Raw genomic sequence first — 57,671 nt, 5'->3', positions numbered from 1 at the left:
TGGGGATCTTCCACGCGAAGGAGACGCTGCGCGTCCTCGGCGTGCCCACCGACCAGGGGTGGCGGCTGGCCTGCACGGTCACCTTCGGCTACCCGACCGGCCGCTGGGGCGTCGCGCCCCGCCGTCCCGTCCACGAGGTCACCTACCGCAACCAGTGGGGCGACGCCCCCGGCTTCACCGTGGAGGAGCCGCTGTGGGGTTGAGCGTCCTGGTCACCGGCGGCGGCAGCGGAATCGGGCTGGCCGTCGCCCGGCGGCTGACCGCCGCGGGCGCCGTCGTGACCATCTGCGGCAGGACAGAGGACCGGCTGGCAGCCGCCCGCGACGCCGGGCACGCGGACCACTACGTGGTGGCCGACGTGGGCGACGAGGAGGCCGTGGCGCAAGCCGTACGGCAGGCACACGCGAACGGCGGCGGGCGGCTGGACGGCGTGGTGGCCTCTGCTGGAGGGTCCGGATGGCTCGGGCCGATCACCCAGCTACCGCTGGAGCAGTGGCGTCAGGTCATCGAGACCAACCTCACCGGCACCATGCTCGCACTCAAGCACGCCGCGCCGCTGATGGCCGCCCAGGGCGGCGGCTCGTTCGTGGCCATCTCGTCCATCGCCTCGTCGAACACGCACCGCTGGTTCGGCCCGTACGGCGTGGCCAAGGCGGGCGTCGACCACCTCTGCCTGCTGGCCGCCGACGAGCTCGGCGCCAGCGGGGTCCGGGTGAACGCCATCAGGCCCGGCCTGATCCGCACCGAGATGGTGGCGATCGTCACCGAGGAGGAGAACCCGATCCTCGCCGACTACCGGGCCTGCACCCCGCTCCCCCGCATCGGCGAACCTGACGACGTGGCGGCGCTGGCCGCCTTCCTCCTGGGCCCGGACTCCTCCTGGATCACCGGCCAGGTCATCAACGTCGACGGCGGTCACTCCCTCCGCCGCGGCCCCGACTTCTCCCCCTGGCTGGAACCCGCCTACGGCGGCGACGCACTGAAAGGCCTGTTACCCGACTGACCCTCCGACCCCGCTGGTCGTTGGCGCGAACGATCGGGCGGCTCCGTGACACACCCCTGACTTACGGAGCTCACCATGCGCGTCATCGACCTGCTCGACGGCCACATGTACGCCACCGACCCCTGGTCGGTCTACTCGTGGCTGCGCGAGCACTCCCCCGTCCACCACGACCCTGCCAACGGCCTGTGGGGCGTGTCCAGGCACGCCGACATCTCCGCCATCGAGCGCGACCCCAAGCTGTGGACCAACACCGGCGGCTACCGCCCCCAGCTCCCCTCGGACCCGTCGATGATCGGCATGGACGACCCCGAGCACGCCGACCGCCGCCGCCTGGTCTACAAGCGCTTCACCCCCCGCTATGTCCATGAGCGCTACGCGGAGCGCATCAGGCAGGTCGTCACCGAGCAGATCGACCAGGCCCTGGAGCAGGGCACGGTCGACGCCGTCCCGGCGCTCGCCGCGCCGCTGCCCGCCCGCATGATCGGCTGGCTGCTCGGCTTCCCCGACGAGGACTGGCCCAAGCTCATGCACTGGTCGGAGTCGACGATCGTGGCCGGTGGCGGCCTGCGGTACGTCACCCACGAGGCGGCCGTCTCAGCCGGGGAGTACGGCCTGGCCGTACTGGAACTGGCGGCGGAGCGGCGCAAATGCCCGCACGACGACCTGCTCTCGCTGTGGTCGTCGAGATCGGACTACGACGACGAGCACCTGGCCAACGAGGCGCTGCTGCTGCTCGACGGCGGCGCGGAGACCACCAGGACGGTCATCGCCACCGCCGTCGACGCGCTCATCCAGCACCCGGACCAGTGGCGGCTCCTGCGCGAGGATCCGTCGCTGATCGAGAACGCGGTGGAGGAGTTCATCCGCTGGACCACCCCGATCCTCAACATGTGCCGCGCGGCCACCCGCGACACCACCCTGCACGGGCAGGCGATCGCCGCAGGACAGCAGGTCCTGCTCATGTACGGCTCGGCCAACAGGGACCCGGCCGTCTTCGACGACCCCGACGTCTTCGACGTGACCAGGAAACCCGGCGGGCACATCGCGTTCGGCCTGGGCACGCACTTCTGCCTGGGCGCCGCGCTGGCCAGGCTGGAGCTGCGGATCTTCTTCGAGGAGTGGGTGCGCCGGGTCGGCGACGCCGCCTGGGCCGACGACACGGGCCCCCGGATCCTGCAGAACGCCTTCGTGCGCGGCGTGAGCTCGTTCCCGATCGTCCTGGAGGCACGATGATCAACCTGGCCGACCTGTTCGAGCACGTGGCGGACACCGTGCCCGACCGGCTCGCGCTCGTGGCGGGCGACGCGCGGCTGACCTACCGGGAGCTGGACGAGCGGGCCAACCGGGTCGCGCACTGGCTGATCGGCCAGGGCGTCGCGCCCGGTGAGCACGTCGGGGTGCTGTCGTGGAACAGGGCCGAGTGGGTGGAGGTGATGATCGGCTGCTTCAAGGCGCGGTGCGCGCCGGTGAACGTCAACTACCGCTACACGGCGGGCGAGCTCGCCCACCTGCTGGACGACGCCGACTGCGTGGCCCTGGTCGGCGAGCCCGACCTCCTGGAGCGGGTGCCCGACCGGCCTTCGCTGGCCATCGGCGCTCCCTACGAGAAGGCCCTGGCAGACGCCTCGCCCGAGCGGGGGTTCGGGCCGCGCTCCCCCGACGACCCCTATCTCCTCTACACCGGCGGCACGACCGGGCTGCCCAAGGGGGTTCTGTGGCGGGCCGAGGACATCTACCTGGCCGCGATGAGCGTCTACTCCGGGCCGATCAAGGACCCCGCCGAGCTGACCATCGGGGCCGAGGGGCTGCGGTTCCAGGTGCACGCGCCGCTGATGCACGGCAACGGGCAGTGGAGCACGTGGATCTGCCTGTCCAGCGGCGGCACGGTGGTGTTGTGGACCGGACGGCACTTCGACGCCGGGGAGGTGCTCGCGCTGGCCGAGCGGGAGCGGTCGCAGGTGCTGTCGTTCGCCGGGGACGGGATGGCGCATCCGGTGGCCGACGAGCTGCTGCGCCGGCCGTACTCCCTGGAGGTCTTCTCGATCGGCTCCGGCGGGGCTCCGCTGTCGGCGGGGGTGCGCGAGAAGATCCGTACGGCGCTGCCCGACGTGATGGTCGTCGACAGTTACGGCGGCTCGGAGACGGGCGCGGTGGGCATGGCGGTCGAGGGGGCGCGGTTCACCCTCGGGAGGGGCTTCGCGGTGCTCGGGGCCGACCACGTGCCGGTCGGGCCGGGTGAGCAGGGCGTGCTGGCCAGGTCCGGAAATATCCCGCTCTGCTACTACAAGGATCCGGTCAAGACCGCCGCCACCTTCGTCACCGGTCCGGACGGCACGCGGTGGGCGCTGCAGGGCGACCACGCGGTCATGCGCGACGACGGGACGGCGGAGCTGCTCGGGCGCGGGTCGACGGTGATCGTCTCGGGTGGGGAGAAGATCTTTCCCGAGGAGGTCGAGGTGGCGGTGCGCAGCCATCCCGACGTCTACGACGCGATGGTCGTCGGCGCGCCCGACGAGCGGTTCGGCCAGCGGGTCACCGCGATCGTGGCGGCCGCGCCGGGGCGGGAGGTCACGTTGGAGGCGCTGGTGGAGCACTGCAGGAGGGAGCTGGCCGGGTTCAAGGTGCCGCGGGCGCTGGTGCTCGTGCCGGAGATCCAGCGCACCCCGGTCGGCAAACTCGACTACACCTGGGCACGCTCACTCCTGGCGTAGAAGGCACTCTGTCAGGGGTTCTCGGCTCCGAGGCTACGCACGGGCGCGGACGATGGCGTCGTAGTCGCGGACGACCATCGAGTCGTGCATGCGCACCCCCTTGGAGTTGAGCTTGGCCAGCGCCTTGCTGACCCCGGCGGGCAGCGCGCCGGCCAGCCGCGCTCCCGCCACCAGGCCCCACGCCGCGAACTTGGAGCCGGGGATGATCGTCTTGGCCGCGCCCAGCGCGAACGCGCGGCTCCGCCGTACGAGGTCGATCATCTCCCGCTCGTAGGCGGGGAAGGCCACCGTGTGGTCGCCGCCCGCGGCGGCCAGCTCGCCCGCCAGCACGTACGCCCCCAGGACGGCCAGGCTGGTGCTGCCGCCGACCGCCGGGCCAGGACAGTAGCCCGCGTCGCCGACCAGCGTCACCCGCCCGCGCGACCAGGTGTCCATGCGGATCTGGGAGATGGCGTCGAAGTAGAAGGTCTGCGCGTGGTCGAGCGTGGCCAGCCAGCCGTCCACCTCCGGCGCCAGGCCGCCGAAGCGCTCGCGGACGATCTCCTTCTGCCGCGCGATGTCGCGGTAGTGGTAGTCGATCGGCTGCTCGGTGCGGAAGAACATGCCCGCGCGGGTGTCGCCGGAGTATCTGGTCCTGTAGGCGCCCGCCATGGAACCCGGCTGCAGGAAGGTGTGGAACTCGCCGGGCGGCAACCCGCCCTCGACGGAGAAGACGGTCAGGTAGGCGCCGACGAAGTGCTCCTCGACCTGGCCGAAGACCAGCCTGCGCACGTTGGAGTGCAGCCCGTCCGCGCCGACCACCAGGTCGAAGCGGCGCTCCGTGCCCGACTCGAAGGTGACCGTGCCGTCGTCGGCGATCGCGGCGATGGAGTCGCCGAAGAGGTATTCGACGTCGTCGGCCGCCGCGTCGTAGTAGATCTCGCTGAGGTCGTCGCGCATGATCTCGACGTGCCGGTCGGAGGTCGCCTGGAAGATCTTCGTGAGGTCGATGCGGACGAGGCGGCCGCGGCGGTGGACGACCATCTGGTCGATGCCGGTGATCTTGGCTTCGATCTGCGGGAGCACGCCCATCTTCTCGGAGATGTCCATGGCGGGGCGGAACAGGTCCACCGCGTGGCCGCCGGTCTTGCGCAGCGCCGGGGCCTTCTCCACGACCGTGACGGCGAAGCCGTACCTGGACAGCCAGTAGGCCAGCACGGGGCCCGCGATGCTCGCCCCTGAGATGAGAATCCGCACGTGAGGCCCCTTACTTAACGTTAGGTAAGTAGCTTACTTAACGGATGGTAAGTCATACTGGGTGGCGTGGCAAGTGACACGAAGAAACGCATCCAGACGGTGGCCCGCGAGCTCTTCGCCGAGAAAGGCGTCCAGAAGACCAGCCTCCAGGACATCGCCGACCGGCTGGGCATCACCAAGCCCGCGCTCTACTACCACTTCTCCTCGCGAGAAGACCTGGTGCGCAGCATCGTGCAGCCGCTCATCGACGATGGCGAGGCGTTCCTGCACGAGCAGGAGGCGCGGGCGGACATCGAGCCGCGCTCGCTGCTGGAGGGTTACTTCGACTTCCATCTCAAGCACCGCGAGGAGATCATCCTGGTGCTCACCGAGCTGACCACGCTGGCCGAGCTCGGCCTCATCGACGTGGTACTCGCCTGGCGCGCCCGCCTCGCCGAGCTGCTGTTCGGCCCCGAGCCGACGCTCGCCGAGGCCACCCGAGCGGTGATCGCGCTGGGCGGGCTGCAGGACTGCACGATCCAGTTCCCGCACGTGCCCGCCGACGAGCTGCGCGAGGCCTCGGTCGACGCCGCCTACGGCGCGCTACGCCTCTAGCGGCAGCTCGACCGTGACGGTCAGGCCGCCCTCCTCGCGCGGGCGGGCGACGACGTTGCCGTCGTGCGCCTCGGCGATCGCCTTCACGATCGACATGCCCAGGCCGCTGCCGCGGTCGGAGCTGATCCGGTCGCCGTGCAGGCGGCGGAACGGCTGGAAGATCGTCTCCACCTCGTAGGGGTGCACCTTCAGCCCGGTGTTGGCCACGACCAGCTCGGCCACGTCCGCCCGCCGCCGCGTGGTCACCCACACCTCGCCGCCCGGGTGGTTGTGCCTGACGCCGTTCTCGATGAGGTTCTGCACCAGCCGTTCCACCAGCACCGGGTCACCGGCGACCGGCGCGCTGTCCAGCAGCCGGTGCAGCGTCACCTCGCGCTCCTGCGCGTGCTTGTCGGCCAGGTCGAGCGCATGCTCGACGACGTCGATCAGGTCGAACGGCCGGCGGTCCAGCACGCTCTGCTCGCCCTCGGCCAGCGCCAGCAACCCGTCGATCAGCCGCTCGTGCCGGTCGGTGACGATCAGCAGCGACTCGCCCAACCGCTTGACGTCCTCTGAGGCGTCCTGGCGCCTGACCGCCACGTCGACCAGGGTCCTGTTGATCGTCAGCGGGGTGCGCAGCTCGTGCGAGGCGTTGGCGACGAAGCGTCTCTGTCCCTCGAAGGAGCGCGACTGGCGGCCGAGCACGTTGTCGACGATCCCGGCCAGCTCCTTGACCTCGTCGTTCGCGCCCCGGTAGTCGATGCGCTCGCTGAGGTCGAAGCTCTGGGCCACCTTGCGCGCCGTCTCGGTCACCTCGGTCAGCGGGCGCATCACCCGGCCCGCGCCGCGCCACCCCAGCCCCACGGCAGCGCCGGTTCCGGCCAGCACGCCGAGCGCGCCGTAGAGGAGCACCCTGGACAGGGTGTCCTTCTGGTAGACGGCCACGACCTGCATGGCCCTCTTCCTGCCGAGCTCGTACTCGTTGCTGTAACGCTGGTAGTAGCCCCAGGTGTCCGGCGTCAGCACCTCGGCGCGATACGACAGGCTCTGCCTTACCAGGAAGTAGATCCCGGCCAGCAGCACTGACGACAGGAGAAGGAAGACCGCGCCGCAGGTCACGGCGAAGCGCAGGCGGATGCTCATGGAAGGCGGTACCCCACTCCGGACACGGTTTCGATGAGGACGGGCTCGCCGAGCTTCTTGCGCAGCTTCATCATGGTCGTCCGCAGGGTGTTGGTGAACGGGTCGATGTGCTCGTCCCAGACCTTCTCCAGCAGTTCCTCGCTGGAGACGACGGCGCCCTGCGCCCGCAGGAGCTCGAACAGCAGCCCGAACTCCTTGCGCGCCAGCGGCACGTACCGCCCGTCGCGGAAGACCTGGCGGTGCGCCCTGTCCAGCCTGATCCCCGCGCGCTGCAGGATCGGCGGGTCGGCCGGCCTGGTCCTGCGTCCCAGCGCGTGCACGCGGGCGAGCAGCTCCTCGAAGGCGAACGGCTTGGGCAGGTAGTCGTCGGCGCCGAGCGACAGCCCGGCCACCCGGTCGCGCAGCCCTCCCGCCGCGGTCAGCATGAGGATCCTGACCACGGCGCCCTCCTGGGCCAGGGTCCTGCACACCTCGTCGCCGTGGACCTTGGGCAGGTCCCTGTCGAGGATCAGGACGTCGTAGTCGTTGACGTCCAGCCGCTCCAGCGCCGCCTGACCGTCGTGGGCGACGTCGACGGCGAGCGCCTCGGCGCGCAGGCCCTCGGCTATCGAGGCGGCGAGCATGACCTCGTCTTCGGCGATCAGTATCCGCACCGGGGTCATTCTGTCGCATTTGTCATAACCAGCGCATAACCACTTTCGGTGACGGCTGGGTTATGGCGGTTTGGATCTACTCGGGCCCCATGCTGCTTACCCGACCTTTGCCGGTTTTGTCGGCGCCTGCCGCGACTCGTGGGGGACACCGTGTTTTCGCCGTCGTCCTGGCGGTCGCCGCGCTGCTGCGGGTGGTCATGATGCTGGCCTACGACACGGCGCAGGTCTACTGGTACGACTCGTTCACCTACATGGACAACGCGTTGCACCTGCGGCCGCCTGGAGCGTTCCATCCGGCCGGGTACTCGGCGTTCCTGTGGTTCTTCCGCGACGTGCGGGTGGTGGCCGGGGTCCAGCACGCGTTGGGGCTGGGGATCGGGCTGCTGATCTACGCGTTGCTGCGGCGCAAGGGCCTGCCCGGGTGGGGCGCGGCGCTGGCGACCGTGCCCGTGCTGTTCAACCCGGCTTTCCTGCGGCTGGAGCACGCGGTGTTGTCGGAGACGCTGCTGATCCTGCTGATCGTGGGCGCGGTCACGGCGCTGATGTGGGAGGAGCGGCCCTCGCCCCGGCTGGCTGCCGCGGCCGGGCTCCTGATCGCCTGCGCGGCTCTCACGCGCACGGCGGCCGCTCCTCTGCTGGGCCTTCTGGTCCTCTTTCTCCTGGTACGGCGGGCCGGTCCTCGCCCGGTGGTCGCGCTGACCCTGGCGGGTGCGCTTCCGCTGCTGGCTTACGCGGGCTGGTTCGCGCAGCACCACGGCAGGTTCGCGCTCAGCGGGTCCGACGGGATCGCGTTGTGGGCCCGCACGATGACGTTCGCCGACTGCTCGGTGATAGAGCCATCTCCGGTTATTAAGGGGCTTTGCCCGAACGGGACCGTGGTCGACGCCGCCTCCGAGTACGTCTGGGCGCCCGGCGCGTCACTCAACCGGCTCGGCGGCGACCGGTTCCAGTACAACGCCCTGGCCAGGGAGTTCGCGGTCAAGGCGATCCTGGCGCAGCCGTTCGACTACCTGCGCGACGTGGCCTCGGACGCGTCCCTGGCCTTCACGCTGACGCCGGTCGCCCACCCCAAGCGGGTCGTGCCCGCGCTCGGATACCCGGTCGGCTCCTGGGGGCTGCCCGAGGAGCACGCGCTCATCGGGCAGGTCAGGCGCTCCTACGACCCCGGCATCAAGGGGCTCAGCTCCGTCCAGCCGTGGGTGTCGGTGCTGAACGCCGTGCCGTACCCGTGGCTGCTGCACGGGCCACTGTTCGGGATCATGCTGCTCGTGGGGGTGCGCCGGGTGTCGCTGCCCTGGCTGGCCTCGGTGTTCCTGTTCCTCGGGCCGATCGCGGCGCTCGACTTCGACCACCGCTACCTGCTGCCCGCCATCCCGCTCGCGTGTGTCGCGGCGGCGCTGGCGATCAGACCGCTATGTAGAGATCTGCGCCGCCTGCGTGGTGCACTTCGAGGTCGGTAGCGAAGGACCTCGGCGGCTGGGCGCCCGCCTCGGTGTGCGCCCAGACCTGCTGCCACGCCTCGATCAGCGCCTGCGGCATCGGGCCGCGCGCCTCCAGCTTCAGCGCCTTGCCGCCGGGGACACGGACCGCCACCATGCCCTCGGGCAGCCGCGGCACCGTCCGCACCCCCACGCCGACGATCTGCGTGTAGGCGCCGTTGTGGTCGCTCTCGTAGTCGGTCAGGACCGCGTAGAGGTTCTCGTCGACGCGTCCCGGCACGTGCGCGAACGCTCCGGGCGCACCGGCCCGCTGCCACAACCCCTGGAGCCTGCCCCTGGCCGGGTCACGCTCGTCAGCGTTGGTGGTCCGTACGGCCAGGCCGACGACCAGCAGCTCTTCACGTTCGATGACGTCCATAGCGTCCGATCATAAGGCCACAAGAACGGGGAAAACTCTCTCTTGACCCGTCACCACATAGGGTGGACCAACGTGAAGTTTCTCAACGGACTCGAGCCGAGTTACGACCTGACCTACAGCGACGTGTTCATGGTTCCGTCGCGGTCCTCGATCGGATCCCGGCTCGGGGTCGATCTCTCGACGAACGACGGCACGGGAACCACCATCCCGATCGTGGTGGCCAACATGACGGCCGTCGCTGGACGGCGCATGGCGGAGACCGTGGCGCGGCGGGGCGGCATCACCGTCATCCCGCAGGACATCCCGATCGACGTCGTCACCGACGTCGTCGACTGGGTCAAGAAGCGCGACCTCGTCCACGACACGCCGCTCACCCTGACGCCGCACGACACCGTCGGCGACGCGCTGAACCTGCTGCCCAAGCGGGCGCACGGCGCGGTCATCGTGGTGGACTGGGAGAACCGGCCCGTCGGCGTGGTCACCGAGGCCGACTGCCACGGCGTGGACATGTTCACGCAGCTCTCGCAAGTCATGTCCGGAAATTTGCTGACTCTGGCCGCAGGGCTGGACCCCCGCGAGGCCTTCGACCAGCTGCACTCCGGACGCCACCGGCTGGCCCCCATCGTCGACGGTGAAGGCCGCCTGGTCGGCATCCTGACCCGCACCGGCGCCCTGCGCGCGACCCTCTACCAGCCGGCGCTCGACGCGTCTGGACGGCTGCGGATCGCGGCGGCCGTCGGGGTCAACGGGGACGTCGCGGCCAAGGCGAAGGAGCTGCTCGACGCGGGTGTGGACTGCCTCGTGGTCGACACGGCGCACGGGCACCAGGAGAAGATGCTCTCCGCGCTGCGTTCCGTCCGCGCCCTGGACCCGGGCGTGCCGGTCGCCGCGGGGAACGTCGTCACCGCGTCAGGCGTGCGGGACCTCGTCGAGGCGGGCGCCGACATCATCAAGGTCGGCGTCGGGCCTGGCGCGATGTGCACGACGCGGATGATGACCGGCGTCGGGCGGCCGCAGTTCTCCGCCGTGCTCGAGTGCTCGCTGGAGGCGCGCGGCCTGGGCAGGCACGTGTGGGCCGACGGCGGCGTGCGGCACCCGCGCGACGTGGCGCTCGCCCTGGCGGCCGGGGCGGCGAACGTGATGATCGGGTCGTGGTTCGCCGGGACGTACGAGTCGCCGGGCGACGCGCGCACCGACGCGGACGGGCGCGTGTACAAGGAGAACTTCGGCATGGCGTCGGCGCGGGCCGTACGCCTGCGCACGGCCGACGACACGCCGTTCGAGCGGGCGCGCAAGGCGCTGTTCGAGGAGGGCATCTCGACGTCGCGCATGTACCTCGACGCGCAGCGGCCGAGCGTGGAGGACCAGATCGACGCGATCGTGGCCGGGCTGCGGTCGTCGTGCACCTACGCGGGGGCCGCTTCGCTGGAGGAGTTCCACGAGCGGGCCGTGGTCGGGATCCAGAGCTCGTCCGGCTACACCGAGGGCAAGCCGCTGCATCAGAGCTGGTGAGTCCTTCGCCATCCGCCTGCGGCGTGGATGCCGCCGTCGACGTGGATGGTGGTGCCGGTGACGAAACCGGCGGCGGCCAGGTAGACGGCTGCCGCTGCGGCGTCTCCTGGGTCGCCGAGGCGGCCCAGGGGCGGTAGCCGTACGGGCTCGTAGTCTTCGTTGGGTGTTTCGTCGCGCAGGCCCTGCTCGCCTTCGGTGAGCAGGGCGTCCGGCGCTATGGCGTTGACTCTGATCGGGGCGAGTTCCAGGGCCAGGGTCCTGGTGAGATTCTCGAGGGCGGCCTTCATGGCGGCGTAGATCGCGAACCCTGGGGCGGCTTGGTGGGCCTCGCTGGAGGTGACGTTGATGATGCACCCGTGTGGCGTCATGAGGGGCAGGAACCGCCTGATCATCCCGGTGACCTGGGTGAAGTTCTCATTTATCAGCGTTTGCTCGCCCTTAGTGGACGTGTCCCGAAATTTCGCGTGAAAGGTGCCTCCGGCGTTGTTGACCAGGATGTCTACCTTTTCGTAGCGCTCCTGTACGGCTCGCGCGAACGTCTCCACCGCCATGGGGTCGCGCACGTCCAGCGTCATCGCCAGGTCGCCGGTGTCTGGAGTGTCGCGGTCGCACACCGCCGTGCGGGCGCCGAACGCGCTGAACGCCTCGGCCACCGCCCTGCCGATGCCTCTGGCGGCGCCGGTGATCACGGCGACGCGCCCGGTGAGCAGGATCCCCTCGGGGGAAAGGGCGGCCATGCGGCATCACGATATCCCGACCACGTAGAGTCGACGGGTCCAATCTCTTTCTCATCAGGAGCATTTCGTGGCACTCGAGAAGCCGGAAATCGACTTTCCAGAGGGCAACCCGCCCGCCGAACTGGAGATCGTCGACATCGTCGAGGGGGACGGCCCCGAGGCCAAGCCGGGCCACAGCGTGAGCGTCCACTACGTGGGCGTCGCGTTCTCGACCGGCGAGGAGTTCGACGCGTCGTGGAACAGGGGGGACGCTTTCGAGTTCCCGCTGGGCGGCGGGCGCGTCATCGCGGGCTGGGACCAGGGCGTGGCGGGCATGAAGGTCGGCGGACGGCGCAAGCTCGTCATCCCGCCGCACCTCGGCTACGGCAACCGCGGCGCCGGCGCCCGCATCAAGCCGGGCGAAACCCTGATCTTCGTCGTCGACCTGCTGGGCGTCCGCTAACGACCCCCACATAACGGGACCGCCCCCTTTCGGGGCGGTCCCGTCCCCTTTCCCTCCCACACCCCCACAACCTCCTCGTACGGCCAGCCCTCCGATCGCACCACCCATCGCACGTGGCCGACCTCGCCCCCACACCCGCCCGCTCCCAAGGCGCCGCATCGGCGAGACGAGGTACGGCGCAGCCCGGCGCCACCGAGGGGCCCCCAACCACCCTCACACCCGCCAACCGCAGCGCCGCGTCGGCGAGACGAGGCACGGCGCAGCCCGGCGCCACCAAACAGCCCCCAGCCATCCCCACCGTGACCAGCCAAGAAACCCCATCGACGCTTCCCGACCCGATGTAACGGCGGGAACCACGTCCGACTGAGTGCCATGACGCACGGACCCGCCACCCACGTCGGCGGGTGGCGATCCCCCGGCCCCGCCGTACCCCCAAAACGCTTGTTGATCTTGAAGCGAGACTTTGTCGGCGCAGTAGGGCAACATAAGCGGTGTGCTACTGATCGACGTGGTCCGCGTGTCGGAGGCGGTGACGCGGACGTCCGCCCGCCTGGGCAAGGTCGGCCATCTGGCCGAGCTCCTCGCCCGGGTCGCCCCAGCCGAAGCGGAGATCGCGATCTCCTACCTCTCAGGCGAGCTGCCCCAACGCCAGGTGGGCGTCGGCTGGCGCACCCTGCAGGACCTCCCGCAGCCCAAACTCGTCGCCACCGCCACGCTCACCGACGTGGACGCCCTGCTCACCCGCATCAAGGCCGTCTCCGGCCCCGGCTCCCAGGCCGCGCGCAAGGCGCTGGTCGCCGAGCTGTTCAGCGCCGTCACCAGCCAGGAGCAGTCCTTCCTGATGCGCCTGCTCAGCGGCGAGCTCCGCCAGGGCGCCCTCGACGGCGTCATGATCGAGGCGATCGCCAAGGCCTCCGGCGCCCCGTCCGCCGACGTACGCCGCGCCCTGACCCTGCGCGGCTGGCTCCCCGCCGTAGGTGCCGCCGCGCTCTCCGGCGGCGTCGAAGCCCTGCACGCCTTCAAGCTCGAAGTCGGCCGAGCCGTGGCCCCGATGCTCGCAGGCAGCGCCCCCAACGTAGCCGCCGCGCTGGAGAAGGCAGGCGTCCCCGCCGCACTGGAGTGGAAGCTGGACGGCGTCCGCGTCCAGGCACACCGTTCCGGCTCAGAGGTGCACATCTTCACCCGTACCCTCGACGACATCACCCCCCAGGTCCCCGAGCTGGTCGAAGCGCTGCTGGCGCTCCCCTCCACCGACCTGGTCCTCGACGGCGAGGTCATAGCCCTGCGCCCCGACGGCCGCCCGCACACTTTCCAGGTCACCGTCTCCCGAGCCACCAGCAAGACCGACGTGCCCCGCCTGCGCGCCGAGACCCCACTGAGCGTGTTCTTCTTCGACGCCCTACGCGTGGACGGCACCGACCTCCTGGACCTCCCTTACTCGGAACGCCAGGAAATCCTCACCCGTACGGCCCCGCCAGAGCTCCTCACCCCCCGCCTGACAACAGACGACGTGAACAAGGCCGAAGCCTTCTTCACAGACGTCATCAAATCCGGCCACGAGGGCGTGGTGGTCAAATCCCTGACCTCTCCTTACGCGGCGGGCCGCAGAGGCGCAGGCTGGATCAAGGTCAAACCCCGCCACACCCTGGACCTGGTGGTGCTGGCCGTCGAGTGGGGCCACGGCCGCCGCGAAGGCAAACTCTCCAACCTCCACCTGGGCGCCCGCGACCCGGAATCCGGCGACTTCGTCATGCTGGGCAAGACTTTCAAGGGCCTGACCGACGAACTGCTGGCCTGGCAGACGGAACGCTTCCTGGAACTGGCCGACGGCCCAACAGACGGCTGGACCGTGACCGTCCGCCCGGAACAGGTCGTGGAAGTAGCCTTCGACGGCGTACAACGCTCCCCTCGATATCCAGGCGGCATGGCCCTGCGCTTCGCCCGAGTGCTGCGCTACCGCCCCGACAAACGCCCCGAGGACGCCGACACCATCGAAACCGTCCGCGCCCTGATGCTCTAACCCTCCCCGCCCTTCCGAGACACCGGTCGGCGGGACGAGGTACAGCTTCCCGCCCCGCACGCCGCGCCCCGCCCTCTGCACCGCACCCCATACGCCCGCCTCCCCAAGGCGCCGCGTCGGCGAGACGAGGTACGGCGCAACCCGGCGCCCTCCAACGGCCCAGGGCCACACCACTCGCACCAAGCCCCCGCCTCCCGCTTCCGCCCCGCACCCCCCGCGCCCCGGCATCCAAGCGCCCTGCACGCCCACACTCCCGCGCCCTTCTACGGCCGCTAGCCGCGCCTGGCCGAGGGGGCGTGACAGCGGTCCGCATGGGCTCTCATGCAAGGCCCCGGTGATGCTGCGGGCCTTCGCCCGGGACCACGGCAACCGTGCTGGCCTGCGGATTTGCCGTGTTCATCCGCTCTGCGCACGGGGAGTGCTGCGGAAGTCAACGGTTCGCCAGAAAACGCAAGATCCAGCGCGTACGCTCGGGCTTCGAAGCAAAGCGGGGACCAAAGTGAGATATGTCACTGGATGTCCCATTAATTTGCCTTTGCCGGTTGTTTGTCACGTATGTTCAACCACGCGCAGGGCCCCGATGCCCCGCCTTGGGAATGGCAGACGCACGCGCCGCCCCACCCCCTCCCCCACGTCTGGCCCTTCCCTGTCATGTCCCCTATCAAGGACCGTGGTTTCCCTTGGGTCAGCACTCCCACAAGCCGTCCCGCCAGAATCCGCTGGGCCGCATGATGGCTCCCGGCCGACGCCGCTGGACGACCGTCGCAGCAGGCGCTGCCGTCGTCGTAGCCGCCTCGACCACCGCTTGGGCCGCCGTCGCGAACGGCGACGACCCCAAGCCCACCACCCTGGACCTCGCCGCCGCCCCCAGCGCGGCCTCCCCCACCCCGACGGCGCTCATCCCCGACGCGCCCGGCGGTGCGGTCGCGAAGTCCACCAAGAAGCCCACCCCGTCGCCGAAGATGAGCAAGAGCACCGCGACCCCGTCCAGTAAGAGCACCTCGGACGACGGACCCTCATCGTCCAGCGGGACCGAGACGGCCGACAGCAAGCCCACCCCGAAGAAGACCACCAAGCCGAAGCCCCGGATCCTTTCCAGCGGCACGTGCGGCGCCTCGTACTACGGCGAACCCCAGATGACGGCCAGCGGTGAACGCTTCAACCCCTCCGCGATGACCGCCGCGCACAAGACGTTGCCGCTGGGCAGCAAGGTCCGCGTCACGAACCAGGCGAACGGGGAGTCGGTCACCGTACGCATCAACGACCGCGGACCGTACACCGGCGGTCGTTGCCTGGACCTTTCCGAGGCCGCGTTCTCCGCCATCGGCGACACCTCCGCTGGCGTGATGACCGTCAAGTACGAGGTCCTGGCCAGCTAATCCCCCCTGCAGTCCCGGCACCTGCCGGTCACGCCCTCGCACCCCCCAGCCTCAACGCGTGGCACCCCACACACCTCGCACTCACCTTCCGGCCATGCCCTGTCCACACCCTGCGTGCACGGCCACGCCCGCTGCGCGCCATGCACGGCCACGCCCTCTCCGCGCCATGCGTGCACAGCCGCGCCCGCTGCGCGCCACGCGCACGGCCACGCCCTCTCCACGCCATCCACGGCCACCCCTCCGCGCCATGCACGGCCACGCCCCCTCCGCGCCAAGCGCGTATGCCCGTACGGGTGCTCCCCCGTGCCTGCACGCTCCGAACCAGGCACCCCTACCCGTGCAGTGGCGCGCGTTCTGTTGCCCGTGGATGTCTCTTGCGCGCTGCGCCTCGCCTCCCGTGCTTGCTGTGCTGCTCATGCCCGTGGCGCGGCTCACGCCCGTAGCCCGCTCATGGCTGTGATGTTCCGTATGTGGCGCAGCCTTGCCTAGGGCGGGTACGGCAAGCGGGTCGGGCGGGGCGTGATGGGTTGGGGCTACTTCACCAGGCGGATGGTCATGGGGTAGCGGTAGTCGTTGCCCGCCAGGGCGTTGACGCCTCCGACGATGGCCAGGACGAAGGCTGCCACCCACACCACCGGTACCAGGACTACGCCGACGATCGTCAGGGGCAGGAGGAGTGAAATGCCCAGGACAGTCAGGTGGAAGTTCAGGGCTTCCATGGACTGCTGGCGGATGTAGGCGGAGGTCTTGCCGCCGGTCAGCAACAGCAGCAGCGGGCCGAGGATGGGGAAGCCCACCAGGGCGAGGCCGTGTGCCAGGGCGGCGCCAAGACGTTCGTTGCTTTCTGGCATGCCGTGGTAGCGGGGTGGCGGGGCTGCAGGCATGGGGCGGGGGATGTGGGCGGGTACAGGGCGCGTGCCGTACAGCTCGGTCATGATGGGCATGAGGTCGGCGTGCGTGCGCGCCGTCATCGCGCGTTCCAGGCGCTCGTCGAACTCGAACTTGTCGAAACGCCCCTCCGCGTATGCGGCTTTGACGTGCTCGACCACGTGCTCGCGGTCCTGGTTGGTCACGCGGAGATGCGCCTGCTCAGGCCGGGGTGGAGAAGGTGCCTCTGCCATGTGAGCCTTGCCTTTCGTCGATACGGGCGAGTCACCCTTCATCCTGCGTCCTCCGACGCTGGGGGACATCGGGGAGGAACCCCTATCTGTCCCCTAGAACAGCCCCGACGCGCCAGGGCGCTGAACGGTATAAAAAGGAGGCATGAGATGGCGAGACCGCTACGGGATCAGGCGCCTGCGCGGACAGAAGATCGCGAAATTCGATCGCGAGGCGACGGACGCCGACATTGAAGCGCTCATCGCCTTCGCCAAGTCGCGGCGTGGTGTGGAGTTTTATGTCGAGCCTGAGACGTTCGCTACTGATACGACGGCTGTTGCGGTCGCTGATGACGGTGAGTGGACGCGGCGGCGGGTTGGGTCTCCGGGGGTGATCCACAAGGTTGCTCGTGATCTGGCGTTGCCTGTTTATGACGTGCAGCTCACTGGGTACCCGGCGCGTATGCGCGCTTATAACGAACGGCGGAGGCAGGAGGGGCTGTAGATCCCTCTGGGGTTTTTGGGGATTTTTCGGCTCATTTGTCGGGGTTCCTTTCTTCTTGTTAGGTGCCGCTCTTCTTAGGGCTTGCGGTATTTCGTGGGGTCGTTGGCAATCCTCCGGTAGGCGCCAGGGTTGGGCGCGTGGGAGGTTCGGTCCCGTCGCGTGAGCTGTCCCGTGGCCGGACGGTCCCGTCGCCGAGAATCCCCGTGCCCGGGTGGTCGGGTCGCCAGAGGTCACGTCGCCAGAGGTTCCGTAGTCGGAGGTCTCGTATCGGGGGTCTCGTAGCCGGGCGTCTGGGGTTGAGGGCTGAGGCCTGAGGTCGGGGCGGATGGAGGCCCGGATCGGGGTTCTGGGTGGGGGCTCGGGATCGGGGCGTTGGTTCCTGGTGGGGTGCTTTGTGTGGGCTGGCGGCGAGTGGGTGGGGCTGGCTGGGCGCGGGCGGGAGCTGGGGGCGGGTGCGTAAGGCTGCGGGCGGGTGAGTAAGGCTGCGGGCGGGTGAGTAAGGCTGGGCGTGTGGGTGGGTGGGGCTGAGCGTGTGGGTGGGGCTGGAGGCGGGCGAGTGAGGCTGGAGGCGGGCGAGTGAGGCTGGAGGCGGGCGAGTGAGGCTGGCGGGGGTGGGGTTGGGTGGGTTAGTGGGGGGTTGGGTCTTCCAGGATGTTGAGCAAGGGGGTTAGCCAGACGGCTCTTGGGGTGCCCATGGTGCGGTCGAGGTCGGCTGGGGTGGGCATGCGGCCTCTTAGGAGTTGCGGTGAGAGCAGGTGGTTCATCGCGTGGGTGAGCAGGTTGGCCATCGAGTAGGTCGGGTCGATGGTCAGGGCTCGTTCCAGGGCGATGGAGGCCAGGACGCAGTCGCCTGAGCGCCAGGCGGACATTGCCAGCAACGAGGCTGCTGGTGGGACGAAGCGGTCTTCCAGGCGTCTGGTGAGGTCTTTCCACAGTGTGACGTGGAGGGGTTGGGTGGCGTCGTCTATGCGGGTCCAGGCTTCGTCTCTTACGCGGATCACGGCTAGTTCCAGGCCTAGGCGGGCGGCTTCCGTGTCGTTGAGTCTGGTTCCTGGGGTCAGGGCTGTGCGGACTCTGGCTATGCCTTGGGCCACGATGGTGGCGGCCAGGGAGTCGGGGGTTTTGGTGGCATTCAGGCGGGTTCTCAGGTCGGCCACTGCTTGGGCGGTGGCTGCGCGCATTGCCAGCCGTACTGGGCCTGTGGCGGGGGCTACGGTGGCTTCTATCGTGTCTCGGCCTGGTAGGGCGACCATGCCTCTGACCACTGCTTCGGCGGCTACTGCGCTGGTTGAGGGGTCGTAGGGGGTGCCGTTGTGGGGGCAGCATCCTGGGATGTCGCAGACGTAGGACCAGTAGCGGCCGTCGTGGGCGCGTAGGGCCTCGCAGAGGGTGATTCCGTTTGAGGCGCAGAGGTCTTGTAGGCGGTCGATTGCGGGGGTTACCTGCTGGCCTGGGCCGTAGCCTACGGCGATGATCCGGGTGACTTTCTCGCGGGCGAGCATGGGGGGTAGGGGGATGAGGGCGCCTGGTGGGAGGGGGAGGTCCCAGCGGGTGGTGATCTTCAGGTCTATGTCGTCTATGCCCAGCACCAGGAGGCTGTCTTTCGGGTGGAAGCCGACCAGGTAGGGGATGGCGGCCAGGATGTCTGCGGGGCTGGCGAGGGTGAGCGTTGGCTCGGAGACGCTTGGGGAGATGCCCGGGGAGGTGCTCATGGGGGAAGAGGATGCCGGGGGGTTGGGTGGGGATTTTGGGCCGAGTGGCGCTCTGGGGATAACGCGGGGCAGGGGCTGGCGGCCTGTGGATGGGGGCTTTGTGGAGGGGCGCGGGCCTCGGTAGGTGCGGGTGGGTGGCTGAGGGCCGGTGGAGGGGCGCGGGCCTCGGTAGGTGCGGGTGGGTGGCTGAGGGCCGGTGGAGGGCGCCGGGCTGCGCCGTACCTCTTCTCGCCGACCCGGCGCCTTGGAAGGGCCGGGGTGAGGGCAGGGCGCGGGCTGGCGGGCTAGCGGAGGGGCTGAGGCTGGGCGTGCCTTGGGAAGGCCGGGCGTGGGTCATGCGACTGGCCTCGGAGGGCTGTGGGATTAGGCGAGACAGGGCAGTGCGGGTGGGGCTAGGCGGAGGGTGGGGGTAGGTGGGGTCAGGCGCGGTCGGGTCAGGTGGGGGGTGGCGGTTTAGCCGGGGGGCTGGGGTTAGGCCGGGGTGGCGGGTTAGCCCGGGGGCTGGGGTTAGGCCGAGGTGACGGGTTAGCCCGGGGGCTGGGGTTAGGCCGAGGTGACGGGTAGCCAGGGGGCTGGGGTTAGGCCCGGGTGGCGGGTCAGGCAGGGGTTGGGGTTAGGCGGGGGTTGGGGTTAGGCGGGTGCGGACGAGGAGGGCGGCGCCGGCTACGGCGGCTGGCATGGCTATCACGGCTACGAAAGGGACCAGGAACAGGAGGAAGACCACCACGCCGAAGCCCAGGGCGGAGGCTTTGCTCTGGCGGAGTACGGCGAAGCGGGCCCTGCGGGCCATTCCGCGGCGCTCCATGGCCAGGGCGGTTAGCTCTACTGTTAGGAAAAATCCGGAAACGGCGGCGCCCAACACCGGGACTATCGTCTGGCCCACCACTGGGATGAAGCCCAGGAAGAACAGCGGGATCGTGAAGAGCAGCACGTAGCCCAGGGTCACCAGGCTGTCGCGGATCGAGCGGGGCACCGTACGCCACCAAGGCTCCTCCACGTGCCCCGGCAGCGGGTCGACCTCGGCGGACAGCCTCTCGTAGAACGGTTCGCCGATCGCCAGCGTCAGGGCCGTGAAGGTCAGGACGGCCAGCGCCAGCCCGCCCACGAAGATGACGAACTGGAACAGGATGCGCACCGTGTCCCGCCACCCGGAGGCCCAGTTGTTCGCGAAGGGCGTCAGGAACGTGGCGATCTCGTCGGTGTAGTTGTAGAGGAACACCATCGCCACCACGTACACGGCGAACGCGATCAGCGCCGGGATCAGGCCGAACAGCCACCAGCGGCCGTTGCGTCCGGCCCAGCCGAGCCCCTGGAAGAAGAAGCCGACACCACCGAAGAAGTCGCGCAGAGATCGCATGACCGGCAGGCTAGCGCCAGAAGGACGTCACCGCGTAGCCCAGTTCTGCGAGGAGTTCGCGGACCAGGGGCAGGGAAATGCCTAGAACGTTCCCGTGGTCGCCTTCGATGCCCTCCACGAACCAGCCGCCGTGGCCGTCCAGGGTGAACGCGCCCGCCACGTGGAGGGGCTCGCCTGTGGCTGCGTAGGCTTCGATCTCTTCCATCGACGGAGTGCCGAAGCGGACGACCGTCTTGCCTGTTTCGCTGGCTTCCCTGCCGGTGGTCGCGTCGATCAGGCAGTGGCCGGTGAGGAGGCGGCCGGTGCGGCCGCGCATCAGGCGCCAGCGGTCTATGGCGTCCTCCTTGGAGGAGGGCTTGCCGTAGGGGCGGCCGTCGAGTTCGAGGACGGAGTCGCAGCCGATCACCACGCCCTCCGAGAGGGTGGCGGCCACGGATCTTGCTTTTGCCTGGGCGAGGGTCAGCGCCAGTTGGGCGGGGTTGGGGGCGGTGACGGCTTCTTCGTCGACGCCGCTGACGATCACCTTGGGATCGAACCCGGCGCTGCGCAGCAGGGCGAGCCGGGCGGTGGAGGCAGAGGCGAGGACGATCATCCGACCAGCTTATCGCGCCCGGAACTGGGGGTTCGGTGTATCGGGTCCCATTCGGCGGGGGGCGTGGTGTCGGGGAGTTCGTCCTCCAGGTGGTGGAGTCGCCGGTAGCGGAGACCGGCTATCCCCCAGATCACCAGGAACACGCCCGAGGCGGCCAGCAGCGGGCCTACGCCGAAGGCGTTGGCCAATCCGGGGGTGGTCAGGAAACCCAGGGGTTGCATGATGGCGGCGCACATCATGTTGATGGCCAGCACCCTGCCCTGCAGCTCGTGGCCCACTTTGGTTTGGATGATCGAAAGCCAGTGGGCATTTCCCAGGGACATGAAAGCTAGACGGGTGAACAGTCCTGCCGCTATCAGCCAGATCGTCGGCTGCGCGCCCATGAGGATCACGCCTATTCCTGAGCCGATGACGCAGGCCAGCATGCCCGTGGCCCGGCGTTCGCTGCCGCCCCAGACTATTGCCACAACGGCGCCCGCTATCGCGCCGCAGCCGCCTACTGCCTCCACCACGCCCAGGGCGGTGGGGGTGCTCTGGGTGAGAACCAATGGGGGCAGGGCTATCCACATCATGGCGGTGAAGTAGTTGACCACCGCGAAGTAGGCGATCATCACCATCAGGGGTGGGCGTTGGGAGAGGAAGCGCCAACCCCCGGACAGCGCCTTGCGGAAGGGTTCCTCGCGGCGGAGGAAAAGGCGGTCGGGGAAGCGTACGGCCAGCAGCGTCAGTACGCCTGCCGCGAAGGACAGCACGTCTATGGTGACCACGCCCGGCAGGCCGACGGCCACGATCAACGCGCCGCCCGCCAGAGGGCCGAAGACGGTGCCCGCGCCCACTCCTATCTGGGCCAGCGCGTTCGCCTGGGGTAGATAGGGCTTCGGGACCAGTTGGGCGATGGCTGCCAGATAGGCGGGGGCGTGGAAGGCCGTCGCCATCGAGGTCAGGCCCACGATCGCGCAGATCGCTGGAATGCTGAGGCTGTCGGTGAGCATCAGGACCGGCAGCGCCGCCATCGCCACCCCCGCCACCGCGTCCGCCGCCAGCATGACGCGCCGCCGGTCGAAGCGGTCCGCCACCGCGCCGCCGAGCGGGGTCAGCAGGATCGCGGGGAGCTGCGCGAGCATCACGACGAGGGCGAGGTCCATGATGCGCCCGCTGCGCTGGTACGCCCATACGCCGAGGGCGAAGGAGCTGAGCGCGCTGCCCATCATGGACACGAACTGGCCCGCCGCCACGGTGTAGAAGGGCCGCAGGGACTGCCGGGCGGGCGGAGGCACGGGTTCAGTCGAAGGGGGGAACGCGGTGATGGCTGCCGCGATATCCAAAGGCTGGTGGCGGATGAAGTAGTGACCGGCTCTGGGGATGGTGGCCAGGGAGACGTTCTCCGCGAAGGCCGCCCACTCCTGGTAACGCTCCTCGTACATGCGGGTCTGCAGGTCGGACTCGCCCACGAGGCACAGCACCGGGGCGCGCAGCCGTTCCCCGGGCGCGGAGAGCCAGGCGCCGAACCAGGCCTGGGCCTCCTCGGAGTCGTGGCGCAGCGCGCGGAGGACGGTGTCCGTGGTGGCCTCGTCCATGTCGTCGAGCAGCCCGCCGGTCGCGCGGAGGGTGTCGCGGAACAGCCGGTCGGAGACCCAGCGGCTGCGCGGGAACGCCTGCCGTACCCAGGAGGAGATCCGGCCCGGCAGCGGCGCGGTCGGGAAGCTGCCCGCGACGATCACGCCGCTCAGCGGCACGCCCGCCGCCTCCAGCCGCTGTCCCAGCGCGGTGGCGAGGGCCGAGCCGACGCAGTGGCCGTACAGCAGGACCGGAGCGCCCGGCCCGATCTCGGCCGCCAGGCGGTCGGCGAGGGCGTCGATCGGGACGAGCTCCTCGCCCGCCCTGGCCGGGTCGTGTCCCGGCAGCTCGACGGCCAGGACCTCGACGGACTGACCGGAGAGGGCGTCGGCGAGGGGGCGGAACACCGCTGCGGAGCCTCCCCCGTACGGCACGCAGACCAGCCTGGTCGCGGCCTGACGCGGCCCGCCGAGGCGATGGAGCAACCCCCCGGCCGAAGAAGGTCCGTCGATGAAATGGGCCAGCTCGCGCAGCGTGGGGTGCATGAAGAGGTCGATGACCCGCAGATCCCCGCCAATCGCGCGTACGGCACGCACGGCGGCGAAGGAGTGTCCGCCGAGGGCGAAGAAGTCGTCGTCGAGCGCGGGGACGGGGATCCGCAGGACGTCCGCCCAGACGTCCGCGATCCGCCGCTGCGTGGGGGTGCTCGGCGCCACGGGTTCCACGGGCACCACAGCGACAGCCTGAGCAGCGAGAGGGGGCTGCAGGACACCAATCGGCCGCGAAGGGTCGCCCGACAAATCAGCCAATATCGCGGTATAGGAGTCGAGCATCTGCGCGATCGTCGATGCGTCGAAAAGGTCGGCGCGGTACAGCAGCGCCCCCTCGTAGGAGTCTCCGGCCGCCACCAACCCCAGGTTCAGGTCGAACTTGACGGACGAGACCGGTGGTTCCAGCAGCTCCACCTCCACCCCGGCCAGCGCGGGCGAGGCGGCGGGCTCCTCCAGGACGTTGAGCATGACCTGGAAGATCGGCGTCGAGGAAAGCCCCCGCTCGGGCTGCACCGCCTCCACGATCCGCTCGAAAGGCGTGCGGGCGTGCCCGAAGGCCCCCAGAACCGTCTCACGCACCCGACCGACCACCTCGGCCCCGGTCGGGTTCCCCGTGAGGTCCGTCCGCATCACGAGCGTGTTGATGAAGCACCCGACCACGTCGTTCATGTCCGGGTGGTGACGGCCGGACTCGGGCACGCCGACCGCGACGTCCCCCACCTCGGCCAGCCGTCCGAGCAGGATCTGCCACCCGGCCAGCAGCACCATGAACGGCGTGCAGCCCAGCCGCCTCGCCAGGTCCCGCACCCCGGCGGCCGGCACGGAGACGGCTGCCTCCCCCGCGGTCCAGTCGGCCACCACCGGCCTGGGCCGGTCGGTGGGCAGCTCCAGCAGCGGCGGCAACCCGGCGAGCCGCTCACACCACCACTCGACGTCCTCACCGGAGGAGGAGGCCTCCCAATGAGCCACGTCCGCGTACTGCAGGGGCGGCGGTGAAGGCTCGGCACCGCCGTAGAAGGCGGCGAGGTCGTCGCCGATCAGGCCCCTGGACCAGTTGTCGATGGCGATGTGGTGGAAGGTGAGCGCCAGCACGTGCTCCTCGGGACCCACGTGGAAGAGGACCGCCCGCATCGGCGGCTCGGTCTCCAGCGCGAACGGCCGCGCGGTCTCGGCGGCGACCTCAGCAGCCAGATCCACCGGGCAGACCAAGGCAACCGGAGCGGGATCGACCAGCCGGACCCCGTCCTCCAGGAACACGCTGCGCAACACGTCGTGCCGCAAGGCCACGTCCCTGACAGCGCCTGCCAGAGCCGCCACGTCCAGCGGCCCGGTCAGCCGCAACGTCATGCCCACGTTGTAGGCCGACCCGGAAGGGTCGAGTTGCGACAGGAACCACAGCCGAGCCTGCGCGGGCGACAGCTCCACCGGCCCGTCCGGCCGCCGCGGGATCGGCTCGGAACCACTCCCGCCCGCCCTCCCCAGAGCCGCGGCGAGATCGGCGAGCACCGGGTGCTCGAAGATCAACCGCACCGGCGCCCCCAGCCGGCCCATCACCCGGACCGCGGCGAACGAGTGCCCGCCCAGCGCGAAGAAGTCGTCCCCCGGCCCGGGAAGCGCCACCCCCAGCACCTCCGCCCAGGCGGACGCGACCAGGTACTCGGTGACCGTGCCCAGCGGGCCAGGCGGAGCCGCGGCAGCGGCGGCGGGCCGGGGCAGCGCCGCCCGGTCGATCTTGCCGTTCGGGTTGAGCGGCAGCCGTTCCAGCACGACGATCCCCGCGGGAACCATGTGGTCGGGCAGCCCCTTGCGCAGGTGCCGCCGGATCTCCGCGACGTCCGCGCCGGGCGAGGTGACCAGCCACGCGGTCAGCACCCGCTCGTGACCCTCCCCGGTCGGCAGCACGACCGCCTCCCTGACCAGCGGATGCGCCAGCAGCGCCACGGTGACCTCGCCGAGCTCGACCCGGTGCCCGCGGATCTTGACCTGGTCGTCGGTCCTGCCGCGGAACTCGACCGTGCCGTCGGGCCGTACCCTCAGCACGTCGCCGCTGCGGTAACAGCGGGGCTCGCCGGTGAACCGCTCAGCCGTGCGCACGGGGTCGTTGAGGTAGCCGCGGGTGATGCCTGGACCGCCGATGACGAGCTCTCCAGGCAGACCGGGCGGCACGGGACGGCCCGCCCTGTCGACCAGGTACCCGACCACACCGGGCAGCGGCTCGCCGAGCGGCACCAGGGCGGAGGGCGTCACCTCGTCCACGTCGCAGGTCATCGCGATCATGGTGCTTTCCGTGTGCCCGTAGTGGCTCTGCATGCGCAGGCCCGGTCTGGCCGTACGGACGCGGTCGACCAGGCTCCAGGGGCAGGCCTCTCCGGCGACGATGAGGAGCTCGCGCGGCAGCACGGCGGCGAGGTCGCCGTGCGCGGCGAGCAGTTCCAGGTGGCTGGGCACGCACTTGAGCACGTCGATGCCGTGCTCGGCGTTGTAGGCGGCGAACGCCTCCGGGTCCATGGCGACCTCGCGGGACACCAGGTGCACCGTGCCGCCGGTGGTGAGCGCGCCGAACACGCAGGTCAGGCCGAAGTCGGCGGCCGGGGTCGAGACGACGGCGAACGTCCGTCCGTCGACCGGGCCGAGGCGCCGCATCATCCCGTCGAGGTAGCGGGAGATGTTGCGGTGCTCCCCCGCGACGGCCTTGGGCACGCCGGTCGAGCCGGAGGTGAAGATCACGTGCGAGAGGTGCTCGGGCCGGACGTCCACGTCCGGCCTGGTGTCCCGGACGTCGTCCAGAGCGTCCAGGACCACGATGGAGTGGGCGGATCTGTCGAGCCGGTCGGCGAGGGAGCGTTCCGTCAGTACGGCACGCACCCCCGCTGCCGCGAGCATGGCGGCGATGCGCTCCGTCGGGTACACGCTGTCGAGCGGCAGGTAGCCGCCGCCTGACTTGAAGATGCCGAGCAACGCGCAGACCAGGTCGGTGCCCGACTCGAGCAGCACGCCGACCGGCTCGTCCGCGGTCACGCCCAGGCCGATGAGGCGGTGCGCGATGCGGTTGGCTCGCCGTTCCAGCTGGTTGTAGGTGAGCGAGCCGGCCGGGCCGACGACGGCCGTGGCGTTGGAGGAGGCCCAGCGTTCGATCAGCCGGTGCACGGGCGGCAGGGGCTCGTCGTCGATCGGCGGTCCGGCGAGGGCCGGGCCGGTGACGGGTTCCAGGGTGTCGAGCGGCTCGTCCCGGACGAGGTGGTCCATGACGGTCAGGTACCAACCGACGACGCGTTCCGCCGTGGCGTGGTCGAACAGGTCGGCGCGGTAGGTGAGCGCGCCCGCGTACACCTCTCCCGTGCGGGCGAGGCCGAGGTTGAGGTCGTACTTGGTGCGGGTGCCCGGCAGCGGGATCTCCTCGACGTCCAGCCCGGGGATGGCGGCGGAGGCGAGGTCGTCGACGACGTTGAGCATGACCTGGAAGATCGGCGTCGTGGACAGGCCGCGCTCGGGCTGCAGCGCCTCGACGATCCGCTCGAAGGGGGTGTTCCCGTGGCCGAAGGCGTCCAGGACGGTGTCGCGGACCCCCTCGACCCCGTCACGGACATCCGTGCGCATCACGAGGGTGTTGATGAAACACCCCACGACGTCGGCCATGTCCGGGTGGTAGCGCCCGGACGTGGGGACGCCGACCGCCACGTCGTCGACGTCGGCCAGCCGTCCGAGCAGGATCTGCCACCCGGCCAGCAACACCATGAACGGCGTGCAGCCGAGGCGTTCGGCCGCGGAGAGGACCCCGGGTACGGTGACCGGCACCTCGCCCGCCGCCCAGTCCGCCACGACGGGACGCGGCCGGTCGGTGGGCAGGTCGAGCACCGGCGCGAGCCCGGCCAGCCGCTCCCGCCACCACTCCAGCCCGCCGTCGTCCCCGCGCCGGGCTTCCCACGCGGCCACGTCGGCGTACTGCAGGGGCGGCGGCAGGACGGCTCCGCCGTACAGGGCGGCGAGCTCGTTCAGCACCACGGTCAGGGAGCGGGCGTCCATGGCGATGTGGTGGAAGGTGAGCGCGAGCACGTGCTCCTCGGGCCCGACCTGGTGGAGTACGGCCCGCATCGGCGGCTCGCGGTCCAGCGCGAAGGGCCGTTCCGTCGCCGTGTCGGAGGAGAACGAGACCACGCAGGGAGGGACCAGCCGGGTCAGGAGCCGCCCGTTCTCCTCGACGAAGACGCTGCGCAGCACCCGGTGCCGACGCGCCACCTCCTCCACCGCGCCGACCAGCGCGCCGACGTCCAGCTCGCCTCTCAGGCGCAGCGCGATCGGCAGGTTGTAGGCGGGGCTGTCCGGTTCGAGCCGCCAGACGAACCACAACCTGGCCTGGGCGGGAGACATGGGCACGTCCCCGTCGCCGCTGGTGGTCGCGGGGATCCCGGTGGCGGCGACCGTACGGCGGGCGGCGGCCAGTCGCGTCTGGAGGGTCACGCGGTCTCCCCTTCGAGGAGCTCTTCGAGCGCGCGGGCGAAGTCGGCCAGCACCGGCAGGTCGAACACCATCCGGATCGGCACCCGGCACCCCAGCGCCTCCCTCAGCAGCGCGGCCACCTGGGTGGCGCTGTAGGAGTGCCCGCCCAGGGCGAAGAAGTCGTCGGTGGCCGAGATCTCCTGGACGTCCAGAACCGCCCGCCAGACGTCGGCGACGAGGTGCTCCGCCTCGGTCGACAGCGCGGTCGACGTGTCGTGCAGGAGAAGGGTCCGCGGCAGCGCCGAACGGTCGACCTTGCCGCTGGCGAGCAGCGGGAGCGCGTCCAGGCTGGCCCAGCGGCGCGGGATCATGGCGTCGGGCAGCCACCGGCTCAGGTGGGCGCGCGCCTCCTCGCCGGAGACGGTCGCCGGGGTCAGGTAGGCGGCGAGCGTGTCGCCCTGGACGATCACGGCCGCGTCGGCGATGTCCTGATGCTCCCTGAGCACGGCTTCGATCTCGCCGAGTTCGATCCGGTGACCGCGGATCTTGACCTGGTGGTCGCGGCGGCCCACGTAGTCGAGCAGCCCGTCGGGCCGCCATCGCACCAGGTCGCCCGTGCGGTAGCACCCGTCGAAGGCGCGGTTCCTGTAGCCCCGCGCGACCCCGCCGCCGCCGATCCAGAGCTCGCCGACGACGCCGGGCAGGGCGAGCCTGCCGTCCGCCGTCATGACGCGGACGTGCTCGCCGTCCATGGGGCGGCCGATCGGCGCGCTGCCCTCCTCCAGCCGGTGCACGACCGAGATGGAGGTGGTCTCCGTGGGCCCGTAGGCGTTCCACATCTCGGCCACCAGCGGCCGTACGTCGCGCACCAGCCCTGGGTCGACGGCCTCGCCGCCCGCCCACACGCGCAGTCGCGGGTCGCCCTTCCAGCCCGCTGCCAGGAGCAGGCGGAGGCTGGTCGGGGTGAGGAACACCGCGGTGCCGCCCACGGCGGTCATCCGCTCGCCGAGGGCGCGCCCGTCGACGGCGACCTCGCGTTCGATCACGGCGCAGCGGCCGCCGAGCGCGAGCGGCGCCCAGATCTCCATGGTGGAGGCGTCGAACCCGAGCGGCGCGACGGCGGGCATGACGTCGTCGGGCCCGAAGCCGGGCCTGGTGGCGATGGCCGCGACGAGGGTGGCGATGTTGGCGTGGGTGATCTCGACGCCCTTCGGGCGTCCGGTGGATCCCGAGGTGTAGAGGATGTAAGCGAGGTCGTCCACGTCCGGTGCTTCAACCGCCCGTACGGCACGCGGCTCGTCCGCGTCGATCACCAGCACCCCGGGCATCGTGGCGACGCCCTTCCTGGTCACCACCACCTTCACCCCCGCGTCGGCGGCCACCCAGGCGAGCCGCTCCTGCGGGTGTTCCGGGTCCAGCGGCACGTAGGCGGCCCCGGCCAGCCACACGCCCAGCAGCACGGCGGGCACGTACTCGTCGCGCGGCAGGCACACGCCGACCGCGTCCCCGCGCGCGACGCCCGCGTCCGCCAGTCCACCGGCGAGGCGGGTGGCGTGCTCGACCAGCTCGCCGTAGGTCAGTTCCGCGCCGGACGGGCCGACGACGGCCACCCGGTCGCGCGGGTGCGCCAGGATCCTCGCGACGACGGACTCGGTGACCTCCAGCGCCGCGCCCCTCCCCCAGTCCAGCAGCTCTTCCCGGTCCAGCGCGGTCAGCGGGTCGAGGTCGGCGATCGGCCGGTCCAGGTCGGCGGTCAGCTCGTCCAGGACGCGGACGAACCACGCGCCCCAGCGCGCCACCACGGGCTCGTCGAACAGGTCGCGGCGGAAGACCAGCTCGCCCGCGTAGCCGCCGTCGGCGGTGGAGACGAGGTCGAGGCTGAGGTCGAACTGCGCCATGGCGGTCGGCACGTGGACCAGCTCCGCGTCCTGCCGGTCCAGCTTGGGCCGGTCGAGCACGCTCAGGCTGACCTGGAAGAGCGGCGTCGCGCCGAGCCCGCGTTCTGGGTGCAGCGCCTCGACGACCTGCTCGAAGGGCACCTCGGCGTGGGCGAACGCCTCCAGCGCGCCCTCCTTGACCCGCTCCAGCAGCTCGCGCCCGGTCGGCGCGCCGGACAGGTCGCCCCTGAGCACGAGCATGTTGACGAAGAAGCCGACGAGCTCTTCGAGGTCCGGGTGGTGGCGACCGGCCTCAGGCACCCCGACCGGGACGTCGTCGGTCCCGGCCAGGCGGCCGAGCAGCACCTGCCAGGCGGCGAGCACGACCATGAACGGCGTGCAGCCCGCCCGCGCGGCTGCACGCCGTACCTGCTCGGCGACCCGCGCCGGGATCGCCACCGGCACCTCGCCCGCGGTCCAGTCCGCCACGGCCGGGCGCGGGCCCCTGGTGGGGAGTTCCAGGACGGGTGGCAGTCCTTGGAGCCGCTCCACCCACCAGGCGGGATCGGCGTCCGCCGTCTCCCAGGCCGCGAAGTCCGCGTACTGCAGGCGGGGCGGCGCGGAAGGTTCGAAGAGCTCCCGCAGCACCACCTCCTCCGACCAGCCGTCCATCGCGATGTGGTGGAAGGTGAGCGCGAGCACGTGCTCGCCTGGAGCCACCCGGAACACCGTGGCGCGCAGGGGCGGCTCGCTCTCCAGGGCGAACGGCCGACCGGTTTCCGCCGCCAGTTCCGCTTCGAGGTCCTCGCAGTCCACGACCCTGACGGGCACCGAGTCACGCACCACCGCGACCGGGCCCTCGGCGAACACGCTGCGCAGCACCTGGTGCCGCGCGGCCAGCCTGCGGACCGCCTCCACCAGGAACTCCTCCTGCGCGCCGCGCAGCCGGATCACCAGGGGCAGGTTGTACGCGGCGGCCTGCGGGACGAGCCGGATCATGAACCACAGCCGCGCCTGCCGCGTCGACAGCGGCGCGGGCGCGTCCTGGTCGGGACGGAGCGGGATGCCGGCACGGCCGGGCTGCCGGAGCGCGGCCCGCATCCGCTCCTCCAGTAACGCGCGTAGGCGGTCGTCTGTCATGTCTCACACCTCTGATTCGGCGGCGAGCTGCGCCAGGGCGACGGTCTCCAGCTCGGTGGCGAGCTCGGCGAGCACGGGTCGTTCGAAGATCAGGCGGACGGGGATCCGGCAGCCGATCGCCTCGCGCAGGCGGGCCACCATGCGGGTGGCGGCCAGCGAGTGCCCGCCGAGGGCGAAGAAGTCGTCCGTCGCGCCGATCCGCGCGGCCGGCAGGATCTCGCCCCAGATCATCGCCACGAGCTGCTCCATCGTGGAGCGGGGCGGGACGTGCTCCGGCTCCACGAGGGAGGGCGCGGGCAGCGCGGCGCGGTCGATCTTGCCGGAGCCGGTGCGCGGCAGCGCGGGCAGCTCCATCCAGCGGCGCGGGACCATGTAGTCGGGCAGCCAGCCGCGGGCGAACGCGCGCAGTCCGTCCAGGTCGGGCGCGTGCTTCCAGACGACGTAGCCGACGAGGTGCTCGTGGTGCACGAGCACGGCGATCGCCGCCACCGCCGGGTGGCCGCGCAGCGCCGTCTCGACCTCGCCGAGCTCGATGCGCTGGCCGCGGATCTTCACCTGGTGGTCGCGCCGCCCGACGAACTCCAGCCTGCGCCGGTTCCAGCGCACCAGGTCGCCCGTGCGGTAACACCGGCCGCCCGCGACGAACGGGTCGGGGACGAACGCCTCGCCCGGCCGGTTGCGGTAGCCCCGCGCGACCCCGGCGCCGCCGATCCACAGCTCACCCACCACGCCTGGCGGGGCCAGCCTGCCGTCCTCCTGCAGCACGTAGACCCATTCGCCCGCCGTGGGCCGCCCGATCGGCACCGTGTCCACGTCCTCGGCGGTCACCCGGTGCACGGCCGAGGTGACCGTGGTCTCCGTGGGCCCGTAGGCGTTCCACAACTCGGCCACCCTGGGCAGGATCTCGCGCACCAGCGCCGGGTCGAGCACCTCGCTGCCGGTCCACACCTTCATCGCCGGATCCCCCTGCCACCCGGCGGCCAGCAACATCCGCAGGCTGGTCGGCGGGGTGTCGAGGATGGTGACGCCGGTCGCGGTGATGCGTTCGGCGAGCGCGTGCCCGTCGATGGCGCAGTCGCGCTCGACGACGACGCAGCGTCCGCCGAGCGCCAGCGGCGTCCAGACCTCGGAGCCGAGGTTGTCGAACGCCAGCGGCGCGACCACGGGCATGACGTCGCCCGCCCCGAACCCCGGCTCCCGCTCCATGGCCGCGACCAGCGCTGCGACGCTCCCCTGGGTGATCTCGACGCCCTTCGGGCGTCCGGTGGAGCCGGAGGTGTAGAGGACGTACGCCAGGGCGTCCGGCTCGGTGCTCCTGATGGCCGGTACGGCGAGCAGCCCGTCGGCGTCGACCACCCGCGCGCCGGGAATCCTCGCGACGCCCAGCCGGGTGACGACGACCTTGACGCCCGCGTCGGCGGCCACCCAGCCGAGCCGTTCCTGCGGGTGTTCCGGGTCGAGCGTGAGATACGCCGCCCCGGCCAGCCACACGGCCAGCAGTACGGCGGGCAGGTACTCGTCGCGCGGCAGGCACACGCCCACCACGTCCCCGGGCTCCACCCCCTCGCGCGCCAGTCCGCCGGCCAGCCGCGACGCCCAGTCGACCAGCTCGCCGTAGGTCAGCCCGGCCCCGCTCGGCCCGGTCACCGCCACCCGGTCCTGGGGTTGCGCCAGGATCCTGGTGACGACCGGCTCTGCCGTGCCCAGCGGCACGCCGCGCCCCCACTCCAGCAGCTCCTCGCGTTCTGCCGCGGTCAGCGGATCCAGGTCGGCGATGGGGCGTTCGAGGTCGGCGGTCAGCCGGTCCAGCAGGCGGACGAACCACTCGCCCCAGCGCGCCACCGTCGCCCCGTCGAACAGGTCGCGCCGGTACATCAGCTCGCCCGCGTACCCGCCCTGGCCGTCGGCCGTCAGGTCGAGGCTCAGGTCGAACTGCGCCATCCCGATCGGGACGTGGAGCAGCTCGGCTCCCGGCCAGTCCAGCCTGGGCCGGTCGAGCAGGTTCAGGCTCACCTGGACGATGGGCGTGGTGGCCAGGTTGCGTTCCGGCCGCACGGCTTCCACGACGCGCTCGAAGGGGACGTCGGCGTGGGCGAACGCCTCCAGGGCCGCTTCCCTGACGCGCTCCAGCAGCTCGGTTCCCGTCAGCGGACCGGACACGTCAGTGCGCAGCACGAGGAGGTTGACGAAGAAGCCGACGAGCGCCTCGACGTCCGGGTGGTGGCGGCCCGCCTCGGGGACGCCCACCGCGACGTCGGTCACGCCCGCCAGCCGGGCGAGCAGCAGCTGCCAGGCGGCGAGGACGACCATGAACGGCGTGCCGCCCGTGCGCGCGGCTGCCTGCCGTACCTGCTCGGCGACCCGCGCCGGGATCGTCACCTGCACCTCGGCCGCCGCCCAGTCGGCGACCGCGGGGCGGGCGGCGCTCGTGGGGAGGTCGAGCACCGGGGGCAGGCCCTTGAGGTGCTCCGCCCACCAGGCGGGGTCGGCGTCCGCCCGCTCCCAGGCGGCGAAGTCGGCGTACTGCAGGCGCGGCGGGGGGAGTTCCGCGCCGCCGTACAAGGCCTTGAGCTCTTCCAGGAGGACCTGCTGGGAGCGGGCGTCGGTGGCGATGTGGTGGAAGGTGAGGGCGAGCACGTGTTCCTCCGGGCTCACCCGGAAGAGAACCGCGCGCAGGGGCGGCTCGCTCTCCAGCGCGAAGGGCCTGGTGGTTTCCTCGTCGAGTGCTGCGGTGAGGTCGTCGCAGTCGACGATCGAGATGGGCACCGCGTCCCGCACCACCGCCACCGGGCCCTCCGCGAAGACGGTGCGTAGGACCTGGTGCCGCTCGGCCAGCTCGCGGACCGCGCCCAAGAGCACGTTCACATCCAGCGGGCCGGTCAGGCGCAGGACCGTGGGGGCGTGGTCGGCGACGCCGTCCGGGTCGATCTGGGCGGCGAACCACAACCGCCGCTGCGCCGCCGACAGCGGCGACGGCCCCTGCTCCTGCCTCGGGTGGATCCGCTCCAGCGGGCTGCCGGCGGTCTCCAGCTCGGCGGCCAGGTCGGCGAGCACCGGGTGGTCGAAGATCAGCCGGACCGGCACCGTGCAGCCGAGCTCGCCGCGCAGCCTGACCGACACCATCGTCGCGGCGAGCGACTGACCGCCCAGCGCGAAGAAGTCGTCGTCGGCCGAGACCTTCTCCACCCCCAGCGCCGCCTCCCACGCGCGGGCCACCAGGCGCTCCGCGCCGGTGCGCGGCTCCACCCGGTCACGTTCCGCCGGGCCGTCCAGCAGGGCGGCGAGCGCGTTGCGGTCGGTCTTTCCGCTGGTGAGCGTGGGCATCGCGGCCACGGTCGTCCAGCGCCTGGGCACCATGTGGCCGGGTAATCGGTCGCGCAGCCACGCCTCGACCTCCGCGGGGGAGCGCAGCACGAGGAACCCGGCGAGGCTCTCCCTGCGCACCACGACGGCGGCGTCCGCGACGGCCGGGTGCTCCCTGAGGACGGCTTCGACCTCGCCCAGCTCGATGCGGTGGCCGCGGATCTTCACCTGGTGGTCGCGGCGGCCGACGAACTCCAGGCTTCCGCCGTTCCAGCGGACCAGGTCGCCCGTGCGGTAACACCTCTCGCCCTCGACGAGGGCGAAGGCGTCGCTGGGCCGGTTCCTGTAGCCCTTCGCGACCCCGGCGCCGCCGATCCACAACTCCCCCACCGCGCCCGGCGGCACCGGCTCGCGGTCCTCGCCCAGCACGTGCACCCACTCGCCGGGCAAGGGGCGGCCGATCGGCACCACGTCGCCGTCTGCGGACGTCACCCGGTGCACCACCGACGTCACCGTCGCCTCGGTCGGGCCGTACAGGTTCCACAGCTCGCCCACCCGGGGCAGGACCTCGCGCGCCAGCCCGGGATCGAGCACCTCGGCGCCGGTCCACAGCGTCAACGCCGGATCGCCGCGCCACCCGGCGGCCAGGACCATGCGCAGGCTCGTCGGCGTCAGGAACACCGTGGCGCGGCCCACCCCGTCCAGGAGTACGGCGAGCGCCTGGCCGTCCAGCACCACCTCGCGCTCGACCACCACGCATCGGCCGCCCAGCGCCAGCGGCGTCCACAGCTCCATCACCGAGACGTCGAAGCCCAGGGACCCCATGGCCAGCATCACGCCGCGCGCCGCGAACCCGGGCGCCACGGCCATCGCGGCGGTCAGCGCGGCGACGTTGCCGTGCGTGACCTCCACACCCTTGGGACGGCCGGTCGAACCGGAGGTGTAGAGCACGTAGGCCAGATCACCCGCTTCAGGTACGGACCACCCACGCTCACCACCGACCTCCAACGACCCCACTCGGGAAATCCGCGCCGTGGCGTCGACGTCCAGGGAGCGCACGCCTGGGACGGGGGTCGTGCCGCCTCTCGTGAGGACCACCTTGACCCCGGCGTCCGCCGCCATCCAGGCCAGGCGGTCGCGGGGGTGCTCCGCCTCCAGCGGCACGTACGCGGCCCCGGCCAGCCACACGCCCAGCAACACCGCGGGCAGGTACTCGTCGCGCGGCAGGCACACCCCGACCGCGTCACCCCGCGCCACACCCTCGCCCGCCAGACCTGCGGCGAGGTGGGACGCCCATCCGATCAGCTCGCCGTACGTCAGCTCGGCGCCGGACGGGCCGGTCACCGCCACCTGGTCGCGCGGCTGCGCGAGCACCCTGACCACCACAGACGCGCCTACGTCCGACATTGGACCTCCACGATCCGGCCGCCCGCGGTTGAAGGATGTTGTCTGATCGAGTCAAACGCCTGAAAGATAACCACTCATTGGCGTGAAGCGCCATATTCGAATTAGTCACGGAAATCGTGATAAATCATGATCTGCGAAGTCCTCGCCACGGCAACGATCTTCGGCCTACGATGTCGCCGTTTGCCCTTCTGCACACCCGCAGACCACGTCGGGAACCGCCATGATCCACGACCTGACCGGGTCGCCAGCTGCCCGATTACTGGCCCAAACGGCCCACGACCAGGCACGCTCCGACCTCACCTCCGCGACATCACGCCCCACCCCCCACCTCCCCGCCAACACCCCCTCCCCTCACGCCCCGCGTTTGGACGACACTCCCGCCCGCCGTGCCCAGCGCCCTGACAACGCCCCGTCGCCTCAGGTCACGCACCATGACGGCCCTCCGCGCCACCGCGAGGGCCCCTCGCCCTCAGGCGCTCGCCCACCCCATGCCTCACCCCTCGACGGAGCCCTTGGCGGCGCGTTCCTGTCCGGGCTCCCGCTGCCTGACCGCATGGATGGGTTCTGCGTGATCCGCGGGCTGCTGGACGGCTTCGACGACCCGGGCCCCACGCCCGGCCACTGGAGCGAGGCGGACCGCGACACCCCCCTCGACATCGCCCTCATGCTCGTAGCCGCCAGCCTCGGCCGCGTGTTCGGCTGGACGGGCCAGCAGGACGGCCGCATCGTGCACAACATCCTGCCCGCCAAGGGCTACGAGCACCTCCAGGTCGGCGCCAGCAGCACCACACCGCTGTACTGGCACACCGAGGACGCCTTCCACCCCCACCGCGCCGACCTGCTCCTGCTGGCCTGCGTACGCAACCACGAGAACCTCGGCAGCCGCGTCTCCAGCATCCGCCGCGCCACGCTGACGGACGCGCAGATCGCGACGCTGTCCCAACCTGGGCTGACGATCCTGCCCGACGACTCCTACCCGTCCCGCCCGCGCGGCGAGGTGCACCCGATGGCCACCCTGTGGCCGGCGTCGGACGGGTTGTGCGTGCGGTACGACCCGTCGTACACGCGGATGCTGACCGACGACCCGGACTTCGAGGCCGCCTACGCCGCGCTGGATCCGGCGCTCGAGAAGTGCGCCGTGACCGTCCCGATGCGGGCGGGCGACATCGCGTTGATCGACAACGACGTGGCGGTGCACGGCCGGGCGGCCTTCGAGCCGCGCTTCGACGGGACCGACCGGTGGCTCAAACGCATCCTGATCCACCTCGACCGCCCCCGCCCACCGGCAGAACTCACGGAGGACGGGTACGGCGAAGCGCTCATCGAGACCGAGGCAGGGCGTACGGCGTAACGGCGGGAAGGCGCGCGGCCGATGGCCGTCACCCTGGAGGACCCCCAGCGCGCGACGGCGACTGGGTGTCCCCCGGCCCCGCCGTACCCCCGAAGAAAGGCGAGCGGGCGCACCCACAGAAGCCGGGCGGGCGCCCGTGCCCAGAAAGGGCGATCGCGCAAAGGAGAGCTGGCCCGCGCCCGGCGCGGGGGCGCGGGACAGCGGCTGTGGTTACCAGTCCGGGTTGGACGTCCCCTGCGCCGCCTGCGGCTGGCGCTGCGGCTCCGGCTGGGCCTGCTGCTGCGGCGCCTGCTGCCCACCGCCCAACAGCCCGCCGAGCAGGCCGCCGAGGCCCCCTGCACCCCCACCGCCCAGCACCGCGCCGAGCAGGTCGCCCAGCCCGCCGGACATCGCCGACGACTTTTCCTGGTCGAGGTCCTGCGCCACGGCGCCCGCGTCCATGTTCTGCTTGGACGCGCGGTTGGCCAGCAGCGACATCACCATCGGAGCCAGCAGCGGCAGCAGCTTCATGATGGTGTTCGAGTTGATCCCGGCGAACTGCGAGATGCCGGCCGCCGCCTGCTCGGTGCCCTGGTCGCCCAGGACGTGACCGAGGATGCCCTGGCCGTCCTTGGCCAGGTTGGCCACGTCGCCGTTGAACGGGTCGGCGTCCACGTGCTGGTCGAGGGCGGAACGCAGGGCCTGCGCGCCGTCCGCGTCCTCGGCGTTGGTCGCCATACCGCCCACGATGGTGCCGGCCGACGCCTCGACGACCTGGCGCGCGGTCGCCGTGTCGGTGCCCAGCAGGCCCGCGATCTGTTGCAGGCCGCTGTCACCCAGCTGCGCGAAGAGTTCGTCATTCAGTGTCACGACAGTTCCCCCGATCGTTCGTCTGGGGAGACCCTGCCCCGGCCCAGATAGAGCTATATCCACGTTTGCCCCAAGAAACTTGGGCAATCCACCCGGGGCTCGGTGCCGAATACCGGATACGCGCCGGTTGGAGGACCCCATGCGAACCGTTGAACCCCTGCGCCCTGGCGACCCCCGCCAGCTCGGCGCCTACGTCGTCGCCGGCCGGATCGGCAAGGGCGGCCAGGGCGAGGTCTACCTCGTGCTGGGCGAGGGCGGCGAACGGCTGGCCGCCAAGGTGCTGAACACCGAGTCCTGGAGCGACGCGCGTGCGCAGCGGTCGTTCATGCGGGAGGTCGCGCTGGCCAAGCAGGTCGCCAGGTTCTGCACGGCCCAGGTCGTCGACGCGGGCATGGTGGACGGCCAGCCGTACCTGATCAGCGAGTTCATCGACGGGCCCTCGCTCGCCGAGAAGGTCTACACCGGCGGCCCGCTGAGCGGCGGAGCCCTGGAACGGCTGGCGATCGGCACGGCCACCGCGCTGACCGCGATCCACCAGGCGGGGATCGTGCACCGCGACTTCAAGCCGGGCAACGTGCTCATCGGCCCGGACGGGCCGCGGGTGATCGACTTCGGCATCGCCCGCGAGGCGGCCGCGACCGCCACGTCGACGAGCCAGATCATGGGCACGCCCGCGTTCATCGCGCCCGAGCAGCTGACGGGGCAGGCGGCGAGCGCCGCGTCCGACGTGTTCGCCTGGGGGGTGACGATCGCCTACGCCGCCACGGGCACGGCGCCGTTCGGGCAGGACTCGATCCCCGCGGTGATCAACCGGGTGCTCAACGAGACGCCCGACCTGTCGGACCTGCCGTTCCCGCTGCGCGACCTGGTGGGGAGGTGTCTGGATAAATCACCGGAAAAGCGGCCCAGCGCTCAGGAGTTGCTGCTGACGCTGCTGGGCGGGAAGACGCAGGACATGCCCGCCTACACGCCCTTCGCCCCGAGCGGGGGCAGGTTGCTGCGCCGCTCGCTGGCCATAGCCGCCGTGGCGCTCGTGGTGGGGGCGGGCGGCGGTGCCGCCGCGGCCGTCAACCCATGGGACGGCGGGCAACGCCTGACCGCCGCGACCACAACCCCCTCGCCGTCAGCCAGCCGCCCGGCCACCGCCACCACGTCCCCGACCCCCACGGCCCCATCTGTGACGGGTCTGACGCGGCAGGACGCCCTCGCCAAGCTCCGGACGGCCGGGATGGCGCCCGGGAAGGTCACCCTCGACTGCGCCAAGGGCGCCGTCCCCGACCAGGTGATCCGCGCAGAACCCCGCGGCCAGGCCATGGACCTCGTGATCGGCGCAGCCCGCGCCCGCGTCCCCGACGCCCGCGGCTGGCCGCTCAAGGCAGGCAAAGCGGCGCTGGAAAAGGCGGGCTTCACCGTGACGGTCGGCTACCGCCAGGGCCGCGACTGGATCGGCAAGGTCGCCGCCCTCCGCCCGGCCGCCGGGACGATGGCATGCAAGGGCTCACAGGCCCAGATCTGGATCGGCGTCAAATAGCCGGTTGACACTAAAATTCTTTAGTGTGATTCTGTAGTCTCATGTCACTGAGTATGGCCCTGCTGTCGATGATCGCCGGCGCGCCGCGGAGCGGTTACGACATCGGGCAGGAGTTCGACGGGGTCCTGAAGTTCGTCTGGCACGCGAAACCCACCCAGGTCTACCCGGAGCTGAAGCGCCTGGCGGCCGAGGGGCTCATCAGGGAGCAGGGCGAGGGCGCCAGGGGACGCCGGCCGTACGAGATCACCGAGGAGGGGGTGCGGCGGCTGCGGGAGTGGCTGACGACCACGTCCACCGACCACAGCCAGCGGAACGAGACCGTCCTGCGGTCCTTCGCGCTGTGGGTGGTCGAACCCGCCGAGGCGCAGGCTTATCTCCGCGAGGAGATGGAGTACCACCGGGCGCGGCTGCGGGGGATGCGGGTGCTGATGAAGGGGCTCGACCTCACGCGTCCCGCCGACCGGGCGGCGCAACTCGGCCTGGAGGCAGGGGTGCGACGGCTGGAGGCGATGGTCTCGTGGGCCGAGTGGGCGATCGACACCGTGGGCACCTGGCCGTCGGCCGAGGAGGGGTCATGAACGTCACGCTGGCGGACGGCAGGCGGATGGGATATGCCGTGTTCGGCGATCCAGAGGGACGGCCGTGCCTGGTCGTCCACGGCTACTCCTCGTCGAGGTGGGTCGCCGGGTGGGCGCTGTCCGACGCGGCGCTGAGGCGGCACGGGGTGCGGGCGATCTCGGTGGACCGGCCGGGGTACGGCGCGTCGGCGGCGCATCCGAGGGCCGGGTTCGCGGCGTGGGCGGAGGACGCCGCCGAGCTCCTCGGTCACCTGGGGCTCGACCGGGTCGCCACGATCGGCGTGTCCATGGGCGCGGGTCCCGCACTGGCGCTGGCGGCCACGAGGCCAGGACTCGTCACGAGCACGACGCTCCTGAGCGGCATGGCGCCCGTCGAGGGGGTGGGCCGCTGGGCTCCGGCCAACCGCCAGGACGCCTTCTACTGGCGGCTGGCGCGGCGGGCTCCGTGGTTGTTGCGCGGGCTGTGCTCGATCTCATCCAAAGCGATCGCGGCGGGCGCCCGCGGCGACGCCGCCCAGCTCATCGCCCGGGTCGAGAAGTCCCTCCCACCCGCGGACCTGGAGGTCTTCCGCGACCTCCTGGACGACACCACGAGGGCCGCTTTCGTGGAGGACGTGCGGGAGAGCTCACGCCAGGGCGGCGCCGCCCTGGCCGACGACCTGCTGGACTACCTCCGCCCGTGGGGCTTCCCGCTGGCGGACGTACGGTCCCCCGTCCGTCTGTGGCACGGTACGGAGGACCCGAAGGTGCCGGTGAGCCTCGCCCGCCGCCTGGCCGACCAGCTACCCGACGTGACCGCCCATTTCATCCCCGGCGCCCACTTCGCCCCCTTCGCCTACAGGGACGAGATCCTCGAAGCGATCTAGGAGCGGGTGAGGTTCGCGGCGGCGTAGGCCTCGGACTCGTCCAGCGTTTCCTTCTCCAGCAGCGCGGCCACGATGGCCTCCAGCTTGTCGCGGTTGTCGCTGAGCAGGCGCACCGCAGCCTCGTAGCACTCGTCGACGATGCGGCGGACCTCCTCGTCCACGGCCGCGAGCGTCGCAGGAGCCGCCTGGGGCGGGCTGCCGTCGTTGGACAGGATGGTCAGCGGGCCGATCTTCTCCGACATGCCCCACCGGCCCACCATCCCGCGGGCGATCATGGTGACCTGCTCCAGGTCGTTCTCCGCCCCGGTGGTGATCACGTCGTAGATCACCTGCTCGGCCGCCATGCCGCCCAGCGCGCCGATGATGCGCCCGCGCAGGTAGTTGTAGTCGTAGGCGTAGCGGTCGGTGTCGGGGGTCGACAGGGTGACGCCCAAGGCCCGGCCGCGCGGGATGATCGAGATCTTGCGCACCGGGTCGGCGCCGGGCTGGAGCATGCCGAGCAGCGCGTGGCCCGCCTCGTGGTAGGCGGTCCTGGTGCGCTCCTCCTCCGGCATGATGATGCTGCGTGCCGTACCCAGCTGCAGCTTCTCCAGGGCGTCGGCGAAGTCGGCCATCGAGACCTTCTCCTTGCCCCGCTTGGCCGCCAGCAGCGCCGCCTCGTTCACGAGGTTGGCCAGGTCGGCGCCGGTCATCCCCGGCGAGGTCTTGGCGAGCTGGTCCAGCGACACGTCCCCGTCGAGCGGCACGCTGCGCGTGTGCACCTCGAGGATGGCCACGCGGCCCTTGGCGTCCGGCGGGGCGACCATGACCGTGCGGTCGAACCGCCCGGGACGCAGCAGCGCCGGGTCGAGCACCTCGGGCCGGTTGGTGGCGCCGATGACGATGGTGCCCTCAGCGCCGGAGAAGCCGTCCATCTCGGTGAGGATCTGGTTGAGCGTCTGCTCGCGCTCGTCGTGCCCGCCGATGCCGCCGGCGCCGCCGCGCGCCCGGCCGATGGCGTCGATCTCGTCGATGAACACGATCGAGGGGGCCACCTTGCGCGCCTCCTCGAAGAGGTCACGCACGCGGGACGCGCCGACGCCGACGATCATCTCGATGAACTCGGAGGCGCTGGCGGAGAAGAACGGCACGTTGGCCTCGCCGGCGACGGCGCGGGCGAGCAGCGTCTTGCCGGTTCCCGGCGGGCCGGCGAGGAGCACGCCCTTGGGCAGCTTCGCGCCGAGCCTGCGGTACTTGCCCGGCTCCTTGAGGTAGTCGACGATCTCGACCAGCTCGTTCTCGACCTCGTCGATGCCCGCGACGTCCTCGAAGTTGACGCGCACCTTGGCCTGCTCGACCGGCTTGGCCGCCTTCGACTTGCCGAGGCCGCCGAGCCCGCCGCCGCCCATCATGCTGGCGCCGCGCCGCATGATCCAGATCCAGAGACCGGCCAGGATGGCGATGGGCAGCAGGGACAGCAGCAGGTTGACGAGGATGCCGCGGCTGCCGGTGTTGATCTCCTCGGCGGTGAGGTCCACGCCTGAGGCCGACAGCTGCTGCATGAGCTGGACGTTGTCCACGAAGACCGGGATCTCGGTGGAGAAGGTCGTGTAGGACTTGTTGTTGCTGTCGGGGTCCTGGGCCGCGGCCTTGAGCTCGCCGGTGATCGAGTAGCCCTGGGCGTTGACGTCCTTGACGTTCTTGGCCGTGACCTGCGCGACGAACTGGGTGTAGGAGATCTTCTCCACCTTGCCGTCGTCGAAGAACGACGAGATGAAGAAGAAGGCCGCGTAGACCACGAGCAGCGTCAGGACGAAACGCCACCAGTTGATCTTCGGCTTGCCGCCGGGCGTGCCAGGCAGGCCTTCCGCCCGCCAGGGCTTCGGCTTGTCTTCCTTGCCGGGCTCCTGCGGCGGCCCAGAGCGTTCAACCACGTCAATCCCCCCGATTCGTGATCTCTACCCTAGAACACGAACTCCGGCGACAACGCGGTTGATGTCTCTCCAATTCCCCTTCTGCGTGTCTGGAATCGACACGAACAACAGGCCGGGCTTGCTGGACCGCCTCTGCAGCACGACGACGGCCGCCATGGACGTCCGCTTGCCGTACGAGACGCGGTAGACCAGGGCCCAGCCCTTGGCCACCGCCTTGGACCCCACCCAGCGGATCTTGGCGCCCTTGGGGTGGTGGTTGAGCGTCCACCTGGCGGCCAGGAGCGCGGTGTCGCGCGGGTTCTCCTGCGCCTCGATCGGCACGGGGCAGCTCACGAGGATGCCCCTGGCGCCCTTCTTGACCGGCGGCAGCACCTGCCTGGTCGAGAAGGGTCCTGAGCCGTAGCGCTTCCAGGGCTTTCCGAGCAGCGGTACGGCCAGGCCGGCGCGCTTGTCCTTCAGCGTTCCGCGAACCTTGGCAGCGCGCCCGGGCAGCTTCCCGAAGCCGAGCTTGCCGCCGAGGGCGGGCAGGCGGCGATCGGCCTCCAGCGCCTGCATCGCCGTGTAGCCGGGCGCGATCGTGGCGCCGGGCGACGGTGTGGGCGTGGGGCTGGGAACGGGCGAAGCCGAGGCCGAGGGGGGAACGGTCGATGGCGCGGCGATCGACCGTTGCGCCCCGGCTTCGTCGGGCCGCGAGGGGAGCAGGAAGGCGATTCCCACGGCGGCCACGACCACCGCGACAACTATGGCCAGCCCTCGGTAGACCACTCGCATCCGCAGGTCACCGATGCGGCGGCGCCTGAGCGAAGATCTCTCACGGACCACCACGGTCCCACCGTCCCCATCGAGCACGATCGGGAGCGTACGACAAAACCCGCCAATCCGTATACGAAGCGACCGAAGTGACATCATGGCGTGCGTGGACCAGGTAGAGCTGAGATTCGATCTTGCTTCGCGCGAGGCGCAGACCCATACCAACCTCTCCGCGGTCCGCAGGGACTCCTCCGGCCTGTGGGTGGCGGGCGACGAAACCGCGACGATCGAGCATCTGACCTGGTCGGGAACGCTCTACGACCACGAGCGCACCTTCAGGCTGGCCGACTACGTGGACCTGCCCGCCGGACCAGACGACGAGGCCGACATCGAGGGGCTGGCCAGGCACGACGGCGCGCTGTGGGCGATCGGCTCGCACAGTCTCAAGCGCCGCCGCGCCAAGCCCAAGGACCCGGCCAAGGCGATCAAACGGCTGGCCACGGTGGTGCGCGAGGAGAACCGTTTCATCCTGGTACGGCTCCCGCTGGACCCGGTCACCAACGAGCCCGGCAAGGGCGCCATCCTGTCGGGGCGCGGCGAGAACCTCGCCGACCTGATGCGCGACGACCCCCACCTGGGACCGTTCCTGGCGTTGCCCGGCAAGGACAACGGGCTGGACATCGAGGGCATCGCGGTGACCGGCGAGCGCGTCTACGTCGGGCTGCGCGGGCCGGTCCTGCGCGGCTGGGCGGTGGTGCTGGAGATCCGGCCGTTCGTCGACGGCGACCGCCTGCGGCTGGCCGGGCCGTACCGCAAGCACTTCCTGGACCTGGGCGGGCTCGGGGTGCGCGACCTGTGCCCGATCGGCGACGACCTGCTGCTGCTCACCGGCCCCAGCATGGATCTGGACGGTCCGGTGCGCGTGGTGCGCTGGCGGGCGCGCGAGCACGGCTCGGTGGTGTCGGCCAAGGAGCTGGAGACGGTGGCCGAGCTGGACTACGGCGTGGGCTGCGACCACCCGGAGGGGCTGGCGGTGCTGGAGGACGGCAGGCTGATGGTCGTCTACGACAGCCCGTCGACCGGACGGCTGACCCCCGAAGGCGGCGTCATGGCCGATCTGATCACGCTCTAGGCAGCCCCGGCGCGTCGGCGACGAACGTGCACGAACCCGGCTCGATCTCGGTGAACCCGGCGTCGCGCACCACGGGCAGCCCGGCGGCGGCCATGCGCTTGAAGTCGGCCACGGACGCGGTCCTGGCGGAGACGTCGAATTCGCGGCGTTCGGCCTCCGGCGTCGCCCACCACAGCAGCTGGGCTGCGTGACCGGCCTGGGCCATCGCCTTGCCCGCCGACATCTCCAGCTCCGGGTTCTCCCAGAGCACGACGTCTCCCGGCGGCCCGGGTTCGACGGTGTCCACCAGCGTCGTGCCGGACACCTGGAGCCGCGCCAGGTCCTTGGGCCAGTCGTCGAGCGGCACCGGCGGATGCACGCGCACCTCAGCCGTCCTGTGCGCGATCGTACGGCCGGGCAGCGCGAGCACGCGCTCCCACTCCGCGCCGCGCGCCCTGCGCACCACCTTGCGAATACGTCCTGCCGACTCCCAGGTGTGGACCTCCTGGGCCCACTCCCCCGGGTCGGCCAGCAGGCTGAGCACGGCCAGCGCCGCCGCCTCGAGCGCGTCGGTGCGCTCAGGCGGGGCTGTGCGTTCGATCCTGACGACCAGTGGGAGCACCATCACGGGTCCTAGCATGCCCGATGGCCACCGACAGCCCCGCGGCCAGGAGGCACAGTGCGCCGGCTCCGTACCAGGCGGCGTCGTATCCCCCCAGGTGGTCGCGGGTCAGCCCGGCCCCGACCGCGGCGATCGCGGCCCCGACCTGGTGCGAGGCGAACACCCAGCCGAACACCACGGCCCCGTCCGCGCCGTAGATCCTCCGGCACAGCGCGACGGTCGGCGGTACGGTCGCCACCCAGTCGAGCCCGTAGAAGATGATGAACACCAGCATGCTGGGGTGCGCGGAAGCGGAGAACAGCGACGGCAACACCATCAGGCTGAGCCCGCGCAACGCGTAGTAGGCGCCGAGCAGGATCCGCGGGTCGACGCGGTCGCTCAGCCAGCCGGAGAACACGGTGCCGACCACGTCGAAGATCCCGACGAGGGCGAGCAGCCCGGCTGCCGTGGCCTGCGGCATGCCGTGGTCGTGCGCGGCGGGGATGAAGTGGGTGCCGACCAGCCCGTTCGTGCTCGCCCCGCAGATCGCGAAGCCACCGGCGAGAAACCAGAAGGGCCTGGTCCTGACCGCCTTCGCCAGCACGGAGACGGCCCTGACCGCCGCGTTCTCCTTCGACGCCTCGGGGCGGACGGCGCCGGGTTCGGCGCCCAGGGCGGTGGTGCCGACGTCCTCGGGCCGGTCGCGCAGGAACCACCACACCAGCGGGACGACGACCAGCGCGGCCCCGGTCACGGTCAGCGAGGCGACCCGCCAGCCGGGGCCGTCGGCGAGCTGGGCGAGCACCGGGAGGAAGATGAGCTGCCCGGTCGCGCCTGCCGCCGTGAGCACGCCGGTGACGACGCCGCGGTGCCGTACGAACCAGCGGTCGGTCACCGTCGCCACGAACACCAGCGCCATCGAGCCGGTGCCGAGGCCGACGAGCACGCCCCAGCAGAGCAGCAGCTGCCAGCTCGCCGTCATGAACACCGTCAGCCCGCTGCCCGCCGCCACCAGGAGCAGCGCGAGGGAGACAACCCTGCGCATGCCGAACCGGTCCATGAGCGCGGCGGCGAAGGGGGCGGTCAGCCCGTAGAGGACGAGGTTGACGGACACGGCCATCGAGATCGTCGCGCTCGACCAGCCGAACTCGTTCTGCAGCGGGGTGATGAGCACCCCGGGTGTGGCGCGGAATCCGGCCGCCCCCAGGATCGCCACGAACGCCACACCTGCCGCCAGCCACGCTCTGTGCATGGGCTCGATCCTGCTTTATCCGCCCATGGCGGCACGAGTGGCCGGAAGGCCAATATGTGAAAGAATCCGGCCATGGCGCAGCATCGCATCGCCGTCGTGGTTCTCGACGACTTCGCCACGCTCGACCTGGGCATCCCGGGTCAGGTGTTCTGGGCGGCGCGCGACGCCGCGGGGCGGCACCTGTACGAGGTGGTGACGTGCACGGTCGGCGGGCGGCCCGTCCGTACCGAAGCCGGGTACACGATCGTTCCCGATCACGGCCTTGACGTGCTGGACAGCGCGGACACCGTGCTGATCCCCGGCGTGCACGGCGGCACCCCGCTCACCGAGGGGACGATCTCCGGCGACCTGCGCGAGGCGCTGCGGGGGCGCCCGAGGGTCATGTCGATCTGTACGGGCGCGTTCGTGCTGGCCGCGGCCGGACTGCTGGACGGGAGGCCTGCCACCACGCACTGGATGTGGGCCAACCGTTTCCGCAGGCTCTTCCCCGAGGTGCCGCTGGACCCCGATGTGCTGTTCGTCGACGACGGTGACGTGCTCACCTCGGCGGGTGTCGCCGCCGGGCTCGACCTCTGCCTGCACGTGATCAGGCGCGACCACGGCAGCGCGATCGCCAACGCCGCCGCGCGCCGCTGCGTGATGCCGCCGTGGCGGGAGGGCGGGCAGGCGCAGTTCATCGACCGGCCGCTGCCGGATCCCGGCGGCACGAGCACGGCGGCCACGCGGGCGTGGATGCTCGGCAACCTGGAGGCGGGGTTCGACCTCGACGCGCTGGCGGCGCACGCGCGGATGAGCGTGCGGACGTTCACCAGGCGGTTCCGGGAGGAGACGGGGGTCAGCCCGGCGAGGTGGCTGGCGGGGCAGCGGGTGGAGCACGCCAGACACCTGCTGGAGACCACGGACCTGCCGGTGGACCAGGTGGCGGCCCAGGCGGGCTTCGGCAGCGCGGTCTCCCTGCGCCAGCACCTCCACACCGCCGTGGGCGTCTCCCCACTGGCTTACAGACAGACCTTCAAACGCTGAAAACCCCCCACCGCGACCCCTCTCCCCATCACAGAAGCGCGCCGGGAGTCTCGGTGACCGTCTCTAAGAACACCTAACAAGAGACCTCCCGCACACATCTCACCCCTCGCAAGGAGAGGTGAGGGGTATTTCGGTCAGGAGGTCTAAGGACGGCACCCCGCCCGAGGAGACATCCCCAAAAAGGACCGCACCCCGTGCGGGGGTGGGGCTAGTCGAAAAGGTCCGGCTGCTCGCGGGTGATCTGGTCGTGCAAGGGCTGGTAGTTGATCCACCCCACGAGGTCGTTGCCGATCTGCTGGTGCGTCAGGGCGGCGTTCTCCGGTGAGATGGGCACGACCTGCCCAGCCGCCTTGGCGACCAGCTGCACCTGAGCCGAACGCTCCATCGTGATGAACCACCACGCCGCAGCGTCCACCGTCGTGCCGACCGTCAGGAGCCCGTGGTTACGCAGCACGACCGCCTTACGTTCCCCCAGCGTCGCCGCGATGCGCTTGCCCTCCTCCAGGTCCGTCACCACACCCGTGTAGTCGTCGAACAACGCGTTGTCCTGGTAGAACGCACAGGCGTCCTGGGTGATCGGCTCGATCGTCCCACCCAAAGCCGACAGCGCCCGCCCGTAGATCGAGTGGCTGTGCGCCGCAGCCACCACGTCAGGACGCGCCTGGTGCACCTGCGAGTGGATCGCGAACGCCGCCTCGTTGACGTGGTAACGCCCCTCGACGACCTTGCCCTCGTGGTTCACCAGGATCAGGTCGCTCACCGTGATGTGCTTGAACGACATGCCGAACGGATTGACCCAGAAGTGGTCCTCGAGCTCCGGGTCGCGCGCCGTGATGTGCCCGGCGACCCCCTCCTCGAAGCCGAACTTGCCGAAGATCCGCAGCGCCGCCGTGAGGCGTTCCTTGCGGTGCCGCCGCTCCTCCTCGACCGTCTCAAAGGTGGGAGGCAGGCGGAAGATGAGGTTCTCAGGCATGCGGCGACTCCTATCGGCTAGAACTTCGTTCTACCACACCTACGCCTCCGGATCCGCCGCCCGCCTGCGCAGCCAGTCGGCCACCGGGCGGAAGTCCGTCCGCGCCCCGATGACGTCGGCGAGGGCGAGCAGCTGCCCGGTCGGCAGCCAGCCGCGCCGGTTCCTGAGCCGCAGCTTGAAGGTGGTGCCCATGTGGTCCCTGATGACCAGTACGGGGATCTCGCCCGGCGTCGTGGTGGCCACGTCGGGCACCGATTCGAGGGAGATGTCGATGGCCTCGGTGAGGTCGGTGGCGGTGGTCCTGAGGAGGTCGCGGCGCACCAGCTCGTGCCCGTCGAGCCACACCTTGCTGCTGCGTACGACAAGGACACCGAGACCGGCCACGATGCCGACAGGGAGGACGAAGAAGAGGGCGAACTCCACCGCGACCTGGCGCAGGTCCGCCCGGTCTGCCAGCAGGGTGGCGGCGACGGCGAACCCGCAGAAGACGGCCACGACGGTGGTGAGGCAGCCCGCGAAGAAGCGGGCGGGCGTGGAGGGAGCGTCGAGGTAGATGCGGGAGGACACGCGGGAAGGCTAACGCCTGTCCGGCGCGAAGGGCACCCCGGCTCCTCTGGCGCGCAACGCGACGACCAGCGCCTCTCCGGCCAGGCCCACCCCGATCGAGAGCTGCATCGGGCGGGCCTGCTCGTGCATCCCCATGGCCAGGGCGAGCGCGCCCAGACCGAATCCGGCGGCCGCGGTGACCACCCAGACGACCAGGGTGCGCCAGGTGTAGCGCTGCCAGAGCACGCCCTCCTTGGCGTACAGGAGCGTGGTCGAGGCGCGGACGGCGCCGAAGCCGACGCCGACGGCGCAGGTGACCGCGAGCCAGCCGAGGTCGACGGCGGTGAGCGGGATCCTGGTCAGGCTGTGGACGCCGAGGGCGATGAGCACGACCGGCGGCACGTAGACGTCACGGGCGTTGAGCGGCTCGCCGATCATGCGCCTGACCACGACGTATCCGACGAGCAGCACGATTATTAGCACAGTCATGCTAAATAAATTAGCAGGGTCGTGCTATAAAAGACAACGTGCCGAAAATCGTGGATCCCGAGGCCAGACGCGAAGAGGTCGTCGAGGCGGTGTTCCGCGTGGTGCGCAGGGACGGGATCGAACAGGCCTCGCTGCGGAACGTCGCCAACGAGGCGGGGCTGGCGATCGGGTCGGTGAGGCACTACTTCGACAGCCACACCGAGCTGATGGTCTTCGCGATGCGCGCGATGAGCGAGCGGGTGGGCGCGCGATTGATGGCCCACCTGGAGACACTTCCCGAGGACCCGCGGAAGGCGGCGGTGGCGATGTTGTGCGAGCTGCTGCCGCTGGACGAGCGGCGGCGGGACGAGGCGACGGTGTGGCTGGCCTTCGCGATGGCCGCCCGCACCCGGCCGGAGCTGCAGCCCCACGCCGCGAAGGTCCACGACGACATGCGAAGGCTGGTCGGCCGGGTCCTGGAGGGCGCCCAACGCCTGGGCCGCCTGCCGAAGGACGCCGACCTGGAGTTGGAGACGGAGCGCCTGTGCGCCCTGATCGACGGCCTCAGCGTCGAAGCGATCCTCCAACCGGACCGCATAGCCCCGGAGACGATGACCAGGGTCCTGCTACGGCAACTCGACGCATGGTGAACCGCGAAGCCTCACAACACCCCCGCAAGCGTGAATACAACGGTCAGGGTGCGTGTCATGCGCCCAGAGGGTATTCCGTGCGCCAGTGGTGGTAGCGGTCGTCGAGGCCCTCGACTGCCGCGTGGTACGCGTCCTGGAGCTTGCCCGTGAGGGGGCCTGCGCCGATCTCGCGGCCGTCCACCGACTCCACGGCGACGATGCCCGAGGCCGAGCCGCACACGAAGACCTCGTCGGCCGTGTAAAGGTCCGTGCGCAACAGGTCCCGGCGGGTCACCGGGACCCCCAGGTCGCGGGCCAGCTGCTCCACGGTGTCCTGGGTGATGCCGTCCAGGGCCCCGGCCGAGGACGGCGGGGTCGACAGCACACCGTCCCTCACCACGAAGATGTTCGTCCCCGTGCACTCGCTCACGTACCCGGCCGCGTTGAGGAGCACCGCCTCGTCGTACCCCGCGTCCAGCGCCTCGTTCTTGGCGATCACCGAGTTCAGGTAGGGACCGGTGGCCTTGGCGGCCGTCGGCAGGGTGGACGGGTCGTTGCGTCGCCATGAGCTGGTCATCAGGCGCAGCGCCCGGTCGCCGAGCAACGCGCCCCACTCCCACGCGGCGATGGACACCACCACGGGTGAGGTCCGCGCCGCGATGCCCAGCTCGCCGTACCCACGATGGACGAGATGCCGGATGTAGCAGGACTCCAGCCCGTTGGCCGCGACCGTCTCCAGGGTGGCCGCCCGCAACTCCCCCATCGTGTACGGCACAGCCAGCCCGATCATCTTGGCGCTCCGGTAGAGCCGTTCCAGGTGCTCGTCGAGCCGGAAGACGGCCGAGCCGTACGCCCTGGTCCCCTCGAGCACGGCCGTCCCGTAATGCAGCGCGTGGCTCAGCACGTGGACCTTCGCCTGCTCCCACGGGACCAGCGTCCCGTCCATCCAGATCGTCTCCGCCTGCACGGCAGCTCCAAGTGGCTCAAGAATCGGAGTCTTATTGAGCCACTTTGCCAAGAAGTGACCCGAGGTGCAAGGGCATAATGGCCCGATGGGAAGCGAAGAGCTGGCTGCGCTCATCCGCGACAGGTTCAGGCTGCGCGACGGCATCCCCAGCAAACGGCTCGCCGGAGCGCTCACCGACCTCGCCGAGATCGGCGCGCTGGCCCCAGGCGCCCGACTCCCCTCGGAGCGCGACCTGGCCCAGACCGTCGGCGTGAGCCGCGGCACCGTGGCCGCGGCCCTCAACTCCCTCGTCGAGCAGGGGTTGTGCGAGCGCAGGCACGGCAGCGGCACCTACCTTCTTGCGCCGCCGACGTTCGGCGCGCTGCTCTACGGCGGCCACGTGGCGGCCGACCTGTCGACCTCGGTGGTGCCCGACCCCTCGCACCTGGTGATGCCGCCGCTGGACGCGGCCGCCCTCATGCGCACTCCCAGCGGCCACGGTTACGACGGCAGGGGCGATCACCGGCTGCGGGCGATGCTGGGAGGGAACGTCCTGATCACCGGCGGCGCCCAGCAGGGCATCGACCTGGCGGCCAGGGTCCTGCTGCGCCCCGGCGACCGGGTGCTGGTGGCCGATCCCACCTACGTGGGCGCGCTGTCGGTGTTCGCGCGCGCCGGAGCCACCGCCGTCGCCGCCGACCTGACCGATCCGGCCGCCGTGGGCAAGGCGCTGGCCGAGCACCGCCCGGCCCTCGTCTACACGGTCACTGTCGGCAACCCGACCGGGGCCGTGGAGGACCTGCGCCACGTCGCCGAGCTGGCCAGGGCCGCCGACGTGCCGCTCGTGGAGGACAGGACGCTGGCCGAGCTGGTCTTCGACGGCGAGCCGCCCCAGCGGCTGTCCACCTGGCACCCGCACGGCACGGTCGCCGTCGGCTCGCTGTCCAAGGTGTTGTGGGGCGGCCTGCGGCTGGGCTGGCTGGAGGCGCCGGAGCCGCTGCTGGCCCGGCTGGCCGAGGTCAAGCAGGACACCGACCTGGCCACCAGCGCCGTGTCCCAGCGCCTGGCCGCCGAGCTGCTCGAACGCAACCCGCCAGGGCCGTGGATCGCCGAGCTGGCCAGGCGGCGCGACCACTTCGCCGCGGCGCTGGCCGCGCACGTGCCGAGCTGGACCTGGGACCCGCCGGGCGGCGGGCTGTCGCTCTGGGTGCGGCTGCCCGGCGTCGACACCGACCGGTTCGCGGCGGTCGCGAGGAGGCACGGCGTGGCCGTGGCTCCCGGTTCGCTCTTCTCGCCCGACGGGCGGCACCGCGACCGGCTGCGGCTCAGCTTCGCCCTCACACCGGAACTTCTCGACCGTGCGGCGGCCGGCCTGTCCCAGGCCATGGCCGCCTACCTGCAGATACCCCTAAATCCCGATATTTCGTGACTTTCGGTTGCCCTAAATAGGTGGAGAAAAGCCTCTTTCCGGTCATTGACAGCATCACTCCGCGTGCACAGAATGATCAACGCTTGGCGACCCCAAGAGGACACACACCCAGCGGCTGAGGATCTCGGTCGTTGTCCGAGGAGCGCCCCTTTTGTTGAATTTGTCCCCTGGACGGCACACCCTTGCCGTCATCGGAACAGGTGGGCTCGCTCGTGGCCTTTGCTACGCACTGGCCGATACCGCGCGTGTCCCGCTTGACCTGCTCGTCGTCGGCCGCAGCCAGGAGCGTGCGGCCGAGGTCGCCTATGTCAGTTCGGCCAGGGCCGGACTGTCGGGCGCACCTGTTGTCAGCCGCTCACTGACGGTAAACATGGCCAGTGCGCAGGCGCTGACCGAATTGCTGGCGGCGGCAGCGCCCTCGGGCGTGGTGCTCGCCGCCTCGTCCCAGTCGCCGTGGGAGCGCACCCGCGCACCCTCCGCGTGGACCCGGCTCGTCGCCGACGCCGGTTTCGGCCTGACCCTGCCCTTCCAGGCGGAGCTGGCCCTCCGCGTGGGCGCCGCCGCGCCGTCCGGCTCCTGGTTCATCAACGCGTGCTTCCCCGACGCCGTCAACCCCGTGCTCGCCGCTGCGGGCGTGCCGGTGCTCTGCGGCATCGGCAACGTGGCGCTGCTCGCGGCGAGCATCCAGGCCGCCCTCGGGCTGCCCGACCAGCGCGAGCTGCGCGTCCTGGCCCACCACGCCCACCTGCACGCGCCGCACGGCGACCAGGAGGAGGCGATGGCCTGGCTCGACGGCAAGCCCGTCGAGGGGGTCGGCGACCTGCTCGCCGCGCAGCGCGCCACTGACAGGGCCGAGCTCAACCACGTCACCGGGCTGGCGGCGGCCAAGCTCGTGCTCGGCGTGCTCGACGGAGCCGAGCAGGTCGCCAGCCTGCCCGGACCGCTCGGGCTGCCCGGCGGGTACCCGGTGCGGCTGTCCGGCGACCGGATCGAGCTGCTGCTGCCCGACGGGATGGAGCGCGACGACGCGGTCGCCTTCAACCAGCGCGCAGCCGTACACGACGGTGTGGTCGTGGACGGTGACAGGGTCAGGTTCACCTCGCCCGCCGTCGCCGAGCACGACCCCGACCTGGCCCAAGAATTCAGCGTCTCCGAGATCGACCGGGTCACCGACCGGCTGGACCGGCTCAGAACCCGCCTGCGCGACCGTCCCCCTCTCACCTGAAGCCCGAGCGAGGTCCGTCAACGATGCCGAACTCCGTCCTCACAGAATCCAACCTTCTGGCCGACTTCTACGACCGGTTGCCACGCTCGATCGCCGCCTGCGCCGACGACACCGCCCCGGTCAGGAACGGCTCGGTCTTCTCCCCCGGCTTCCTGCTGCCAGAGCTGGACGACCGCCTGCTCGACTTCCTGTCCGTCGCCACCGCCACCTGGCAGGGCATCGGCTCGTACGGCGGGCACCGCCTGACGCTGCTCGACCTGACCCGCAACCCGGGCACGGGCACCACCAAGACCTTCCCCTCCCTGCTCATCGTGGCCAGGGCGGTCGAGTACATCCGCAGGTACGGCGAGCCGATCACGATCTTCTCCCCCACCTCGGCCAACAAGGGCACCGCGCTGCGCGACGCCGTGCTGCGCGCCATCGACGCCGGGCTCGTCGAGCCCGAGCAGCTGCGCGTGGTGGTGCTCGCGCCCGAGGGCTGCCTGGCCAAGCTGCGCTCCAGCCGCCTGTCCACCGACCCGGTGCTGCGCGAGCTCAACCCCGTCCTGGTGTACGGCGGGCCGGAGCCTGAGGACGTCAAGGCCATCGGCCGCGCCTTCGCCGACAAGTACACCGGCGACGTCGGCAACCTCTGGTACTCCCTCGACCTGGCCAACTACCTGGTCGCCGACACCGCCAGGGCGTTCTTCGAGCACGAGGCCGACCCGATCGGCGAGACGCCGCGCCTGCACGCGCACGCCGTGTCCAGCGCGTTCGGCCTGCTCGGCTACCACCGCGGGCGCGCCGTCCTGGAGGAGGACGGCCTGGCCGACCCGGCCACCCGCCCGGCCAGCCTGCTGGTGCAGCACCTCGGCACCCCGGACATGGTCCTCAACCTGCGCAACGGCGACTTCGACCGCTCAGGCCTGCCCGCCTACGCGCCGGGCGCCGACGGCCTCCACACCCAGTCGGCCGACCCGCGCTTCCCGCAGGTCACCTACGACCCCGACGAGGTGCTCGACCCGACCTTCTACACCCACCGCCCGGCCACGTCCCCGGCGATGAACGACATCATCGCCAGGCACGGCGGCGACGGCATCGTGGTGTCGCTGGCCGAGTGCGTCGCCCGCTACCCGAGCCTGCGCGAGCTGCTGTCCGTCTCCGGCCGCCCGCTGCCCGCCGACCTGCGCACGCTGCGCGAGTGGTCGCTGGTCATGGCCATGACCGGGGTGCTCAACGCGGTCGACAGGGGCCTGGTCGAGCCGGGCGCCGACATCGTGATCCACGGTTCAGGTTCGTACGGCGCGGCCGACTACCGGCTGCTCGAGCACGACGCGATCACCCCGGTGAGCACCGTCGAGGACGTCGCCGGGGCGGTACTGCGCTGATGGGTGGCGACGCGATCGCCGTCGTCGGTATGGCCGGGCGTTTCCCCGGCGCGCCCGACGTGGCGAGTTTCTGGCGCGGGCTGCTGGCGGGCGTGGACGCCGTGCACGACTACACCGCCGACGAGCTGCGCGCCCTGGGCATCGGCGAGGGATACGTCCCGGCCGGTGGGCGGCTGGACGGCGTGGCCGACTTCGACGCGGCCTTCTTCGGCATCTCGCCGGAGGAGGCGGTCGCGATGGACCCGCAGCACCGGCTGTTCCTGGAGCAGGCGTGGCTCGCGCTGGAGGACGCCGGGCCGTCCGACGGGCTGGTCGGCGTCTTCGCCGGGTCGGCGATCAACAGGTATTTCCTGCTGCGCCAGTTCGACCGCGACGCCGACCTGGCGCCGGGGTGGTCGGCCGACTACCTGCCCTCGCAGGTGGCCTACCGGCTCGACCTCACGGGCCCGGCGGTCGCGGTGCAGACCGCCTGCTCCAGCTCGCTCGTCGCGGTGTGCACGGCGGCGACGGCGCTGGCCGACTACCGGTGCGATCTCGCGCTGGCGGGCGGGGTCAGCGTGATGGAGCCGCGGTTCCGGCACACGCCGGGTGGGCTGGTCTCGCCGGACGGGCGGTGCCGGGCGTTCGACGCGGCGGGTGAGGGGGCCGCCTACGGCAGTGGCGTCGCGGTGCTGGCGCTCAAGCGGCTCGAAGACGCCGAGGAGGCCGGTGACCAGGTCTACGCGGTGCTGCGCGGCTGGGCCGTGGGCAACGACGGCGCGACCAGGGCCGGGTTCTCGGCACCTGGGCTGAAGGGCCAGGCGCAGGTGGTGGCCGAGGCGCTGGCGAGCGCGGAGCTCGACGGCGCCGGGATCGGCTACGTGGAGGCGCACGGCAGCGGCACCCTGGCCGGTGACGCGATCGAGGTGGCCGCGCTCTCCCAGGCGTTCGGCCCCGGCCTCGCGCCCGCTTCGTGCGCGCTCGGCTCGGTCAAGACCAACGTCGGCAACCTGGACGCGGCGGCGGGCGCGGTGGGGCTGATCAAGGCGGTGCTGGCCGTACGGCACGGCGTGGTCCCGCAGAACCTGCACTTCGACGAGCCGAGCCCGGAGATCGACTTCGGTCCGTTCTTCGTGCCGGTCAAGAACCACCCGCTGGAGGTGCGCAGGGCCGGGGTCAGCTCGTTCGGGCTGGGCGGCACCAACGCGCACGTGATCGTGGAGAGCGCCCCGCCGCAGGAGCCGCGCGAGCCGTGCGCCCCCGGCTGGCAGGCGCTGCAGGTCTCCGCGCGCACGCCCGAGGCGCTGGAGGAGGCCAAGGCCCGGCTGGCCGACCACCTGGAGTCCGAGCCCGGGCTGCGGCTGGACGACGTGGCCTTCACGCTGGCCGGCCGCCGGGCCTTCACGCACCGGTTCGTGGCCTGGTGCAGGGACGTCGAGGAGGCGATCGGGGTGCTGCGCGGCGCGGAGAGCGTCCCGCAGCCGCCGGAGCCGCGGGCCGCAGGACGCCGGGTGTCGCTGCCCGGCTACCCCTTCCAGCGACAGCGCTACTGGATCGAGGACCGGCCGTGAATCACTGGTTCAGCACCCCGCACCCGAGGCCCGGCGCGCAGGCGCTGCTGTTCTGCCTGCCGTACGCGGGCGCGGGCGCCTCGGCGTTCCGCGGCTGGTCGGCCGCCGCCGGGCCCGCCCTCGAGGTGCTCGCCGTGATGCTGCCCGGCAGGGAGGCGCGCATCGGCGACCGCACGCCGGTCGACGCGGGCGCGCTGGCCACGGCCATCGCCGAGCGCGCGGACCGGCCGTACGCGATCTACGGCCACTCGATGGGCGGCAGGCTCGGCTTCGAGGTGGTGCGCGAGCTGCGCAGGCGCGGCGCGCCCCTGCCCGCGCACCTCTACGTCGGCGGGTGCCGCCCGCCCGACCTGGTCGACCCGCTCGAAGGCCTGTCGCAGGTGAGCGACGAGGAATTGCTGGGGCGCCTGGACGAGCTGGGCGGCATGTCGGCCGAGGTGATGGGCGAGCCCGAGCTGCTGGAGCTGCTCGTGCCGGTGTTCCGCGCCGACTTCGGCTGGCTGGACGCCCACCGCTACACCCCTGAAGAGCCCCTTCCCGTGCCCATCACGGCCTTCGCGGGTACGGACGACAGGGCCGTGCCGGTCGAGGCGATGCGGCACTGGGCCACCCACACCTCGGGCGCCTTCGACCTGCACGTCGAGCCCGGCGGTCACTTCTTCCTGCACGACAGCAGGGACCTCATTCTCCGTACGGTCGCCGCCGACCTCGCGGGCGGCCACCTGGTGCCGCTCGGCGGGACCGGCTGGTCGGTGTGGCGCGAGGCGATCCTGCGCAGCACCGGCTTCCCCGCCGACGGGCTCGACCTGCTGGCCGCCCCCGACCTGGCGAAAGCCGCCGACGAGCTGCTGGACGGCGGTGATGTGCAGGTCTTCGACGAGCTGCTGGCGCGGACCCTGGCCCAGAGCGGGGCGCGTGCCAGCGAGCTGGCCGCCGACCCGCTGCTCAGGGAGGCGCTCACCTGGCAGAACCGCAACGCGCTGCTGTCCCTGGACGGGCTCGTCCGCGGCGGGCCGGACCAGGCGCGCAACCGCGACCGGCGGGCGCGCGAGCTGATGCTCGCCAAGTACTGGCAGCGCTACTGCGCCAAGAACGAGACGATCGGCTTCTTCGGCCCGGTCTCCTGGTCCACGATCGACCCGCAGGCGCCGGCGATCAGCGTGCGGGTGGGGCCGGAGCTGGTCAGGGAGCGGCTGGTCGGCTTCGAGGACTGGGCGATCCGCGCCTTCGCCGCCGCCTACCGGCACCTGCTGCCGGTAGCGCTGCAGCCGCAGCTCGCCCTGGACGGCCGCCACCTGCTGCGCCCCGCGCAGCCACCCCTCCCGGTGTCGGCCGCCGAGGCGGCGGTCCTCGCCCTGTGCGACGGTCGACGCACCGCGTCCATGATCGCTTCGGAAGCAGCCGGTCAGGCGGGCATTCGCACATCGGCCGACGCCATGACCCTGCTCGACCGGCTGGACGAGCGCGCCCTGCTGTCGTGGGCGAGCGACCTTCCCCAGGTCCCCGACACCGACCGGCTCCTCCGCACGATGCTGACGGATGAGGAGGCCCTCGCCGGGCTGGACCGGCTGTGCGCCGCCAAGGACCGGGTGGCGGCGGCGGCAGGCGACCCGGACGCGTTGAAGGACGCCCTCGAAGCGCTCGATACCGAGTTCACCGCCGTGACCGGCCTGCCGCCGCAGCGCCGCGCCGGGCAGACGTACGCCGGGCGCGGCCTCGTCTACGAGGACACCGTGCGCGACGTGGACGTCACCTTCGGCGGGCCGCTCCTCGACGAGCTCGCAGAACCCCTCGCCCTGTTGTTACGCGCCGCCCGCTGGCTGACCGCCGAACTGGCCGCGAAGTACGGCGCCGCCCTGCGCGACCTGTACGAGGAGTTACGCGCCGAGGGCGACACGGTGAGCCTGGCCGA

44 protein-coding genes (2 of these 44 only partly in view) are annotated in these 57,671 nt (G+C 71.2%); 23 read left to right on the top strand and 21 right to left on the bottom strand.

The genetic code is table 11. From position 1 onward, the window contains the following. The 4 genes from ACIBG8_RS29935 to ACIBG8_RS29920 all read left to right on the top strand — a co-directional run. A protein-coding gene (locus tag ACIBG8_RS29935) for a nitroreductase family protein (protein WP_397346349.1) crosses the window boundary here: on the top strand, positions 1-203 show its end. Its footprint begins 424 nt before the window's first position; the window shows 203 of its 627 coding nt (coding positions 425-627); its start codon lies beyond the left edge, outside the window; it ends in the stop codon at positions 201-203. Then, positions 194-1,003 carry an SDR family oxidoreductase gene (locus ACIBG8_RS29930; protein WP_397346348.1) on the top strand — a complete coding sequence of 270 codons (810 nt, stop codon included), beginning with the start codon at positions 194-196 and terminating at the stop codon, positions 1,001-1,003. Before ACIBG8_RS29935 ends, ACIBG8_RS29930 begins: the two co-directional genes overlap by 10 nt. Before the next feature lie 75 nt (positions 1,004-1,078). Beyond that, positions 1,079-2,236, top strand: a complete 1,158-nt coding sequence (locus ACIBG8_RS29925) for a cytochrome P450 (protein WP_397346347.1) — start codon at positions 1,079-1,081, stop codon at positions 2,234-2,236. After that, positions 2,233-3,714, top strand: a complete 1,482-nt coding sequence (locus ACIBG8_RS29920) for an AMP-binding protein (RefSeq protein ID WP_397346346.1) — start codon at positions 2,233-2,235, stop codon at positions 3,712-3,714. Before ACIBG8_RS29925 ends, ACIBG8_RS29920 begins: the two co-directional genes overlap by 4 nt. Before the next feature lie 33 nt (positions 3,715-3,747). Here the strand turns inward: ACIBG8_RS29920 and ACIBG8_RS29915 are convergent, their stop codons facing one another. Continuing rightward, positions 3,748-4,950, bottom strand: coding sequence for an FAD-dependent monooxygenase (locus ACIBG8_RS29915; RefSeq protein WP_397346345.1), 1,203 nt, complete (start codon positions 4,948-4,950; stop codon positions 3,748-3,750). 66 nt (positions 4,951-5,016) lie between these two features. On the opposite strand from ACIBG8_RS29915, the gene ACIBG8_RS29910 reads away from it, so the two are divergent. Beyond that, a complete protein-coding gene (locus ACIBG8_RS29910; RefSeq protein WP_397346344.1) occupies positions 5,017-5,544 on the top strand; it encodes a TetR/AcrR family transcriptional regulator in 528 nt (175 codons plus the stop codon). Here ACIBG8_RS29910 and ACIBG8_RS29905 read toward each other — a convergent pair. Then, positions 5,533-6,666: a sensor histidine kinase gene (locus ACIBG8_RS29905; protein WP_397346343.1), complete on the bottom strand. Its 1,134-nt coding sequence runs from the start codon at positions 6,664-6,666 to the stop codon at positions 5,533-5,535. The two genes, ACIBG8_RS29910 and ACIBG8_RS29905, sit on opposite strands and share 12 nt — an antisense overlap. Next, complete coding sequence (locus ACIBG8_RS29900; RefSeq protein WP_397346342.1) at positions 6,663-7,319, bottom strand: response regulator transcription factor; 657 nt, start codon at positions 7,317-7,319, stop codon at positions 6,663-6,665. Before ACIBG8_RS29900 ends, ACIBG8_RS29905 begins: the two co-directional genes overlap by 4 nt. An 89-nt stretch (positions 7,320-7,408) precedes the next feature. Here ACIBG8_RS29900 and ACIBG8_RS29895 point away from each other — a divergent pair, with 89 nt between their 5' ends. Next, entirely contained in the window at positions 7,409-8,779 is a 1,371-nt protein-coding gene (locus tag ACIBG8_RS29895; RefSeq protein ID WP_397346341.1) for a hypothetical protein, read from the top strand. On the opposite strand, the gene ACIBG8_RS29890 is transcribed toward ACIBG8_RS29895, so the two are convergent. After that, positions 8,724-9,176, bottom strand: coding sequence for a GyrI-like domain-containing protein (locus ACIBG8_RS29890; RefSeq protein ID WP_397346340.1), 453 nt, complete (start codon positions 9,174-9,176; stop codon positions 8,724-8,726). The genes ACIBG8_RS29895 and ACIBG8_RS29890 overlap by 56 nt on opposite strands. Before the next feature lie 72 nt (positions 9,177-9,248). Here ACIBG8_RS29890 and ACIBG8_RS29885 point away from each other — a divergent pair, with 72 nt between their 5' ends. Further along, positions 9,249-10,688: a GuaB1 family IMP dehydrogenase-related protein gene (locus ACIBG8_RS29885; RefSeq protein ID WP_397346339.1), complete on the top strand. Its 1,440-nt coding sequence runs from the start codon at positions 9,249-9,251 to the stop codon at positions 10,686-10,688. Here ACIBG8_RS29885 and ACIBG8_RS29880 read toward each other — a convergent pair. Continuing rightward, positions 10,676-11,425 (bottom strand): SDR family NAD(P)-dependent oxidoreductase, encoded by a 750-nt coding sequence (locus tag ACIBG8_RS29880; protein ID WP_397346338.1) that lies wholly within the window; start codon positions 11,423-11,425, stop codon positions 10,676-10,678. The genes ACIBG8_RS29885 and ACIBG8_RS29880 overlap by 13 nt on opposite strands. A 67-nt stretch (positions 11,426-11,492) precedes the next feature. On the opposite strand from ACIBG8_RS29880, the gene ACIBG8_RS29875 reads away from it, so the two are divergent. The 3 genes from ACIBG8_RS29875 to ACIBG8_RS29865 all read left to right on the top strand — a co-directional run bounded on the left by ACIBG8_RS29875 (position 11,493) and on the right by ACIBG8_RS29865 (position 15,266). Continuing rightward, positions 11,493-11,867, top strand: coding sequence for an FKBP-type peptidyl-prolyl cis-trans isomerase (locus tag ACIBG8_RS29875; RefSeq protein ID WP_397346337.1), 375 nt, complete (start codon positions 11,493-11,495; stop codon positions 11,865-11,867). A 493-nt stretch (positions 11,868-12,360) separates the two neighbouring features. Continuing rightward, a complete protein-coding gene (locus ACIBG8_RS29870) occupies positions 12,361-13,887 on the top strand; it encodes an ATP-dependent DNA ligase (RefSeq protein ID WP_397346336.1) in 1,527 nt (508 codons plus the stop codon). Between the two features lie 680 nt (positions 13,888-14,567). Beyond that, the gene (locus ACIBG8_RS29865) at positions 14,568-15,266 is read left to right on the top strand and encodes a septal ring lytic transglycosylase RlpA family protein (RefSeq protein WP_397346335.1); all 699 of its coding nucleotides are present in this window, start codon (positions 14,568-14,570) and stop codon (positions 15,264-15,266) included. A gap of 533 nt (positions 15,267-15,799) precedes the next feature. On the opposite strand, the gene ACIBG8_RS29860 is transcribed toward ACIBG8_RS29865, so the two are convergent. Then, entirely contained in the window at positions 15,800-16,339 is a 540-nt protein-coding gene (locus ACIBG8_RS29860; protein WP_397346334.1) for a DUF1707 and DUF4870 domain-containing protein, read from the bottom strand. A 190-nt stretch (positions 16,340-16,529) separates the two neighbouring features. On the opposite strand from ACIBG8_RS29860, the gene ACIBG8_RS29855 reads away from it, so the two are divergent. Next, complete coding sequence (locus tag ACIBG8_RS29855; protein ID WP_397346333.1) at positions 16,530-16,868, top strand: hypothetical protein; 339 nt, start codon at positions 16,530-16,532, stop codon at positions 16,866-16,868. Between the two features lie 626 nt (positions 16,869-17,494). On the opposite strand, the gene ACIBG8_RS29850 is transcribed toward ACIBG8_RS29855, so the two are convergent. The 6 genes from ACIBG8_RS29850 to ACIBG8_RS29825 form a co-directional block, all read right to left on the bottom strand. Beyond that, a complete protein-coding gene (locus ACIBG8_RS29850) occupies positions 17,495-18,580 on the bottom strand; it encodes a DUF4192 domain-containing protein (protein WP_397346332.1) in 1,086 nt (361 codons plus the stop codon). Positions 18,581-19,193: 613 nt separating this feature from the next. Further along, positions 19,194-19,937 carry an EI24 domain-containing protein gene (locus tag ACIBG8_RS29845; protein WP_397346331.1) on the bottom strand — a complete coding sequence of 248 codons (744 nt, stop codon included), beginning with the start codon at positions 19,935-19,937 and terminating at the stop codon, positions 19,194-19,196. 10 nt (positions 19,938-19,947) lie between these two features. Further along, positions 19,948-20,529 (bottom strand): Maf family protein, encoded by a 582-nt coding sequence (locus ACIBG8_RS29840; RefSeq protein WP_397346330.1) that lies wholly within the window; start codon positions 20,527-20,529, stop codon positions 19,948-19,950. Then, positions 20,526-27,095 carry an amino acid adenylation domain-containing protein gene (locus ACIBG8_RS29835; protein WP_397346329.1) on the bottom strand — a complete coding sequence of 2,190 codons (6,570 nt, stop codon included), beginning with the start codon at positions 27,093-27,095 and terminating at the stop codon, positions 20,526-20,528. Before ACIBG8_RS29835 ends, ACIBG8_RS29840 begins: the two co-directional genes overlap by 4 nt. Next, complete coding sequence (locus tag ACIBG8_RS29830; protein ID WP_397346328.1) at positions 27,092-30,091, bottom strand: amino acid adenylation domain-containing protein; 3,000 nt, start codon at positions 30,089-30,091, stop codon at positions 27,092-27,094. Before ACIBG8_RS29830 ends, ACIBG8_RS29835 begins: the two co-directional genes overlap by 4 nt. 3 nt (positions 30,092-30,094) lie before the next feature. Continuing rightward, positions 30,095-34,801, bottom strand: coding sequence for an amino acid adenylation domain-containing protein (locus tag ACIBG8_RS29825; protein WP_397346327.1), 4,707 nt, complete (start codon positions 34,799-34,801; stop codon positions 30,095-30,097). Between the two features lie 553 nt (positions 34,802-35,354). On the opposite strand from ACIBG8_RS29825, the gene ACIBG8_RS29820 reads away from it, so the two are divergent. Further along, complete coding sequence (locus ACIBG8_RS29820) at positions 35,355-36,152, top strand: TauD/TfdA family dioxygenase (protein WP_397346326.1); 798 nt, start codon at positions 35,355-35,357, stop codon at positions 36,150-36,152. Between the two features lie 210 nt (positions 36,153-36,362). Here the strand turns inward: ACIBG8_RS29820 and ACIBG8_RS29815 are convergent, their stop codons facing one another. Further along, positions 36,363-37,001 (bottom strand): DUF937 domain-containing protein, encoded by a 639-nt coding sequence (locus tag ACIBG8_RS29815; RefSeq protein ID WP_397346325.1) that lies wholly within the window; start codon positions 36,999-37,001, stop codon positions 36,363-36,365. A 139-nt stretch (positions 37,002-37,140) separates the two neighbouring features. On the opposite strand from ACIBG8_RS29815, the gene ACIBG8_RS29810 reads away from it, so the two are divergent. The 3 genes from ACIBG8_RS29810 to ACIBG8_RS29800 are packed head-to-tail and all read left to right on the top strand — an operon-like array spanning position 37,141 to position 39,976. After that, positions 37,141-38,532, top strand: a complete 1,392-nt coding sequence (locus ACIBG8_RS29810; RefSeq protein WP_397346324.1) for a serine/threonine protein kinase — start codon at positions 37,141-37,143, stop codon at positions 38,530-38,532. A gap of 41 nt (positions 38,533-38,573) precedes the next feature. Next, positions 38,574-39,110, top strand: coding sequence for a PadR family transcriptional regulator (locus ACIBG8_RS29805; RefSeq protein ID WP_397346323.1), 537 nt, complete (start codon positions 38,574-38,576; stop codon positions 39,108-39,110). Next, complete coding sequence (locus ACIBG8_RS29800) at positions 39,107-39,976, top strand: alpha/beta fold hydrolase (protein WP_397346322.1); 870 nt, start codon at positions 39,107-39,109, stop codon at positions 39,974-39,976. The genes ACIBG8_RS29805 and ACIBG8_RS29800 overlap by 4 nt, the downstream gene beginning before the upstream one ends. Here ACIBG8_RS29800 and ftsH read toward each other — a convergent pair. Then, the gene (gene ftsH / locus ACIBG8_RS29795; protein WP_397346321.1) at positions 39,973-41,889 is read right to left on the bottom strand and encodes an ATP-dependent zinc metalloprotease FtsH; all 1,917 of its coding nucleotides are present in this window, start codon (positions 41,887-41,889) and stop codon (positions 39,973-39,975) included. The genes ACIBG8_RS29800 and ftsH overlap by 4 nt on opposite strands. A 24-nt stretch (positions 41,890-41,913) precedes the next feature. Then, entirely contained in the window at positions 41,914-42,738 is an 825-nt protein-coding gene (locus tag ACIBG8_RS29790) for a hypothetical protein (RefSeq protein WP_397346320.1), read from the bottom strand. Between the two features lie 58 nt (positions 42,739-42,796). Here ACIBG8_RS29790 and ACIBG8_RS29785 point away from each other — a divergent pair, with 58 nt between their 5' ends. Then, positions 42,797-43,771: a DUF3616 domain-containing protein gene (locus tag ACIBG8_RS29785; protein WP_397346319.1), complete on the top strand. Its 975-nt coding sequence runs from the start codon at positions 42,797-42,799 to the stop codon at positions 43,769-43,771. Here the strand turns inward: ACIBG8_RS29785 and ACIBG8_RS29780 are convergent. Then, positions 43,761-44,375 carry a peptidyl-tRNA hydrolase gene (locus tag ACIBG8_RS29780; protein WP_397347798.1) on the bottom strand — a complete coding sequence of 205 codons (615 nt, stop codon included), beginning with the start codon at positions 44,373-44,375 and terminating at the stop codon, positions 43,761-43,763. The genes ACIBG8_RS29785 and ACIBG8_RS29780 overlap by 11 nt on opposite strands. Then, the gene (locus ACIBG8_RS29775; protein WP_397346318.1) at positions 44,329-45,603 is read right to left on the bottom strand and encodes an MFS transporter; all 1,275 of its coding nucleotides are present in this window, start codon (positions 45,601-45,603) and stop codon (positions 44,329-44,331) included. The genes ACIBG8_RS29780 and ACIBG8_RS29775 overlap by 47 nt, the downstream gene beginning before the upstream one ends. Positions 45,604-45,675: 72 nt before the next feature. Between ACIBG8_RS29775 and ACIBG8_RS29770 the strand changes: the two genes are divergently transcribed. Then, entirely contained in the window at positions 45,676-46,626 is a 951-nt protein-coding gene (locus ACIBG8_RS29770; protein ID WP_397346317.1) for a GlxA family transcriptional regulator, read from the top strand. 208 nt (positions 46,627-46,834) lie between these two features. Here ACIBG8_RS29770 and ACIBG8_RS29765 read toward each other — a convergent pair whose 3' ends face one another. Genes ACIBG8_RS29765 through ACIBG8_RS29755 form a run of 3 tightly spaced genes read right to left on the bottom strand, consistent with a single transcriptional unit; the run spans position 46,835 to position 48,634 of the window. After that, positions 46,835-47,599: a class II aldolase/adducin family protein gene (locus tag ACIBG8_RS29765; protein WP_397346316.1), complete on the bottom strand. Its 765-nt coding sequence runs from the start codon at positions 47,597-47,599 to the stop codon at positions 46,835-46,837. 39 nt (positions 47,600-47,638) lie between these two features. Further along, a complete protein-coding gene (locus ACIBG8_RS29760; RefSeq protein ID WP_397346315.1) occupies positions 47,639-48,166 on the bottom strand; it encodes a hypothetical protein in 528 nt (175 codons plus the stop codon). Positions 48,167-48,175: 9 nt separating this feature from the next. Further along, positions 48,176-48,634, bottom strand: coding sequence for a hypothetical protein (locus ACIBG8_RS29755; protein WP_397346314.1), 459 nt, complete (start codon positions 48,632-48,634; stop codon positions 48,176-48,178). A gap of 38 nt (positions 48,635-48,672) precedes the next feature. Between ACIBG8_RS29755 and ACIBG8_RS29750 the strand changes: the two genes are divergently transcribed. Next, the gene (locus tag ACIBG8_RS29750) at positions 48,673-49,263 is read left to right on the top strand and encodes a TetR/AcrR family transcriptional regulator (RefSeq protein ID WP_397346313.1); all 591 of its coding nucleotides are present in this window, start codon (positions 48,673-48,675) and stop codon (positions 49,261-49,263) included. A gap of 55 nt (positions 49,264-49,318) precedes the next feature. Here the strand turns inward: ACIBG8_RS29750 and ACIBG8_RS29745 are convergent, their stop codons facing one another. Then, positions 49,319-50,209: a branched-chain amino acid transaminase gene (locus tag ACIBG8_RS29745; protein WP_397346312.1), complete on the bottom strand. Its 891-nt coding sequence runs from the start codon at positions 50,207-50,209 to the stop codon at positions 49,319-49,321. 85 nt (positions 50,210-50,294) lie between these two features. On the opposite strand from ACIBG8_RS29745, the gene ACIBG8_RS29740 reads away from it, so the two are divergent. From ACIBG8_RS29740 to ACIBG8_RS29720, 5 genes are all read left to right on the top strand, one after another. Next, positions 50,295-51,617, top strand: a complete 1,323-nt coding sequence (locus ACIBG8_RS29740) for a PLP-dependent aminotransferase family protein (protein WP_397346311.1) — start codon at positions 50,295-50,297, stop codon at positions 51,615-51,617. Positions 51,618-51,987: 370 nt separating this feature from the next. Further along, the gene (locus ACIBG8_RS29735) at positions 51,988-52,842 is read left to right on the top strand and encodes a hypothetical protein (protein ID WP_397346310.1); all 855 of its coding nucleotides are present in this window, start codon (positions 51,988-51,990) and stop codon (positions 52,840-52,842) included. Between the two features lie 23 nt (positions 52,843-52,865). Then, on the top strand, positions 52,866-54,209 hold the full coding sequence (locus tag ACIBG8_RS29730) for a DUF6002 family protein (protein ID WP_397346309.1): 1,344 nt from the start codon (positions 52,866-52,868) through the stop codon (positions 54,207-54,209). Further along, positions 54,209-55,759 carry a beta-ketoacyl synthase N-terminal-like domain-containing protein gene (locus tag ACIBG8_RS29725; RefSeq protein WP_397346308.1) on the top strand — a complete coding sequence of 517 codons (1,551 nt, stop codon included), beginning with the start codon at positions 54,209-54,211 and terminating at the stop codon, positions 55,757-55,759. Before ACIBG8_RS29730 ends, ACIBG8_RS29725 begins: the two co-directional genes overlap by 1 nt. After that, positions 55,756-57,671: the 5' portion of a thioesterase domain-containing protein gene (locus tag ACIBG8_RS29720; RefSeq protein WP_397346307.1), read on the top strand. It continues 1,060 nt past the right edge of the window; 1,916 of the gene's 2,976 nt are visible here — the first part of the coding sequence; its start codon is at positions 55,756-55,758; the stop codon falls past the right edge of the window. Before ACIBG8_RS29725 ends, ACIBG8_RS29720 begins: the two co-directional genes overlap by 4 nt.

This window comes from Nonomuraea sp. NPDC050556 (genome assembly GCF_044457355.1).
GTDB lineage: Bacteria > Actinomycetota > Actinomycetes > Streptosporangiales > Streptosporangiaceae > Nonomuraea.
This window is presented reverse-complemented; position numbering and strand designations above follow the sequence as displayed.

Bases quoted from the DNA above. Each gene is read 5' to 3' on its own strand.
- ACIBG8_RS29925 (WP_397346347.1), top strand. From the start codon at position 1,079: ATGCGCGTCATCGACCTGCTCGACGGCCACATGTACGCCACCGACCCC.
- ACIBG8_RS29920 (WP_397346346.1), top strand. From the start codon at position 2,233: ATGATCAACCTGGCCGACCTGTTCGAGCACGTGGCGGACACCGTGCCC.
- ACIBG8_RS29905 (WP_397346343.1), bottom strand. From the start codon at position 6,666: ATGAGCATCCGCCTGCGCTTCGCCGTGACCTGCGGCGCGGTCTTCCTT.
- ACIBG8_RS29895 (WP_397346341.1), top strand. From the start codon at position 7,409: ATGCTGCTTACCCGACCTTTGCCGGTTTTGTCGGCGCCTGCCGCGACT.
- ACIBG8_RS29890 (WP_397346340.1), bottom strand. From the start codon at position 9,176: ATGGACGTCATCGAACGTGAAGAGCTGCTGGTCGTCGGCCTGGCCGTA.
- ACIBG8_RS29880 (WP_397346338.1), bottom strand. From the start codon at position 11,425: ATGGCCGCCCTTTCCCCCGAGGGGATCCTGCTCACCGGGCGCGTCGCC.
- ACIBG8_RS29855 (WP_397346333.1), top strand. From the start codon at position 16,530: ATGAGATGGCGAGACCGCTACGGGATCAGGCGCCTGCGCGGACAGAAG.
- ACIBG8_RS29850 (WP_397346332.1), bottom strand. From the start codon at position 18,580: ATGAGCACCTCCCCGGGCATCTCCCCAAGCGTCTCCGAGCCAACGCTC.
- ACIBG8_RS29845 (WP_397346331.1), bottom strand. From the start codon at position 19,937: ATGCGATCTCTGCGCGACTTCTTCGGTGGTGTCGGCTTCTTCTTCCAG.
- ACIBG8_RS29840 (WP_397346330.1), bottom strand. From the start codon at position 20,529: ATGATCGTCCTCGCCTCTGCCTCCACCGCCCGGCTCGCCCTGCTGCGC.
- ACIBG8_RS29830 (WP_397346328.1), bottom strand. From the start codon at position 30,091: ATGACAGACGACCGCCTACGCGCGTTACTGGAGGAGCGGATGCGGGCC.
- ACIBG8_RS29825 (WP_397346327.1), bottom strand. From the start codon at position 34,801: ATGTCGGACGTAGGCGCGTCTGTGGTGGTCAGGGTGCTCGCGCAGCCG.
- ACIBG8_RS29820 (WP_397346326.1), top strand. From the start codon at position 35,355: ATGGATGGGTTCTGCGTGATCCGCGGGCTGCTGGACGGCTTCGACGAC.
- ACIBG8_RS29810 (WP_397346324.1), top strand. From the start codon at position 37,141: ATGCGAACCGTTGAACCCCTGCGCCCTGGCGACCCCCGCCAGCTCGGC.
- ACIBG8_RS29805 (WP_397346323.1), top strand. From the start codon at position 38,574: ATGTCACTGAGTATGGCCCTGCTGTCGATGATCGCCGGCGCGCCGCGG.
- ACIBG8_RS29800 (WP_397346322.1), top strand. From the start codon at position 39,107: ATGAACGTCACGCTGGCGGACGGCAGGCGGATGGGATATGCCGTGTTC.
- ACIBG8_RS29785 (WP_397346319.1), top strand. From the start codon at position 42,797: ATGGCGTGCGTGGACCAGGTAGAGCTGAGATTCGATCTTGCTTCGCGC.
- ACIBG8_RS29780 (WP_397347798.1), bottom strand. From the start codon at position 44,375: ATGGTGCTCCCACTGGTCGTCAGGATCGAACGCACAGCCCCGCCTGAG.
- ACIBG8_RS29775 (WP_397346318.1), bottom strand. From the start codon at position 45,603: ATGCACAGAGCGTGGCTGGCGGCAGGTGTGGCGTTCGTGGCGATCCTG.
- ACIBG8_RS29770 (WP_397346317.1), top strand. From the start codon at position 45,676: ATGGCGCAGCATCGCATCGCCGTCGTGGTTCTCGACGACTTCGCCACG.
- ACIBG8_RS29765 (WP_397346316.1), bottom strand. From the start codon at position 47,599: ATGCCTGAGAACCTCATCTTCCGCCTGCCTCCCACCTTTGAGACGGTC.
- ACIBG8_RS29755 (WP_397346314.1), bottom strand. From the start codon at position 48,634: ATGACTGTGCTAATAATCGTGCTGCTCGTCGGATACGTCGTGGTCAGG.
- ACIBG8_RS29740 (WP_397346311.1), top strand. From the start codon at position 50,295: ATGGGAAGCGAAGAGCTGGCTGCGCTCATCCGCGACAGGTTCAGGCTG.
- ACIBG8_RS29735 (WP_397346310.1), top strand. From the start codon at position 51,988: ATGGCCAGTGCGCAGGCGCTGACCGAATTGCTGGCGGCGGCAGCGCCC.
- ACIBG8_RS29730 (WP_397346309.1), top strand. From the start codon at position 52,866: ATGCCGAACTCCGTCCTCACAGAATCCAACCTTCTGGCCGACTTCTAC.
- ACIBG8_RS29725 (WP_397346308.1), top strand. From the start codon at position 54,209: ATGGGTGGCGACGCGATCGCCGTCGTCGGTATGGCCGGGCGTTTCCCC.